The sequence below is a fragment of the Sphingobacterium sp. UME9 genome (genome assembly GCF_014170215.1).
Classification (GTDB): domain Bacteria; phylum Bacteroidota; class Bacteroidia; order Sphingobacteriales; family Sphingobacteriaceae; genus Sphingobacterium; species Sphingobacterium paramultivorum.
The window spans coordinates 1,499,460-1,557,130 of sequence record NZ_LZZP01000013.1 but is presented as its reverse complement, the minus strand read 5'-3'; the positions used below and the strand labels follow the sequence as shown (position 1 = coordinate 1,557,130).

General features: G+C 39.3%; 42 protein-coding genes, 1 tRNA gene, 2 pseudogenes and 1 riboswitch (2 of these 46 cut by a window edge). Of the genes and pseudogenes, 15 read left to right on the top strand and 30 right to left on the bottom strand.

The window, feature by feature from the left end; all coding sequences use genetic code 11:
* The 13 genes and pseudogenes from A9970_RS25680 to A9970_RS25620 form a co-directional block, all read right to left on the bottom strand.
* Nucleotides 1-455, bottom strand: partial view of a PRTRC system ThiF family protein gene (locus A9970_RS25680; RefSeq protein WP_132778939.1) — the 5' portion only. The gene continues 352 nt to the left of window position 1, outside the view; only the first 455 of its 807 coding nucleotides appear in the window; the start codon lies at nt 453-455; its stop codon lies beyond the left edge, outside the window.
* Nucleotides 455-1,177, bottom strand: coding sequence for a PRTRC system protein B (locus A9970_RS25675; protein WP_037438463.1), 723 nt, complete (start codon nt 1,175-1,177; stop codon nt 455-457). The genes A9970_RS25680 and A9970_RS25675 overlap by 1 nt, the downstream gene beginning before the upstream one ends.
* The gene (locus tag A9970_RS25670; RefSeq protein WP_037438462.1) at nt 1,174-2,340 is read right to left on the bottom strand and encodes a hypothetical protein; all 1,167 of its coding nucleotides are present in this window, start codon (nt 2,338-2,340) and stop codon (nt 1,174-1,176) included. Before A9970_RS25670 ends, A9970_RS25675 begins: the two co-directional genes overlap by 4 nt.
* A 15-nt stretch (nt 2,341-2,355) precedes the next feature.
* Complete coding sequence (locus A9970_RS25665; protein ID WP_037438461.1) at nt 2,356-2,574, bottom strand: PRTRC system protein C; 219 nt, start codon at nt 2,572-2,574, stop codon at nt 2,356-2,358.
* Nucleotides 2,575-2,601: 27 nt separating this feature from the next.
* Nucleotides 2,602-3,204, bottom strand: coding sequence for a PRTRC system protein E (locus A9970_RS25660; protein ID WP_037438460.1), 603 nt, complete (start codon nt 3,202-3,204; stop codon nt 2,602-2,604).
* A gap of 12 nt (nt 3,205-3,216) precedes the next feature.
* Nucleotides 3,217-3,399, bottom strand: a complete 183-nt coding sequence (locus A9970_RS25655) for a hypothetical protein (RefSeq protein WP_037438459.1) — start codon at nt 3,397-3,399, stop codon at nt 3,217-3,219.
* 18 nt (nt 3,400-3,417) lie between these two features.
* A pseudogene (locus tag A9970_RS28970) lies at nt 3,418-3,756 on the bottom strand (molybdenum ABC transporter ATP-binding protein).
* Between the two features lie 11 nt (nt 3,757-3,767).
* Entirely contained in the window at nt 3,768-4,250 is a 483-nt protein-coding gene (locus A9970_RS25645; protein ID WP_037438458.1) for a hypothetical protein, read from the bottom strand.
* 52 nt (nt 4,251-4,302) lie between these two features.
* Complete coding sequence (locus tag A9970_RS28800) at nt 4,303-4,581, bottom strand: hypothetical protein (RefSeq protein WP_259655476.1); 279 nt, start codon at nt 4,579-4,581, stop codon at nt 4,303-4,305.
* Nucleotides 4,568-6,376 carry a reverse transcriptase/maturase family protein gene (locus tag A9970_RS25635; protein WP_124535635.1) on the bottom strand — a complete coding sequence of 603 codons (1,809 nt, stop codon included), beginning with the start codon at nt 6,374-6,376 and terminating at the stop codon, nt 4,568-4,570. Before A9970_RS25635 ends, A9970_RS28800 begins: the two co-directional genes overlap by 14 nt.
* 565 nt (nt 6,377-6,941) lie before the next feature.
* Nucleotides 6,942-7,865, bottom strand: a pseudogene (locus A9970_RS25630) (DUF932 domain-containing protein); the annotation flags it as partial.
* A 43-nt stretch (nt 7,866-7,908) separates the two neighbouring features.
* Nucleotides 7,909-8,286 carry a single-stranded DNA-binding protein gene (locus tag A9970_RS25625; protein WP_037438456.1) on the bottom strand — a complete coding sequence of 126 codons (378 nt, stop codon included), beginning with the start codon at nt 8,284-8,286 and terminating at the stop codon, nt 7,909-7,911.
* Nucleotides 8,287-8,933: 647 nt separating this feature from the next.
* The gene (locus A9970_RS25620; protein WP_037438455.1) at nt 8,934-10,184 is read right to left on the bottom strand and encodes a site-specific integrase; all 1,251 of its coding nucleotides are present in this window, start codon (nt 10,182-10,184) and stop codon (nt 8,934-8,936) included.
* Between the two features lie 418 nt (nt 10,185-10,602).
* Between A9970_RS25620 and A9970_RS25615 the strand changes: the two genes are divergently transcribed.
* From A9970_RS25615 to A9970_RS25605, 3 genes are read left to right on the top strand one after another with little or no spacing between them, the layout of a single operon-like run.
* The gene (locus A9970_RS25615) at nt 10,603-11,298 is read left to right on the top strand and encodes a ring-cleaving dioxygenase (RefSeq protein WP_409079955.1); all 696 of its coding nucleotides are present in this window, start codon (nt 10,603-10,605) and stop codon (nt 11,296-11,298) included.
* 38 nt (nt 11,299-11,336) lie between these two features.
* The gene (locus tag A9970_RS25610) at nt 11,337-11,636 is read left to right on the top strand and encodes a GNAT family N-acetyltransferase (RefSeq protein WP_153846757.1); all 300 of its coding nucleotides are present in this window, start codon (nt 11,337-11,339) and stop codon (nt 11,634-11,636) included.
* Nucleotides 11,637-11,659: 23 nt separating this feature from the next.
* Nucleotides 11,660-12,277, top strand: a complete 618-nt coding sequence (locus tag A9970_RS25605; protein ID WP_182984180.1) for an alpha/beta hydrolase — start codon at nt 11,660-11,662, stop codon at nt 12,275-12,277.
* An 81-nt stretch (nt 12,278-12,358) separates the two neighbouring features.
* Here A9970_RS25605 and A9970_RS25600 read toward each other — a convergent pair whose 3' ends face one another.
* Nucleotides 12,359-13,642: a Gfo/Idh/MocA family protein gene (locus A9970_RS25600; protein ID WP_182984179.1), complete on the bottom strand. Its 1,284-nt coding sequence runs from the start codon at nt 13,640-13,642 to the stop codon at nt 12,359-12,361.
* A 573-nt stretch (nt 13,643-14,215) separates the two neighbouring features.
* On the opposite strand from A9970_RS25600, the gene A9970_RS25595 reads away from it, so the two are divergent.
* Nucleotides 14,216-14,407: a cold-shock protein gene (locus A9970_RS25595; RefSeq protein WP_046672944.1), complete on the top strand. Its 192-nt coding sequence runs from the start codon at nt 14,216-14,218 to the stop codon at nt 14,405-14,407.
* A 187-nt stretch (nt 14,408-14,594) separates the two neighbouring features.
* Nucleotides 14,595-15,719 carry a DEAD/DEAH box helicase gene (locus A9970_RS25590; RefSeq protein WP_153846754.1) on the top strand — a complete coding sequence of 375 codons (1,125 nt, stop codon included), beginning with the start codon at nt 14,595-14,597 and terminating at the stop codon, nt 15,717-15,719.
* A gap of 63 nt (nt 15,720-15,782) precedes the next feature.
* Here A9970_RS25590 and A9970_RS25585 read toward each other — a convergent pair whose 3' ends face one another.
* The 3 genes from A9970_RS25585 to A9970_RS25575 all read right to left on the bottom strand — a co-directional run bounded on the left by A9970_RS25585 (nt 15,783) and on the right by A9970_RS25575 (nt 19,679).
* Entirely contained in the window at nt 15,783-18,050 is a 2,268-nt protein-coding gene (locus tag A9970_RS25585) for a cation:proton antiporter (RefSeq protein WP_153846753.1), read from the bottom strand.
* A 176-nt stretch (nt 18,051-18,226) separates the two neighbouring features.
* Nucleotides 18,227-18,949, bottom strand: coding sequence for a LytTR family DNA-binding domain-containing protein (locus tag A9970_RS25580; protein ID WP_202883747.1), 723 nt, complete (start codon nt 18,947-18,949; stop codon nt 18,227-18,229).
* Entirely contained in the window at nt 18,939-19,679 is a 741-nt protein-coding gene (locus A9970_RS25575; protein WP_220801695.1) for a histidine kinase, read from the bottom strand. Before A9970_RS25575 ends, A9970_RS25580 begins: the two co-directional genes overlap by 11 nt.
* Before the next feature lie 302 nt (nt 19,680-19,981).
* Here A9970_RS25575 and A9970_RS25570 point away from each other — a divergent pair, with 302 nt between their 5' ends.
* Nucleotides 19,982-20,200, top strand: coding sequence for a hypothetical protein (locus A9970_RS25570; protein ID WP_046672939.1), 219 nt, complete (start codon nt 19,982-19,984; stop codon nt 20,198-20,200).
* Nucleotides 20,201-20,323: 123 nt separating this feature from the next.
* Here the strand turns inward: A9970_RS25570 and A9970_RS25565 are convergent, their stop codons facing one another.
* On the bottom strand, nt 20,324-21,502 hold the full coding sequence (locus tag A9970_RS25565; protein ID WP_182984178.1) for a thiolase family protein: 1,179 nt from the start codon (nt 21,500-21,502) through the stop codon (nt 20,324-20,326).
* Nucleotides 21,503-21,823: 321 nt separating this feature from the next.
* Between A9970_RS25565 and A9970_RS25560 the strand changes: the two genes are divergently transcribed.
* Nucleotides 21,824-22,999, top strand: a complete 1,176-nt coding sequence (locus A9970_RS25560) for an acyl-CoA dehydrogenase family protein (protein ID WP_182984177.1) — start codon at nt 21,824-21,826, stop codon at nt 22,997-22,999.
* Between the two features lie 30 nt (nt 23,000-23,029).
* A complete protein-coding gene (locus A9970_RS25555) occupies nt 23,030-25,141 on the top strand; it encodes a 3-hydroxyacyl-CoA dehydrogenase NAD-binding domain-containing protein (RefSeq protein ID WP_182984176.1) in 2,112 nt (703 codons plus the stop codon).
* 189 nt (nt 25,142-25,330) lie between these two features.
* Here the strand turns inward: A9970_RS25555 and A9970_RS25550 are convergent, their stop codons facing one another.
* From A9970_RS25550 to A9970_RS25505, 10 genes are all read right to left on the bottom strand, one after another.
* The gene (locus tag A9970_RS25550; protein ID WP_182984175.1) at nt 25,331-26,782 is read right to left on the bottom strand and encodes a bifunctional 2-methylcitrate dehydratase/aconitate hydratase; all 1,452 of its coding nucleotides are present in this window, start codon (nt 26,780-26,782) and stop codon (nt 25,331-25,333) included.
* A 124-nt stretch (nt 26,783-26,906) separates the two neighbouring features.
* Nucleotides 26,907-28,058, bottom strand: coding sequence for a 2-methylcitrate synthase (gene prpC, locus A9970_RS25545; protein ID WP_182984174.1), 1,152 nt, complete (start codon nt 28,056-28,058; stop codon nt 26,907-26,909).
* 10 nt (nt 28,059-28,068) lie between these two features.
* A complete protein-coding gene (gene prpB / locus A9970_RS25540; protein WP_182984173.1) occupies nt 28,069-28,944 on the bottom strand; it encodes a methylisocitrate lyase in 876 nt (291 codons plus the stop codon).
* Nucleotides 28,945-29,375: 431 nt separating this feature from the next.
* Complete coding sequence (locus tag A9970_RS25535) at nt 29,376-30,887, bottom strand: SusD/RagB family nutrient-binding outer membrane lipoprotein (protein WP_159730808.1); 1,512 nt, start codon at nt 30,885-30,887, stop codon at nt 29,376-29,378.
* A gap of 46 nt (nt 30,888-30,933) precedes the next feature.
* Nucleotides 30,934-34,167 carry a SusC/RagA family TonB-linked outer membrane protein gene (locus tag A9970_RS25530; protein ID WP_159730810.1) on the bottom strand — a complete coding sequence of 1,078 codons (3,234 nt, stop codon included), beginning with the start codon at nt 34,165-34,167 and terminating at the stop codon, nt 30,934-30,936.
* Between the two features lie 272 nt (nt 34,168-34,439).
* On the bottom strand, nt 34,440-35,063 hold the full coding sequence (gene prfH, locus A9970_RS25525) for a peptide chain release factor H (protein ID WP_182984172.1): 624 nt from the start codon (nt 35,061-35,063) through the stop codon (nt 34,440-34,442).
* 4 nt (nt 35,064-35,067) lie between these two features.
* Nucleotides 35,068-36,459 (bottom strand): RtcB family protein, encoded by a 1,392-nt coding sequence (locus A9970_RS25520; protein WP_182984171.1) that lies wholly within the window; start codon nt 36,457-36,459, stop codon nt 35,068-35,070.
* A 523-nt stretch (nt 36,460-36,982) separates the two neighbouring features.
* Complete coding sequence (locus A9970_RS25515) at nt 36,983-38,296, bottom strand: PDZ domain-containing protein (protein ID WP_182984170.1); 1,314 nt, start codon at nt 38,294-38,296, stop codon at nt 36,983-36,985.
* A gap of 629 nt (nt 38,297-38,925) precedes the next feature.
* A tRNA-Leu gene (locus A9970_RS25510) sits at nt 38,926-39,005 on the bottom strand.
* 114 nt (nt 39,006-39,119) lie between these two features.
* Nucleotides 39,120-39,857 (bottom strand): SIMPL domain-containing protein, encoded by a 738-nt coding sequence (locus tag A9970_RS25505; RefSeq protein ID WP_120332779.1) that lies wholly within the window; start codon nt 39,855-39,857, stop codon nt 39,120-39,122.
* A gap of 94 nt (nt 39,858-39,951) precedes the next feature.
* Between A9970_RS25505 and A9970_RS25500 the strand changes: the two genes are divergently transcribed.
* Together A9970_RS25500 and A9970_RS25495 are read left to right on the top strand one after the other, a co-directional pair.
* Nucleotides 39,952-42,771 (top strand): prolyl oligopeptidase family serine peptidase, encoded by a 2,820-nt coding sequence (locus A9970_RS25500; RefSeq protein ID WP_182984169.1) that lies wholly within the window; start codon nt 39,952-39,954, stop codon nt 42,769-42,771.
* A 175-nt stretch (nt 42,772-42,946) separates the two neighbouring features.
* A complete protein-coding gene (locus A9970_RS25495; protein ID WP_088162032.1) occupies nt 42,947-45,136 on the top strand; it encodes a glutamine synthetase III in 2,190 nt (729 codons plus the stop codon).
* Nucleotides 45,137-45,242: 106 nt separating this feature from the next.
* Here the strand turns inward: A9970_RS25495 and A9970_RS25490 are convergent, their stop codons facing one another.
* Entirely contained in the window at nt 45,243-47,693 is a 2,451-nt protein-coding gene (locus A9970_RS25490; RefSeq protein WP_182984168.1) for a TonB-dependent receptor, read from the bottom strand.
* Nucleotides 47,694-48,036: 343 nt separating this feature from the next.
* Here A9970_RS25490 and A9970_RS25485 point away from each other — a divergent pair, with 343 nt between their 5' ends.
* The 4 genes from A9970_RS25485 to A9970_RS25470 all read left to right on the top strand — a co-directional run bounded on the left by A9970_RS25485 (nt 48,037) and on the right by A9970_RS25470 (nt 54,221).
* Nucleotides 48,037-50,064, top strand: a complete 2,028-nt coding sequence (locus A9970_RS25485) for an FUSC family membrane protein (protein WP_182984167.1) — start codon at nt 48,037-48,039, stop codon at nt 50,062-50,064.
* A 182-nt stretch (nt 50,065-50,246) separates the two neighbouring features.
* A riboswitch (SAM riboswitch) is annotated at nt 50,247-50,359 on the top strand.
* A gap of 255 nt (nt 50,360-50,614) precedes the next feature.
* Complete coding sequence (locus A9970_RS25480) at nt 50,615-51,925, top strand: O-acetylhomoserine aminocarboxypropyltransferase/cysteine synthase family protein (RefSeq protein WP_182984166.1); 1,311 nt, start codon at nt 50,615-50,617, stop codon at nt 51,923-51,925.
* A gap of 33 nt (nt 51,926-51,958) precedes the next feature.
* A complete protein-coding gene (gene metX / locus A9970_RS25475; RefSeq protein WP_182984165.1) occupies nt 51,959-53,002 on the top strand; it encodes a homoserine O-acetyltransferase in 1,044 nt (347 codons plus the stop codon).
* A gap of 37 nt (nt 53,003-53,039) precedes the next feature.
* On the top strand, nt 53,040-54,221 hold the full coding sequence (locus A9970_RS25470) for a homoserine dehydrogenase (RefSeq protein WP_153846738.1): 1,182 nt from the start codon (nt 53,040-53,042) through the stop codon (nt 54,219-54,221).
* 65 nt (nt 54,222-54,286) lie between these two features.
* Here A9970_RS25470 and A9970_RS25465 read toward each other — a convergent pair whose 3' ends face one another.
* Nucleotides 54,287-56,617, bottom strand: coding sequence for a GH92 family glycosyl hydrolase (locus A9970_RS25465; RefSeq protein WP_182984164.1), 2,331 nt, complete (start codon nt 56,615-56,617; stop codon nt 54,287-54,289).
* A gap of 354 nt (nt 56,618-56,971) precedes the next feature.
* Between A9970_RS25465 and A9970_RS25460 the strand changes: the two genes are divergently transcribed.
* Nucleotides 56,972-57,671, top strand: the 5' portion of a protein-coding gene (locus A9970_RS25460) for a hypothetical protein (protein ID WP_182984163.1). 632 nt of this gene lie beyond the right edge of the window; only the first 700 of its 1,332 coding nucleotides appear in the window; its start codon is at nt 56,972-56,974; the stop codon falls past the right edge of the window.

Here is a 57,671-nt window from a genome sequence, read left to right as displayed (position 1 = left end):
TCTTGATAGTGTCTGCGGTAGCTTATTTCTTTTAAAATTTCAGCAACGCCAAACCTTGCCTGTACGCCATCCACACAAGTAATGGTAATAACTGCCCTTGCTTCTTCGGGCAATCTGCCAAAATTATCTTTTTCAAATTTTACCGTTTCGGCTTTCCAATTTGTACCTGCCCAACGGTTGCATCGGTTGATTAAAGCAACGGATTTGTATAATCCTGTTTCACTTTCTGCAAAACGCTGTCTGCCCAAATTGGCACTTGTGATAACATCATCATCCCAAAGGCGGACTTGTAACCCTGCGTGTTCCAATGCTATCAAACTTTCGTTTATTTCCATTAAGGCGGTCAATACTTTTGAACCTGTGCCACCTGCTCCGATAAGGTTTACCGAAATCGGATTGGTTGGATTGAGCAGGTAATTATCTGTAAAATGTACTGCTGTTTTTGCTGTATTCATCACAATAGATTTTTAAGGGTTTTATTGTTCTTTTTCAATACCTCTTTACGAAAGGGTTTATCTGTGTTGATAAGGTCTTTCCAAAGGGTTACAATGTTTTTTCTTGTCACGTTTTCGCATAATGAATGACTGAAATAGGAATTGAAAAAATAATGTTCCCACGCCTGTATAAATTCCTCAACCGAAGCCGAATTTTTGACGTCAATACCCACAGTACCCATACATACATTGCCTTTTTCGTAGATATTGAAGAAAGGTGCATAATGCAAAGGCGTTTTCTCGGTGGGTCTTCTGTCGTTTGCCAAAGCAAATACAGAAAGGCTGTTTTTGCTTGCCAACCAAAGCATTGGCGGTACTTGTGCTTTTCCGTTGGGTATGCCCAAACTGTCCACAAAATAAAGTTGTCTTTGCTTTGCTTTCGTGTACCATAATACCGTGGCTTTTTCAGCACTCGGATTGATATGCAGAATATTAGTGGGCAATATCCCTTTTGGTTTTAAAAAAGCTTGGTTCTTTTCATCATCGGTCTGTAAGGACTTAGCCAATACATTGGCTTCTTTTACAGTTAATGGATGCGCATTGATAGGTATTCCATTGTTGTCCATATCAAAATGCTCCACGAACATATCGGTATCTTTTCCATTGGCTTCGTAGAAAACTAAAGCAGATTTTGGATGGTACAATGTGCCGAAGTCTTTGGTTATGTCGTTTAAGGTGTTCATTTTTCTATCGTTTTGTATTCATATAATAATCCACTCAAATCATTCAATAAACCAAATAAACGGTTCTCAAAATCAAGGTTTGCTGTTGGTATTTCACTTCCGTCAAATCGCTTGGAAATAGTAGGTTCTGCCATTGCTCCGTACTCGTTAAATTCATTGTTGATGGTATCTGAAAGACTTTCGTACAACCAGCCTTTAGTATCTGCAATAAATGAAATGTATTTTTCCATTCCGATTATTTCATTCTCGTCATCATCATTATAAGGGTCTTCTTCGGATATTGGTGCGTTTCGGAAAATGCTTGCATTCGGATATTCAGTAAAAAGGTCAAACGCATTACAAGCCACTTGCCAGCATCCGTTATCGAACGCATCAGCAATTTTAAATCGGTTCAAACGCTGTTCAAATACCTTTAGATTGATACGGTTAAATAGCTTTTTTTCTATTTTATCGCCAATGTATTCGGCATTTCTCAATTCACGTTTGTTGGTTTCGGTTTCTGCCGTTTCCTCGTCTTGTTCCACCCAATCTGTCATCATTTCGTACAACCAATATAGATAACTTTCTTCCTGCCTGTAATACGGAATTTGAGCGATATGATACAGATAACTACATACCGATAGTAAAAGCTGTGCGGTCTTTTTACGCTTTGGGTCTTTGAGCATTTTAAAGAGTGGCACAACGGGAATGTAATACAAGGTTGTTCCTGTGTTGTATCGTTCCTCGCCTATAAAATAGGTTTTCCTGCTATCCTTTACCAATCTGAAACCATCCCAATTGCTGTTGGTACGCTTTACTTTGTTTTCCATATCCCACATAGCCAATGTTATATTGTAGGGAAACTTAAAACTGTTGGTCTGCATTGGTTCAATCCTGTAATGCTTGGCAAGTTTGGAAAGGGACTTGTAAAAATCCCTCTCCGTTTTCTGACAAGCCTGTACGGATGATGCCGTTTTTAGTTTGGGCAGAAACGTACACTTTAGAATACCATTGGTAGCATTGCTATTGGTACGGATTTCTGCTTGTCTTTCTGCACTTGGTTTGCGTCCTTTGGTCTTTGCATCAAATTGGCGAACTCGCCCAACTGTCGGTGCAATTGCCGTTGTCGTTTCTGTTCGGGTATGCTGATAGTTCCCGATATGATGTTGCGTTGCATAATTCATCGCTTTAATATTTGGTTAACCTTTCGTACCCATTACACTCTCAAACTTGTACTCGACTGCATCGTCTTTTATTTGTGGTGCAGATACTTTTGCCGTTGTCAAAATCGGGTACATATTGGCGTAAAAATTCATTACGGCTTCCACGCTCCAACGTGGTTCGGGGTCGGTCAGTCTGATGTCCTGTCCTTTATCTTTGAGTATAAACACTCGCTCTAATTGGGTTGCTAATAACATAACTTTCTAATTTTGGGGTTAACACTTTTATTCTTCTTCGTCCGCTTCATCAATAGGATAATCGTCCGCAACTGCTTCCGCTTGTAGAAGTTTGGGTTTTGTTTCGTCAATTGCTCCGAAAAGGCTCGGCGTGGCAAACTTGTCTGATAATGAGGTTTTGCGTTTGCGTATCTCGTCTGCTTTTTCGGGAAACTCCGTTATATCGGGAACTTTTATCCACGCTTCACGGAATTTGCCCTCTTTCTCCAACTCGTCCGCCTTTGCCATTGCATCTTTAAACTTCTTGTCTTTGACTTCTTTTTCTTTTTTCTCTTTTTCGGTTTTTGCTTTCTCGATTGCCGATTGTGCTTTGGCTTCATCAAGTTGCTTTTGAAATTTCTCCATATCCACCATTAAGCTCGATACCTTTTGTATAGGTGTGGTTATCTGCTCAAAAAATCCCTCGTCAAACTCCTGGGGTGTGGCGTTAAAGGTCAATGGTGGAATTAGGTTTTTTGCACTATCTCCGCATTGTTCGTTATTGAGCAATACTGTTACAATTAGGTTGCTTTCTATTCCTTTTGAAATGTTCAGTTGTAATACTCCTGTAAAGTCTAACTGCTGTATCTGATTGAAAAAATTGGTGTTCATCGTTCTAAAATTTTAATTGTTAATACTTTTTTCTTTTTTAAGTTTCTCGTGCATATCTGCCCAATATTCCTGTCTTTCCTTGTCTGTTTCTGTTGGTGGGTCGTGCTGATATTCTTTATACCAACCTGTTTGTTGAATAGCTTTTATGAGGTCGGTAACTTCAATCCAATTCCCTTTTTTATCTATGATTTTCATCGTACTTGGCTTTAAGTGTTATTTGCTGATTTCCGCTATTTGGTCAATCCTACCATAAATGATACTTCTAAGACTTGTTTTGTCGGGAGCGTTGTATTCTGCCCAACTGCCGTACTGCTTTACGATATAGGATTTTAAAACATCCTAGAAACCAAAACGATAACCCATAAGCGGGACGGCTCTTTTGAAATAGGCGTTTCGGTTTACTGCTTCGGCAAGCCAATTTTTTTCGGCTCGGTTCAACTTGTCGCCTTTGTTCAGTTTTTCCCTTAATAGGTAAACCTTTGCATTTTGCAGGGTTGCCAATTCGGGTACATCTTGGCGTACAAACTTTGTAGCTATTGTTCTTGTTTCCATTGCCTTTGGTTTTAAGTTTCTTGAATTTTAATTTTCCGCTCCAACAAGTTTTCTAATATCTCGTAATCGCTTTCGTAATCATTACCCTCAAAATGGTAGGTTTCGTTTTCTTCATCAAATTCGTATTGCTCAAAATCCACGTCTTCCAAATAAACATCTGTGAGTAGCTTGTCATAAAATGTTGCCCTGCCATATACAAGATTGCCCATTTCTTCATAGTCGTGTGTGAAATTCACTTCGTAATGCTCCGCTATCTTTTGAATGATTTCCATATTTGGTGACCACTTTGTTTCATATTGAAATTGTCCTTCATCGCCTTCATTCCAATAGATATTGAAGAAATAACCACCATTATCTTTAGAAATAAATTCGGGTAATTGTCCTTCTTCGATTTTTTCTTCCTTTTCCTTCATTGATTGAAAAAGTTCCTGTATTGCTGTGATTGTTTCGGGTTTCCCCTCGAATACAACTGTATTACTGCACCAATTTGCCATAACTTTTGTTTTTAGTAGGCTACCACCGATTAAAGCGGTAGCCTGTTGTTATTTAATTAAGGTTTAGGGTTTCTGCACCATCTAAAGCAAAACCATTACACAATTCAAATGCTTTCTGTGATTTGAGTTGAGCAGTGCCACCCAATACAATGCTCTGCAACTTGGCTTCATCATTCTTGTAATTTCTTACGTTCTGATAGTAACGTGGGATAAGCACCTGACGCCTTATCATATTTCTATGACAGGTTTTCCTGAACTCTCCCCCGAACCGTACGTACATGTCTCCATGTATACGGCTCTCCACTAATATCCGCAGTCTATCCACCATCATGAATTTTTCTGTGGCAACCATGGCAAACCGCCATAGTTTTTCTTCTCCTTGCTATCATTACCAATTTCCACGGTTCCTTACCCGTGACATCTTTTAGCTTTCTGACGTGATGCATTTCAAGTTGCTCTGTGCTTCCGCACAATTCACATTTTTCTGCTTTTAATCTGTCAATAAGGCTTGTTACCGACCTTGTGTAATAAGTATCAGGAAGCATATCCATTGAAATATTCGCAATGGCTTCTCTGTTTTTCCTGAAACCATTATTATAGAAGACTACCTTTTTCATCTGCCCTTTTTTATTCTTGTAGAATACGGTGAAGTCCTTATTGTGCATGTACTTATCAAGTATCTTAGGGATAGTTGACTTGTATTTTGCTGCAAAGGTTTTGTACATACTGTATTCCATGATGTAGGCAAATGAATCAATCCTTTTACAGTTATCAGCTATTGAGTAGTAATTGTAAAACCCTCTGATTTCAGCGTTATGCCTGTTCAGTATTTCAAGGTCATCATTGTTGATGAGCTGTGGTCTTCGGACTGGTCTCCAATGCTCTTTGCCTTTATGAGTTACTATTTTCAGTGTTCTGTAGTGCAATAGTTTATTTCGCACTGTTTCTTCGGACACTTTTAACACAACTCTTTTGTTATAGGCTCTTTTAAGGAAACCATTTTTATCTCTCCTGCGTAGATTTGAACGCTGTACATAGATTTGAAAACCGAGAAAAGATGCGGGCTTTCCAGTATGGGTAATCAGTGTTTTTTCTTCGGAAAGAGTGAGCTTAAGTTTTTCATCAAGGAACAATTTGATATCCTCTTTGATATTTTTGCACTCTTCCTTGCTTCCAATTATCCCAATCAGGAAGTCGTCTGCATATCTTACGTATTTCAGTCTTCTGTATCCTGCGTCCATCTCGTCACATCGAGGGATTTGTAACCTGTCCATTTCTACCTTTCTGATTTGCTCCTTTAGGATTTTCTTTTGATATTCTTCTTTTTCCTGTTTCAGTTTTCCAAGCAAGTAAGATTTACGATGTTCATTACTTTTGGCTTCTTTTGTTATCCTACGTTTGACCCCTTTGTCGAATTTGGAGATATATTCCTTGACGTATTTATCAAGTTTATCCAAATAGATGTTCGCCAATATGGGACTGATTATACCTCCCTGTGGAGTTCCGCTGTAGGTTTTATGGTACATTCTGTCCTCCATATAGCCTGCATTCAGAAACTTCCGTATCAGTCGGATGAACCTGTCGTCTTTGATTCGTTCTTTGAGTATGTCAATAAGTACATTATGGCTGATATTATCGAAAAAGCCTTTAATATCTCCTTCAATAAACCATGCAGTACCACTGAATGTCTTTTTAATTTCAATTAATGCAGTATGGCAACTACGTTTGGGTCTGAAACCGTGAGAGCTGTTCTCAAACTGCTTCTCGAATATGGCTTCAAGTATCATACGTAGTGTTTCCTGTACCAATTTGTCATCAAAAGATGGAATGCCCAAAGGACGTTTCTGTCCATTTTTCTTGGCGATATACACCCTCTTTGAAGGGTTTGGCTGATAACTCTCATCTTTGAGTTTGTCTATTAACCCCTCAATTCTCGATAGGCTCATACTGTCAATGGTCTTGCCATCTGAACCTTCGGTCATGTTGCCTTCCTTCGCATAAATGCGTTGGTAAGCCTCGTAGAACAACTCCTTATTGAATAGGAGCCTGTAAAGCCTTTCGTACTTATAACCAGTATTCTTACTGTGCACTGATAGACTGTTTAATACTAATTCCGGATTTCTCATAATGTCTCTCACATTTTCCATTGTTTGTACTAAAAGATATTAGCTGTCTCCCTTCGCCATGTACAAGGCTTTCCCTTGCTCGGACTACTACGGAGACTCCGTTGCCATATCGGATATTCAAGGGTCTGCACCCCATAGCCACGCCAGTGGCATTCCGAATTAGGCAATCCCCGTTTAGATGTGTGATAACATAGCTTAAACAGATTGTCGGATATGACTTGTCCTTTTCTACTTACTGTAGTTGTGCCGTACCTTGTTCTTGCTCTCCTTCCTGACAGGACAGAAAAAGAGTGGTACAGTATGACGATTTCAGTTGTCTTACGCCATAGCTACGCCGATTGCCACTCAGACTATCATTCAATCAGATTCGATTTTATCCTCATATCTGTTTCTTTCATCTCCCCATTCAGTCGCAACCTGACAACTGGTTGACTTATGGTTTTACCGACATGCTATACTCCCCGTTTGGTTTCCCATTCGGATAAGTCGGTTGATCATAGGTTTCAAAGAACACTAACCTAATACCTTGCTAATGGTATATTTATCACACACCCAGTACGGGCGCACCTGTAACCGCATTATAAGCTCCGAACAATGTTCCTTTTGTCGTATCCATTTGTTGGGTGTCGCTTATCATTGCGTATGCAAAAGCATCTTCAACGGTGTTTTTGAACACGGTTGAAATTTCATCTTCCGCACCTTTTTTGATTAAATCAAAGGTTTCCTTATTCGGGCAAAGTGCCAATTGAATTAGCTTTTTAACCTCTCGGTCTGTTACCTTTACTTTTGCCCATTCATTGAAAATTCCCTCTAATTGGTTGCTCAATGTGTTGGCAAGTCCCATAATCTTGTGAGCGTTCTCGATACGTCCTTTTGCTCCCGAAGTGTGTTTGATACGGACAACATTGGTCATATTGCGTAATGAAGCGTTTAAGGTATTTTGGCAAACGATACGGATTGGTGTAAATGCGGCTGTGATACTTCCGCTACCATCATGCGAAGTGGTTAGGAAAATGTATTTTTCCGTAACATCATCGCCATTGCCTACACGGATATAGTCAGGCAGTTTGGCTGTGATAAAAATACGTTCTCCGTTGCCTAATGCTCCTGCGGTTTCGTACAGAATGCCCTCGCCACCACCTACAATAGCATCAAAGAAATTAAAGGCTTCACGGTTTTGTACGATATGGTAATCCTTGCCGACTACTCCCAATACCTTATTGTTATCGGTGCGAATGTTGGCGAAATAGTTAGGAACTTCTAATTCTCTACTGCCTATCTCTATACCGTTAGCCGTTTCGATAATGCCCGAACCTTTGGTAAAAAGTGGGGATTTTACGACTTCGTAATCTAACCCTGCGTGTTTGATAGCTTCCTCGCTTGTCGGGTATTGCTTCACGATTTGCCCCAAGTTGTGCCATGCTTTTTGTTGTACGCTAAAAAATGAATAACGTCCTGTTCTCTCGTTAAAATTGATATTATGTGCCATAATGTTAGAAATTTTGATGTTAAAAATGATTGAATGTTCTTGATTAAAATGGGAGGTCGTCTTCTGCCTTGCTATTGTTTGTGCTTGTGGTAGCTTGTGCCGTTTCCGATTTTTTGCCACCTCCGTGCAATTTGATTTGAGAGGTATGGAAATTCAGTCCTGCTCTTGGTTCTCCATCATTACCTGTCCACGCTCTTGTGCTTACTCGTCCCGATAGTTCTACCAAAGTACCTTTTGTGAGTAGCTTGGCTACATTCGGGGTTATCCAATAGGAGCAATCGAAATAGGTTGTTTGCTCTATGCGTTCGCCCTGTTTGTTACGGTAGCTGTCGTTGGTCGCTACTGAAAAGTTTACTACTTGTTTGTCCTGTGACGTTATGCGTACTTCCGCATCCCTTGTCAATCTTCCTGTGATGTTCATATTCTTTAATTTTTAGTTATTGATTTTGATTTTTTTTTGATTTATTCGGCAATGAGAGGAGGTGCTGTTTCGTTTCATTACCATTTCCAATGTTTTTAATCTTCATATCTGACATTTTTTTTTATTCGTTTAAAGAGCCGGAGTATGCTATGTTTCGTTTCACGAGCATAAAAGGTTCGTGTTTAGCATCACCAAGGTTTTGGAAAAAAATACTACCCAACGGGTGGAGATTATTTTCCAAACTTGCTTGACCTTTGTGATGCGTTAAGAACACGGAAATACCTTTGCTCTTGAAATGGGACAAAAAAGCATACGGGTCTTTGGATAAAATGAATGTGGAAGCCAAGAAGATGGCATTGAGAAATGGTTTTCAGTGAATTGAAATAACACTTCCAATTCGCTGAATTTTTAAAACACTTTTTTAAAGCGGTGGGTTATCAAAGCCACACTAGCAGAGGATTAGAAAATGTATTTGTGTGGGAGGCGTAGATGGCAACATTTTTTAATCTTCTGTTCCAGAAGTAGCCGAAAAGCTCTTTTACAGAAAGGGAATAGCAGAGCGAAGTAAATGTGCTTTGGCTATAAAATATGGGCATAAAAAAAGCAGAACCGTTAAGTTCTGCTAGTAATTATCAAATTGTGATTAACTATATAACCTGTAAAAACGCTTCTTCAATCTCCTTAAATTTAGGAGCTACTAAATCCATATCCTTACTAATCTTTTGGCTGGTAATTTTAGCATAAATCTGTGTAGTTGAAATGTTTTTATGTCCCATCATTTTGCTAAGGCTTTCAAGAGGTACGCCTTCGGTCAAAAACATCGTTCCAAATGTGTGTCTTGCGGTGTGAAAAGTTACTTTTTGTTCTGTAATAATTTCAGCTTTTTCAATTAATTTGCCAATGTGAGTATTGCAGGTTACATTAGTTGGAACTGGAAAGATAAACTCATTACGAGTGCTACCGAGGTATTTTTCTATAATACGTTTTGGGATTTCCATTAATCGAACATTAGAAGCAATATCTGATTTTTTTCTTCTGCTGATGATCCATTGATGGCCATCGAAGAAAGACTGAATATTGTTCCTTGTTAGTTTTTTAATATCCGCATAAGCAAGTCCGGTAAAACAACTGAAAATAAAAAGATCTTTCACAAGCTCATACCGTGGGTGGGGCGGTGCACACATCATCAGTTTTTCTACATCTTCTTTAAGAATATAACCCCTGTCGGTTTCTTCCATATTAATTTCATAATCTTGAAACGGATTATCACGTATCAAACCTTTTTTTATAGCCAATTCTACCAGACTTAGTACGGGCATCGTGTAAACCCAAACCGTATTATGTGTAGATTGTAAATCGTACCGAAGATAAAAATCGAATTCCCTAATAAAATCTCCAGTCAATTCCCGAAAGGCCATATCATCACGATGATAGCGTTCTTTGATAAAAGTGGTAAGATGATTATAAACCGTGATGTACTTGTTGTAGGTGCTTTGTGAACGTTCTTCCTTGTCAACTAATTTTTTAAAATCCTCATTTTTATCGTTAAAGACTTTTAGAATTGCATCATCCATTACACCAACACCCAAGAATGAGAGCTTTACTTTTTGGGAAGTAGCAAAGCCCTCGTGTTTCAGCATATCTTCATAAATTTTGTCGATACGCCCACGTATGTTATCCAACTTTTTATTAATATTTAAAGCTGTTGCGCTTTTGCCCTCAACTCTTCCATATTTTAGATCCCAATTGCTAGGGTCAATTTCTAACTTTGTCCCAAAAGTTTTAGGTGTTCCGTCAATGGTAATACGTGCCATAATTGGAGCATTACCATTTTTTTTCAGTTCGTTCTTTTTCAAGTAGAAAAGCAGTTTGAACGTTGATTTTTTTGTCTGCGTCATAACTCAAATGTTTAATGTTTAAAATTAATTTACATTGAGTTACAAGGAAATATAAAAATAAGTGCAAAACACTGAAATATAACCGTTTAAGCTATTAAGGAACCTCTATTAATCGGTAACGAATTAGTAACTTAACTTTGTCATTTCAAGCCCAAAACCTATCTGACACCGAGTTCCAAATAAAGACTACTTCTTTATAAAACATTGTATAGCAACGGATTTAATCGTTTTGCTTAACTTTGCTTTTTACTAATCTTTTTATCATAAAGTACTGGGCGTACGCCTTGTCAAAAAAACAGTTAATTTCGACGACCCTGGGACCTACCACTTCTATTTCGGTAATGAACAGGGCGAACCGGGAACGATCCTTACGTTTTTCCCTTGGGAAGGTATCGGAAAGGGTACACCGGGAGCGGGAATGGCAACTCATATTGGCTATGCGGTACCTCAAGGGAGTTTGGATTTTTGGAAAAATCGTTTAGGGGAACATCAGATTAGTTTACAGGAAAATGAAATTTTTGGAGAGAAGCTAATTTCATTTAATGATCCCGATGGATTGCAGCTTCAATTTATTGAAACGAAAGATGATAGAAAGGCATGGACAACGACTGACATCAATGCCGAACACGCACTAAAAGGCTTCCATAATATCACGCTTTCTTTAAAAGAAGCAGATCCGACACTAAAAGTATTGACCGATATTTTGGGTTATTCGCTCGAGCAGCAGGATGATAATCGTTATAGGTTAACAACTGATAGCATTGATACCGCTAATAGCGTTGACATAATAGCGGATAAAAATCTGCCATACGGCAAAAATGCAGCTGGCACAAACCATCATGTCGCATTTCGGGTAAAGGACGACAATGTTTTGATGGAGTATCGTGAAAAGGTGCTTTCAGCAGGATTAGATATCACACCAAAAATAGATAGAGATTACTTTTTCTCACTCTATTTTCGTGAACCTGGTGGTGTCTTATTTGAACTCGCTACGGACAATCCCGGATTTACAGTAGACGAACCGCTATCCAGCTTAGGATCTGCACTGAAATTACCAAAGCAATATGAAAGCTACCGTTCGCAGATTGAACAGACATTGCCAAAAATCGATTAATTAAAATATATAAACATCATTCTACAAACGAGGAAGTTATGGAAAGAACTGAAATTGTATTAGACAAAAATCAACGTGGAGAGCTTCAATTATTCTCCGATGAACGCAAAGCAGGTTTAATGAGTATCGCTATCATTGACGGTAATCTCGTTGTTTACCATACAGAGGTGGACGAAGCCTATGAGGGAAGAGGATTTGCAAAAATACTGCTCGAGAAATTGGTAGCTCATGCGCGCGAAAACAACATGAAAATTGTTCCATTATGTCCTTATGTAAATGCGCAGTTTCATCGTCATCCAGAACTATATCAAGACGTTTGGTTTAAAAAAACGGTATAAATTACCAAACATGAAAGGATAAAATGAGTCATTCAATAAATATTAAAACAGCTGGTCAAAATTTAGAACAGGCAAAAAAAGCCATTGTCATGATCCATGGTCGTGGGGGGAGTGCAGAAGACATCCTTGGCATGTCATCCTATCTTCATGTCGATAATTTTGCACTACTTGCACCGCAGGCAGAAAATCACACTTGGTACCCCTATTCTTTTATTGCTCCCGTACAAGAGAACGAACCTTGGTTGAGTTCCGCAATTGATCTAATCGATCATACAGTTAAACTAGCTTTAGACAATGGGATCCTCTCCGAAAATATCTATTTTTTTGGTTTTTCTCAGGGTGCCTGTTTAACACTAGAATACCTTGCACGGCATGGACAGCGCTTTGGTGGCGCTATAGCAATTATTGGCGGGGTAATAGGTAAAGAAATTAACAGTGATAATTACACTGGTGACTTCGCACAAACGCCTATTTTTATTGGCACTAGTAATCCTGATTTCCATGTTCCTCTTGAACGGGTTGAAGCTACGGTATCCATCTTAGCACAAATGAATGCCAATGTAAAGCTCATGGTATATCAAAACGCGGGGCACTCCATTAATCGTGAGGAGATCGATCTTGCAAATGAATTTGTTCTTTAAGAAATAAAAGAGTGACCCATTGGTAAGAAATCATCCATTGGTTGTTGATTAATCATTTTAATCAACAACCAATTTAACGCATTATACTTTTGGGTATTTATAACCGTTATGATAAACCGAAGCTAAGTATTTATTTGCTTTCTGATCGGTAAAATGCTGTTTATCTTTATCCCAGTAGAGTTTTTGTCCTGTCCTGAATGCAATATTTCCGAGCTGAGAAAAGATGGCAATATGTGCCCCTACTTCAATTGGTGCATGAAGTACCTGTGGATTACGTTGGCGAATGGCGGCTACAAAATTTTCCATATGTTTGTCCAGTCCATTATCTAAAGAAGGTTGGATAGTGACCGCTTCCATCCTTCCTTTTTCTGGAATAACCTCCCAGCCCGATCTATTCAAGACCAGCGTACCATTGTTACCAATAAATGCGACACCGTGATTGCGGTTATAAGGCCCGAGATCAATTCCTTTGGCATGTTCCCATTGGATATTGAAGCCATCAAACTCATACACAGCAGTCATCGTGTCAGGCGTTTGGCCTGCATCGTCTGGGAACGCAAACTTACCTCCAGAGGCCATAATAGATTTTGGATCGGAAACCTTCATCCCAAGTAAAGCATAATCCAACATATGCACGCCCCAATCTGTCATCAAACCTCCTGCATAGTCCCAAAACCATCGAAAATTAAAATGGAATCGATTCGAATTAAATGGTCTTTTTTGTGCCGGACCTAGCCATTCCGTATAATGTACACCTGCGGGAACCGGTTCATCGGGCACTATGGGAATAGCACTTTTCCACCCTTGATAAGACCAAGCTTTTACCAATCTTATTTTGCCCAATTTACCAGAATGAACAAAATCAATGGCGTCCTTGAAATGTTGCTGACTTCTTTGCCATTGCCCGACTTGTACAATAGCCTTATTCTTTTTTGCTGCCTGAACCATTAATTCACATTCAAGAATGGAGTTACCAATAGGCTTTTCGACATATACATGCTTTCCAGCATTTACGGCATCTACCATTTGCAGGCAATGCCAATGATCCGGTGTTGCAATAATGACCGCATCCACAATCGAGCTATTGAGCATCTTCTTATAATCTACAAACGTTTCGACCTGTATATTTCTTTTTTGAAGTTCTTCTGCCCTCTTTTTAAGAATATTTTCATCCACATCACAAAGAGCAGTACACACCAAGCCATCATTCTTTAACAATGCATTCAAATCAGACCAGCCCATACCGTTTACCCCAATTAATCCAACCCGGATGGATTGATCTAAAAAATATGAACCTTTAGCATTAAAAAAAAATGATGATGCAGCTAAAACAGTAGACGTTTTGATAAAATCTTTTCTATTCATTGGATATTGGTTTAAGTTTTGTTTTTACTGGATATCATCTAAATTCTCAATACGAGCAGAATACATATGCTTAGATGAATGCCATGAATAAGAAGTGCTTTCTTTATTATTAAAAACAAATTGCTTCGATGAAAATACAAAAATGAATCTAGGTGCTCGCAAAAAGCATTGTAAAATATATATAGACAAACCTAGCGTAACCCTATGAAAAAAACGAAAAAATGGTCGAGTTAGAATCACTCGACCATACATCTACCTATGAAAAACATGCCCTTGGGAGGGGCGGTTGAAGTTAATACTAATTTCACTAAGAACAAATATTTAGAACAAATATTTATCTAAACAATTAATAAGAACATTAACAACAACATCATGAGTTGACCATGTTACATTGATTGGCGAGATTGTGTTTTATTATACATTTATGTTCGATAAATTCCTTCCTCTAACGCTGTTCCAATCAACATCTTGTTCAAAAAAAGGCCCAGTTACACAACACATTTTATATTTCATTAAAAAAAATAAAAGATTAATCATTTATTATGACTACCTTGCCGCACTTAATTAAAAATAATGAATACAGGTAAAATTAAATTTTTCAATGAAACTAAAGGTTTTGGTTTTATTACACCAGAGGATGGTAGTGCAGATGTTTTCGTACACGTTTCTGCGCTTAAAAATCAAGTATCTGAAGGCGACGTTGTTACTTATGATGTAGAAAGAACTCCAAAGGGGATCAGCGCTACAAATGTAAAATTGGCGTAATCCAAAAAATACACTTTCTTGTTAATGGGGTAATTCTTAATGACTTATCCCATTTCTTTTTCCTATTCTTCCTTTACAATTTTTCAGCAATCTTTTACTTTTCCGTTGAAGACTTTTAGTTTTCAAATAAAAAGCATAAAAAGGATTCTCAAAGGTTTTATTTAAGACAAATTCGAACATACTATTTATGGAATTTAAACAACTCAGTTTAATCGCTCCGCTTTTAAAAGCAATAACCGAAACAGGCTACACACACCCCACTGCAATTCAACAAAAAGCTATTCCAATTGTATTGCAAGGCAACGATCTTATTGGTTGTGCACAAACGGGAACCGGCAAAACAGCCGCTTTTGCACTTCCGCTTTTACAACGTCTTGAAGAAACTAAGACATTAGGTAAGCTCGTTCCGATTAGGGCTTTGATCCTTACGCCAACTCGTGAACTAGCCATTCAAATTGGAGACAATATAAACTTATACCGGAAATATCTAAAACTAAACTATTGCACTATTTTCGGTGGAGTAAGCCAAGAAAAGCAAGTTAAAGAAATCAAAAAGGGTGTTGATATTCTTGTTGCTACCCCAGGCCGGTTACTGGATTTGATGAATCAAAAAATAGTTTCTCTGGATAAAATCGAGATCTTGATATTGGACGAGGCGGACAATATGCTGGACATGGGCTTTATTCATGATATCAAAAAGATCCTGACCAAAGTTCCTTCAAAGAGACAGACATTGTTTTTCTCGGCGACAATGCCTCCTAATATCCGTAAATTCGCACATGGGATACTACATAAACCTGTCGAGGTTGACGTCACACCGGTAAGCTCAACGGCTGAGAAAGTAAATCAATCTGTATTTTTTGTAGAAAAGAAGGAGAAGATCAGATTATTGACAAGCATATTAAAAAAGCTGAAGCATGAGCGCACTATTGTCTTCTCCCGCACAAAACATGGTGCCGATAAGATCGTTAAGCTGCTTGCGAAAAATGGCTTGAGAGCAGCAGCCATTCACGGAAATAAATCTCAAAATGCAAGACAAAAAGCTTTAGGTGAATTTAAGGACAGTCATCTTAAAATTTTGATCGCTACCGATATTGCTGCAAGAGGAATTGATATCGAACAACTACCGCTTGTGATTAACTATGATCTTCCCAATGTACCGGAAACCTATGTTCATCGAATTGGAAGAACAGGAAGAGCTGGTCAGGAAGGAAAAGCCATTTCTTTTTGCGATGTAGAAGAAAGACCGTATTTAGCTGATATTGAAAAATTGATCGGACTAAAAATCAAGATAGAAAAGATCAATAAATAGATCTTTATAATACCTTAAGTAAAAGCCCCTAGATTATTGAATTTAGGGGCTTTTACTTTTTATTTATGGTTTGCGATCTGCCATCAACAGGGTCGATGGCGTGAAAGGAAGCCAATTTACTTTTTTATTGACAACTTTGTTCCAGCTGGGCAGGCTGATCAACATTAAGTCCTGGTCCTGCCAGGTCTCACTATTTAATTCTCTTTCAGTTATTGTGAGATGGTTGGGAACAAGCTGTTCCAATTGTCTCAATTTCTCCTTGAAGCTTTCATTGGTCTTCAGCACTTGGTTGAGATCCCAAACTATGATCTGAGCATCTGAATGCTGAATCAGACGTTTTATCATTTCACATAGAAATTCATCATTTTTTAAAACGACAGGAACAATCACTCGCTTCGCCTTCACAAACTCTTTATCAATCAAAATGCCTACCATCGCATTAACTTTGGCATTGATCTGTTGATTTCTATCAAATGTCATAAAAGGAGATTCGGCATTTGTAACCGTATGGAATAACTTTTCAGGATTCACAATACGCGTAGTAAAATCTAAAAAACGTCCCAGTAAGCTTCCTTCATAAATTGATTCACTGACACCCAACAATAATAAGTCCTGATTTCGCTCATTGGAGGTTTGTACAATCTCGCTGTCGATATCACTGGAGATTTTAAAGATTGTCTGAATAGGTTGCTCGAGCTGCTGCGCTACCTGCTTGATTTCACGGAAACTATCCAGCTCCTGGGTTTCCACTTCATAATGATGTAACTCGTTGGCAGGTTCAATATGTAAAGCCGTAATTTCAGCGTTCTTTTTTGATTTTAAGGTTAACGCATCAGCCAGATACAACAGTGAAATCCCGGTATTACTTTTCGCAAAAGACAATAGAATCTTAAATTTTGATTTATCCAGGAGATCTTCCTGTAATAAACTCTTCTTTGGTCGATAAAGGAAATTGATCAGATCCAAAGATGGCCCTGTCATAAAAGTGGTGACCAATGCCATAACAACCATCATCGAAAATAATTCAGCACTTAAAACGCCAAGATCGTATCCAATATTGAGGACGATAAGTTCCATCAAACCCCGCGTATTCATTAACGCGCCTATACTCAAACTATCTTTCCAGCTTTGACCGACAAAACGCGCCGCCAACGTACTACCGGCAAATTTCCCAATAACCGCGACCAAAATAATACCAATGGTAATCATCCATAACTGAGGATCATTAAGTAGACCGATCTGCGTACGCAGTCCAGTATAGACAAAAAATAAAGGCAACAACAACAAAGTAGAGACATCTTCGATTTTTTCGATGAATGCTGTTCGGAATCGACTTCCTTCGGGCATGATTGCTCCCGCCATAAATGCACCAAAAAGTGCATGGATACCGATTACTTCGGTTGCATAAGCAGACAATAACAACACAATAAAGAAAATAGCAACAACAGGTTTACTCAAAGCTTCCTTACTCCCTTTCACCTCTCCAACGCGCATCAAAAATGGGCGCACGATCTTAATCATAATGAGCACATAAGCAACAGCCAGCCCGATTGTATACAATGCACTAGCAAAATCACCGGCTTTGACAATTGCAATTACGACTGCTAGAATACACCAAGCTGTAATATCGTCTGCAGCAGCGCAGGTAATTGCCATTGCACCTAGCTTACTTTTCTGCAATCCTCTTTCCTGTATAATTCTAGCAAGAACAGGAAACGCTGTTATGCTCATGGAAATACCAATAAACAAGCTATAGGATAGAAACTCTACATTTGTAGGTGGATGGAATAGGTATAAAAAATAAGCCAATGAAATTCCCAACGTAAATGGGATCACAATGCTTGCATGAGAAATGACAACAGCATCATGCGCTTTATTTCGCAGCACATTCAGATCCAGCTCCATTCCAATGATAAACATAAATAAGATTAGCCCAATTTGACTCAAAAACTGCAAATTACTGAGCGATTCTACAGGAAAAAGTGTATGCGAAAATTCCGGAAAATAGAGCCCCAGCAATGATGGTCCCAATATGATACCTGCGAGCATCTCTCCGATTACGACGGGCTGCTTAATCTTTATGCAAATCCATCCCATGATACGTGCAGCGATAATGATTGTCACGATTTGCGCCAGTAATATCGCTAACGGATGCTGCAGACTATGGAATAAAGTTGATGTAAAATCCTTCCAGGCGCCTTGACTTGTTTTCTCTCCACGCAGTAGTTCTGGAGCCTCCAGCTGTGCCCCCAAATGAATCATCCAATACATCACACCAAGTAATGTACCAACTAAAACTACATAGAAAATTGTATTTCTATATTTCCTCATCTTCAATAGCAATTAAAATAAATATAATGACAATAGCATACTAAGTCCCAACCAATATTCTCTAAACAAGGAGGGATAAAATACAGTCTCAACAAAAATATAATTCTGTAAGAGTTTTAGTGCTTTTCAGCTGCTAGGTGGAAGGAAATATGTAATGAAACAAAAAAAAATTGTAATCAACTGAATTTCTCGAAAAACATTTTCTTGTACGATTCGCCCAAATTAAAAAGAAGGGGTAGATCTTGGTCGTCCGACAAATTGCTTGTAATTTCATCAGCGGAGAAAAATTTGACGATCTTGGTTGCTATGATCTCTTTTTTATTGATACGTATAAAATCCTGTTCAGGCAAGATCTCCATCAGCTTATCAAAGCTTATATTTTTCAATAAAATAAACGAACCATCCGCCAAATAAACTGTTTTATCCCGGCTGTCTACTTCAGCTATTTGAACATAGTTAATCTGTTCGAAATACAATACTGTTTTTCCTTTATTCGTATTAAATTGCGCAAAAGAGACAGTTTCAGATCGCTTGCTAATTAGTTGCTCAACCTTCATAATGGCTTGTTGAAGACGTTGCAGGGACAATGGTTTACGCATATAATCTACTGCATTGATGTCAAAAGCATCGCTCGCATATTGTTTATATGCAGTAGAAAATACAATCGGAAAGTCTTTTAGCTCTTTGGCTAGGTCAAATCCGTTAAATTCCGGCATTTCAATATCCAGAATGCAAAAATCAAAACTTAGCTTGCGGTATTCCTTCAATAATGAAGCTGGATCATTAAAAGCTTTAACCACCTCTAAACCAGAAATCTGTTCACAGAGCATTTTCAAAAATCTCAAGCTTGGTATTTCATCATCCAAAAGAATACATTTCAAATTTCTTTCAATCGGCATACAATCTAATTTGAAGGTTGGCAGTATAGACATCATTTTCTACAAATCGCCGCAGTTGATGTCTACCTGGATAATACAACATGAGACGCTCTTCCAAAGTTTTGCTGCCTATTCCACTTTTAGACTTTTGTAATGGTGAACGTTTTGATATTCGATTGCTTACAACTAATTCGAATAAACCATTCTTAAAGGTCAGCATAATAGCAATAAAAGAATCCGGACCGTGGAAATCTGCATGTTTAAATGCGTTTTCAATTAAATCCACAGACATCAAAGGAACCAATGAAGGTGTATTCAACAAGGAACTATTTAGTTCATCAATATCAAACTTAACGCGTATATCAAATAAGGGGCTCAATTTTACCTTGTTAATCTCAATGAGATTTCGGGCAAATTCAATTTCGGCCTTCGGTGAAACGAGTTCATCTTCACTTTCGTACAAAACGTAGTCCAATACCATGGCTAATTTGTCCATCGTATAATAGGTTTGATAAGCATGGGAAAGTATTCCGTTCAACGAATTTTTAAGCAAATGCGGATTTAATTGAGCCCGATGGAAATGTTCTATCTTTTGATTATCCATACGATTAAAAAGCTCTTTTTGTTGTCTATTTTCTACCTCAAGTTTCCGGTATTTTTGTCTTAAAAAGAGGTACAAACCCAATATTACAGCAACAATAGTCAGCAATAACAGAATGATTATATTCGAGATCTCAGTCGTCATGTTCATCCAAACTTAGTTAAAATTTCATTATGAACGAAAAACCAGCTTGAGAAAACCCAGATGACCAAACCCTCTATTCATTTACGATAAAATGAAATTTGAGCGCTTTTAGATCAAATACACCACTGTGAAATTCTCATGTATTTATTACAAAATTTAATAGTTTCATTACAATTTAGTCACTTTGAAACATTAATTTCAGATTATTATCCTTATATTGAGACTATTGTAATTAGCCGATCAAATGATTGTCTACGCTATTTTGGTTAAACCCGCCTGATTTTTAATCAGGCCTAATATGAAACACTATGGAAAAGCTCATTTTCGAAACTAATGCACAACACCCCAGTCTTGTAGACAAAATCAAACAAGCTGTTGAAAAACTGAATGGCATCCACGAATGGAAGATCGACTTGGATTCTATTTATAATCTGTTAACCATAGAAGGCATTCGACTCAACCCAACGGAAATCGAATCAGAGCTAGCGCTCCATGGAGTCGAGGCAAGCCGTCTGTATGAAGAGTAGGGGTACGACCTTGTATAGCAAATAAAATAAGTTTCCTGGAAGCTATGTGGTTAAAAACAACCGAATTCAATAAGCGTGAGCTTCTTCCAGATAAAATTAAAGCAATCTTATCTGGAAGAAGCATCAAATCTTTTTAATAATCATTGCCGAGGCACCACCGCCACCATTACATATCGCTGCCAGCCCTAATGATCCTCCCTCCTGTCTTAAGATGCTGCTTAGTGTTACAACAATTCTAGCTCCCGAACATCCTAATGGATGCCCCAAAGATACCGCTCCTCCATAAACATTCACTTTGTTCATAGATAAGCCTAAAATCTGTGCATTTGCCAAAGCGACAACAGAAAAGGCTTCATTAAATTCAAAATAATCAATATCCGCAATTGTCAGACCCGCTTTTTTTAATACTTTATTTGTGGCAATACTTGGCGTTGTCGTAAACCATTCTGGAGCTTGCTCAGCATCAGCATAAGCAATAATCTCTGCTAAGGGGACAAGTCCAAGTTCTTCCAATTTCTCGCCAGACATGAGCAGCACCGCAGCAGCACCATCACTTATTGTCGATGCATTTGCGGCAGTTACAGTCCCCTCTTTTTTAAAGGCAGGCTTAAGCTCGGGTATCTTATCAAAATTGACCTGCGAAAACTCTTCATCCCGCGAAACGACGACGTCTCCTTTACGACTTTGTATCGTTATAGGTTGAACCTCGTTTAAAAACTTATTTTTTTGCCAAGCCTCTAGGCTTCTTTTATAGGAACTTATCGCATAAGTATCCTGTTCTTCACGACCAATATGATAGTTCTCGGCACATAACTCTGCAAAGATTCCCATTGCATCATTCGAATAAGCGTCGCTCAAACCATCACGTTGTAAACCATCAACCAGACTCTGGGCTCCAAATTTGGCTCCCCAACGCATACTATTCGTATAATATGGCACCCTACTCATGCTCTCCATCCCACCAGCAATCACTACATCAGCATCTCCCAATAAAATACTTTGCGCAGCAACAGCTATTGCTTTCATTCCACTAGCACATACTTTATTAAGGGTAGTTGCAGCGGTATGATCCGACAAACCTGCTAACCGCGCTACCTGCCGGGCAGGCGCTTGTCCCAAATCAGCTTGCAAAACAGCACCAATAATAATCTCATCCACTATATCGCGGGAAATACCCGCCTCATCAACTACAGCCCCAACAACCTGGGCCGCGAGACTTGGCGCCGAAATAGATGACAAGGCACCACCAAAACTTCCAATTGGTGTGCGTTTCGCTGCAACGATAAATACACTCTTTGACATGATATAAAAAGTTTATAATTGTTCTGCTAAAATTTTGAAGGCCTATCGCTAGCATATCCCCAACAACCCTTCCTAATCTTAAAGATAAAAAATATAACAGATAACCCACAACAAGTCGGTTTTATTTTTTTTATCAAAACAGAATAAATAGAAAAAAAATAACACAAAAACTTCCCTACTTAACCAATTGAACGAAAAATAAAGAATAAAAATTTGCAAAAAGCCAAGGCTTTTCGTTAAATTCGTTTAGATAACATCCTACTAGACGGCCATTCAAAAGGCCGCCTTACAATAAGATAACCAAAAGCAAGATAAACGATTATGCAGACAATCAAGTTTACAGCTGAACATCAGATTTTTCGCGATACACTTCGCGCATTTATTCGAAAAGAAATTACACCTTACGTCGATGATTGGGAAAAACGGGGCGAGATCGACCGAAATGTGTGGAAGAAAATGGGTGATATGGGATTGACGGGACTCAATTCTCCAGAAGTGTATGGTGGACTAGAACTTGATTTTTATTATTCCTTGATACTCTGCGAAGAATTATCGTATTGTTTTTCTGGAGGATTTACCATTTCCGCGCTTGTCATTCAGTTTATGTCGGCTCCATACCTACTGAAATATGGATCAGAAAATCTGAAAGTACGCTACCTTAAACCGGTTATTGCTGGTGATATGGTCAGTGCTGTTGCTATTACTGAACCCGGGGCTGGTTCTGACGTAAAACAGATCAAAACAACAGCTGTTAGGGATGGCGATTTTTATATTGTCAATGGATCTAAAACATTTATTACCAACGGTTATTACGGTGATTTCTTCATTACAGCAGTCAAAACTGCTTCTGACCAGGGAACAAAGGGTATAAGCTTATTACTTATTGACAGAAATGCAACTGGAGTCTCGTCAAGCAAAATCAATAAATTAGGCTGGCACGCCTCTGACACTGCCGAGCTAGGGTTTAATAACGTACGAGTCCCTATTTCTCATCTCATCGGCATAGAGGGAGAAGGATTTCGCTATTTAATGGATGGACTTCAATTGGAAAGGCTTACCGCAGCTATTCATAGTCTCGCTACCGCAGAATCCGCATTTCAGTATACGCTTGATTATATTGCACAACGTGAAGCCTTTGGAAAAAAAATCCAGGAATTTCAAACAATACGGCACCGAATCGCACAAATGGCAGCAGATATTGCTACCACGAAAGCCTTTGTCTACCATTGCTGTGATCTCCAAGACCAAAACGAATATGCAGTCCAAGAATGTTCCATTGCGAAGCTACAAGCAAGTGAGCTCGCCGTCAATGTCGTGAACCAATGTCTCCAATTATTTGGTGGTTATGGGTTTACAGAAGATTATAAAATCGCACGTTTATATCGCGATGTCCGTGTCGGCACCATTATCGGGGGAACATCAGAAATCATGCTTGAAATTATCGCGAAAATGACAATAGATCATGTGACTTATCAATCAGGAAAGTCCAAACAATAGAAAGCTTTTTAAAAATCATGACCAAGTACAATGGATGAAAATAAATCTTATATGACCCACACGCTCTTTCGTGTAGAACAGGATAATCATCACATCATTACAATCCATCCTATATCGACAGCGGCTCCCGAGCAGTTGGATATTATAGACTATCTCACGCAATTTGTTGATTTGGTTACGTTCATTCTCGAACGGGAAGATACCATAGGTGTCATATACAGCTGCCCGATTCAGGACAAAAAAATCGAATATACGCAATTATTTGAGCAGTTTTCTTCAAGCCGCTCAAGACCTTCGGACCTATATAAGCTTACATCAAAAGTATTGCATTGGGAAACGTTTAAAAAACCCATTGTATCTCTTATTTCAGACAATTGTACAGCTATTGCCCTAGCGACTATGCTATGGTCTAATTGTCGTATCGCCTCCGAAAAACTTCAGTTTGGCTTTCCGGAGAGTAAGTATGGTTTGTTTACAGCTTTTGGTACAACGATCTATTTACCAGCATTGATAGGAACTGAAAAGGCCCTAAATCTGCTGACCCAAAGCAAACTTCTGAGCAGTGAAGAAGCACATAAACTTGGGTTAATCAATGAATTGACGCAGAAGCCCAGCGACAGCCAATCATTAGCAATAAACTGGATACTTAATCTACCCAACACCAATGCTGGCCATCACACGGAACAAATTGACGAACTGAAGCCTGAAGTAATTCTTACTATCCAAAAAAAAGCACGCGGTTTGTACCCCGGCACAAACGCAGTTATTGAATTATTAAGAAAAAACCCATCATCTACAGCTGTTGAAGCTAGTGAGAGAGAAGCAAATTTATACCTGGAAGTGTTAAATCGCCCCGAACCACTCAGCATGGTCCGTACACTTCATTATGGTGTCCAATTGGCAAAATCATCCAATAGAATAAAACATCTTGGGGACTATAGCCTAAAAAAAATAGGCATACTGGGCGCTGGAATGATGGGCTCAGGGATTGCTTATGAGGCCGCCCGAGCAGGAATCGAAGTTACTTTAAAAGACGTTACACTTACCCAAGCCGAACGGGGCAAAGCCTATTCTAGCCAGGTTTGTGAAAAATCACTGGCTTTAGGGGCTATGAACCCATCACAAAGGGAGCAATTGCTTGCACGCATAAAACCAACTGACCAAGTCGATGACCTTAATGGATCTGACTGCATTATTGAAGCTGTATTTGAAGATTTCCACCTAAAGGCTGAGGTGACAAAAGAAAGCCTACCCTATTTAAACGAAAATGGCTTTTTCGCTACAAATACCACTTCATTGCCTATTACTGAGCTTGCTAAAGCAACCAATGATCCTAAAAAATTTATAGGGATGCATTTCTTTTCGCCTGTTGACCGCATGCCCCTTGTCGAAATCATCTGCGGTAAACAAACCGAGCAAAAAACTTTGGAGAAAGCACTTATCACAGCTTTACGCCTCAATAAAATTCCAATAGTCGTGCAGGATTGTCCGGGTTTTTTCACCTCACGTATTTTCTTCAATTATTTACTCGAAGGTATTACAATGGTACTGGAAGGCATCTCACCGACACTGGTCGAAGAGGAAGCGATGGCTGCAGGATTTGCCGTGGGCCCATTGGCAGTATTGGATGAGATATCATTGGAATTGATGCTACACGTTTATGATCAATTACCCGGTCTGCATCCCAGCCAAAAACGTGCATATACCTACCTCAAAGAAATGATCAATCAGGAACGAAAAGGAAAAAAATCGGGCGCTGGATTTTACGATTATGACCATGAAACCAAAAAGAAAACCATTTGGAAAAACCCTGTAATTGCATCTACAAAAGAAAATGTAACACCTTCAATTATCCGGAAACGTTTGTTGCATGTCATGGCATTGGATAGCTATCGATGTCTCGCAGAAGGCGTACTCAACCAACCCATCGATGGCGACATTGGTTCTATTTTAGGTGTAGGGTATGCATCCTATACAGGTGGTGTATTTGGACATATCGACCGCACAACGCTTCCTATTTTCATTGCTGAATGCGAAGACTTTCAACCCAAAGGTGAGCAATGGAATATACCAGAATCTTTAAGAGAGCTGGCAAAAAAGAATTTCAGATTTTATAGTGGTTTTGACTCAAATTGGCGATAGATTAGCTATCTATGTTCTTTCTTCTAAAGAAGCGTACATAAGCTGTTTAAGTGCACTAAAGTATCAGGTAATCATAAAAACAAAAGGTTGCAACCTTAAAAAGAATATTCGGTGTAGTTAACGCTATAATAGAAACGAAAGCAGGGGTGACAAAACAAATAGTTCGATCACCCCGTGCTCTCTATATCATTAGCGCACAAACAAATCCATCAGCTGCGAGACATCCTGTTCGAGAAAAGTATCGTAGTCCAAAGTAGCTGTAAGTATTTCCTTTTGCTGTTTTTCAGAAAATACCCGAGCAAGATTTGTTTTGTATTTTTCGATTAATTTAGGGATTCCCTCTGCCCTCCTTCTTGGATGACCTATCGGGTATTCAACAACCAATTCAGGCAATATTGTACCGTCAATCAGTTCAATTGTTAAAGCATTTGATATCGCACGTTTCTGTGGGTCGTGATAATCAGCGGTGAATTGAGCATCTTCCACGCAGGAGATCTTATCGCGAAGCGCATCAATTCTTGGATCCGAAGCGATATGGTTTTCATAGTCATCAGCCGTCAAACAGCCGAAGATCAACGGAACAGTCACCATGTATTGGATACAATGATCACGGTCGGCAGGGTTATGTAAAGGTCCCTTTTTATCAATAATCCGGATAGCCGCTTCATGTGTACGAATGGTTACACGGGCGATATCTGAGCTGCTTTTTCCAAATTCTTTCAGTTGTTGATGAAGTTGCATAGCAGCTTCTGCTGCTGTCTGTGCATGGAATTCAGCTGGAAAAGAAATCTTAAAAAGAATATTTTCCATCACATATGATCCATATCCCCGCTGAAACTTAAATGGATTTCCGTTAAAAGACACATCATAAAATCCCCATATTGGTGCTGTCAAAACAGAAGGATAGCCCATTTCTCCAGTTTTTGCGATCAGGGCCAATCGGACAGCACGTGAAGTTGCATCTCCGGCTGCCCAAGATTTTCGGCTACCTGTATTTGGCGCATGCCGATAAGTGCGTAGGGCTTGTCCATCCACAAAAGCCAAAGAAACCGCGTTGAGCAGCTCTTCTCTTGTGAGGCCAATGAGCCTCCCTACGACCGCTGTTGAAGCTACCTTCACCAAAATAACATGGTCTAGCCCCACTTTATTAAACGAGTTTTCAAGTGCTAAGACACCTTGTATCTCATGGGCCATAATCATTGCCTCAAGCACCGTCCTAGCTTTCAGCGGTTTTTGCCCGTTTGCAATATTTGTTCGGCTCAACCAATCTGCCACAGCTAAGATTCCCCCTAGATTATCGGATGGATGCCCCCATTCTGCTGCCAGCCAGGTATCATTAAAATCCAACCATCGAACAATCGTGCCGATATTGAATGCTGCCTGAACGGGATCCAATTGAAAATTTGTACCAGGTACCCGAGCACCGTTCGGCACGATGGTCCCTGCCACAACTGGCCCCAACAATTTGGTGCAGGCAGGATAGGTCAATGCTTCCAAGCCGCAGCCAATGGTATCGAGAAAACAGTAAAAAGCCGTATTCCAAGCGACTTTTTCCTCAATTTTATAATTTAGGACATAGTCCACAATGTCCACTAAAACCTGATCCGGTTGTGGTCTTTCATTTGATATTGCTGAACTCATTCGTGTATTTTCGTATAAGACTCTCGTTCTATTTATTAATATAATTCGTTTTTTTCTGAGCTAAGCTCTTCCTCAAAGCCCAACGTTTAAAAAGTACTTTTTAATGCCTTTTCCCGATCCAAATTTACCGTTCGGAAAGAGGTACAAAAGGTCTGTCCTCAGGACCAATATAATTTGCACTTGGTCGGATAATTTTTCCATCCTGACGCTGCTCGAAAACATGCGCTGACCAGCCTGTAATACGTGAGAGGACAAATAACGGCGTAAACATCTCCGTTGGAATGCCCATAATATGATAGGACACCGCAGAATACCAGTCCAGGTTCGGAAACATTTTCTTTTCTTCCCACATGACTTTTTCCAACCGTTCAGCGATCAGGTAGAGCGTCATGTCGCCCGCTTCTTCCGACAGCTCTTTGGCCACTTGTTTTATCACTTGATTTCTTGGATCCGAGATTGTGTATACAGGATGGCCAAAACCAATAATGACTTCTTTGTTTGCCAATCGCTTCCGGATATCCGCTTCCGCCTCATCAGCATTTGCATAACTACTCTGAATTTCGAAAGCGACCTCATTGGCTCCGCCATGCTTAGGTCCACGTAGCGCACCTATTGCCCCTGCTATACATGAATACATATCTGATCCTGTACCGGCGATTACCCGAGCGGTGAATGTAGATGCATTAAACTCATGTTCGGCATATAAATTGAGTGAAATCTGCATCGCTCTTACCCAAGAAGACGATGGCGATTTTCCGTGTAGCAGATGCAAAAAATGCCCGCCCAACGTTGCATCTGATGTCTCTACCTGCACCTCACGTCCATGCTGACTAAAATGATACCAGTACAACAGTGCTGAGGCCATCGAAGCCATCAGGCGAGTTGCAATGTCACGGGCACCAGCAATGGGATGACTGTCTTTCTCGGGCGAAACACTGCCGAAAAAAGAAACATAAGTCCGTAAAACATCCATGGCATGTGCCGTCGATGGCAATTGCTTGAGGACCTGTTGAACAGTAATAGGTAGACCACGTTGACTGATCAACTGACTTTGATAAGTGACGAGCTGTGCCTGTGTTGGTAGACTTCCATAAATAAGTAAATAAGCGACCTCTTCAAAACTTGCCTGATGCGCCAGATCTAAAATATCATAACCTCTATAATGCAGATCATTACCACTTTTTCCGACAGTGCTCAAAGCCGTATTCCCTGCTGCTACACCAGAGAGTGCTACACTTTTTTTGGGCTTAAAACCTGTGCTGTTTGTCTCTTCCATCTGAATATAATTATTTGTTAAACAATTGATCCAATCGATTTTCATAGGCATAATAATCGATACTTCTGTATAACTCTTCTCTCGTCTGCATGTCGTCGATCACATTAACCTGCCCACCGTCTTCCCGAATGTGACGATAAACAGTTGTAGCCGCTTTATTAGCGGCGCGGAAAGCAGATAGTGGATAAAGGACAATAGAAACATCGGCTTGACGTAGTTCATTCAGGCTAAACAACGGTGTTTGTCCAAATTCGGTGATATTCGCCAAAATGGGAAGACCTGTTGCCGCACTAAATTGAATGTATTGCTCCAAATGATGTACTGCTTCAGCAAAAATAAAGTCCGCTCCAGCTTCTTTATAAGCCACCGCTCTTTCCAAAGCAAGTTCAAGGCCTTCAGAAGCAAGTGCATCTGTACGTGCACCAATGGCAAAATGCTCATCCGTTCGTGCGTCCACCGCCGCTTTCAGGCGATCAACCATTTCAGCCCGAGAGACGAGCTCTTTCCCAGGCCGGTGCCCACAACGTTTAGCCCCCACCTGATCCTCCATGTGAACTGCGGCCGCGCCCACTTTAATTAAAGACTTTATTGTACGTACCACATTGAATGCCGAAGGCCCGAAGCCAGTATCAATATCCACTAGCAAAGGAAGTTTACACACATTTGTAATGCGATCCACATCAATCAAAACATCCTGAAGTGTTGTTATCCCAAGATCTGGAATTCCCAGTGAACCGGCTGCGACACCTCCTCCTGAAAGATAAATAGCTTTAAAACCAGCCTGTTCAGCCAAAAGGGCATGATTAGCATTAATCGCTCCAACAATTTGTAATGGTTTTTCATTCTTGATCGCTTCCTTAAAAAGGAAGCCGGGGGATTTTATCATAATATCGAATTTGAAATTCCAAACCCTATAGCCTTCTCTAGATGCAGGCTACAGCGATTACTTAAGTTTACTTAGTCTGAAGAACTCCTTTTTAGAGCCTTCCTCTTAAAGATACTAATTACCAACGCAATAAAGCAAATTATTTTCTACATTAGAGGTAAATCACAGAAGAAAATACGGTATTACCCCGATTAATTATTGTAAATTATTTCAGCGGCTAAAGCCTTCCCTCAGTCTGCTAAATACCTTTGACAACTGTACACTCCTTTTTAAAGGGATGTATTACCAATTAAAAAGCCTCAACTTTTTGAAATTGAGGCTTTATCCGAAATGTCAACAAGACATCTTAGTCCACTGTGGGAGTAAATTGTTATCCAAACGAGCAAAAAAAAGCGGGATCTTTCGATACCCGCTCAATAAAACATTTTAAACTAGTTTTTTCCATTGTCTTTTGCCCACCACAATCGTTTTCCCCAATTATAATTTACAGTTCCAGCTGCTGCTGCTGTCACGTTTTCTGTATTATATAAATACTCATTATTCGGGTAAGGCAAACGCCAAGGCTGATCTGTATGTGCGATTGCAGAATTTTGAATTTTTGAAGGATAGTTGGTGCTAGGAATTCCAGTCCTTCTGTACAAACTCCAGGCTTCAAAATTTTCTTTAAACAGAGCGACCCACATATCCCAATAGATGCGATTTTTCGTTCCATCAAATTTACCAGCTCCGGCAAGATAAGTCGTAACATCGGATGCTGCAACGTCATTATCTTCCATTGATAATGTCACAGCTTTTTCATAGGCATCTTTAGCGGAAATTCCAACATTATATCCCGATAAAGCAGCTTCTGCTAATGTATAATAACTTTCACATGCACGATAAAAAGGTACTGCTCCAGCAGGATTGTTGATGTAATGCAAACCAATCCATGAAATTGATGTCGATGGAGAAGGGTTGGTAAGCGAACCGTTGACAAATCCTACATACTTACCGGCATTATTTTTCTGTGCAATCGAAGCAATTCTAGGATCTTTTGTTTCATTTAAATGATCGATAAAAATATCAAACATACCCCAGTTGTTGATCCGATTACCATTGATACCTGATTTGTACCATGGTTCCATATAAGGCAGCGTTCCCGGATAAACCATTTGACAATTTTCCGCATTGGTTTCGATGATTGGATATTTTGTCTTATTACCTGCAATTTCTTCAATCGTAGATTTAGCTAAAGCAGGAGCAACGGATGATATCCGCATCGCCATCCGCAAACGCAAAGAATTACAGAATTTCTGCCATTTCAGCATTTGCTGCTTTAGATTATCTGGCCCAGAATTTTTAGGCCCATACACGATATCGTATTCCAATGTTTCATCGGCACCAATCCCAGCGGCTAGTTCATCCGCAATTGATTTGAGATCGGCTAACACCGCTGGAAAAATATCTTCTTGCTTATCGTATTTGGCTTTTAATACGGAACCATCATCTGGCCGTCCTTTAAATGCCTCTGAATACGGAATATCTCCCCAGCCATCCAATAAATAGGACCACATATAGTTATTCCAAATTCTTGCTATAGCCCTTGTATTTTTATACCCCTCTGCAGTGGCATCAGTCCTTTTTAGCAGATCCTTCATTTGGGTGATATTATAGTAACAAGCGGCCCAGCGATTGCCATAAGTATTATTTGTTGGGATCAATCCACTTAAATTATCAGGATATTGAATTTTAACAATATACCCAGCAAATGTACCATACCCATCAACATCGCCACCAAATTGGTCACCTGCGTTCCGCATCACATTAACCAGCATGTTTTGTGGCGGAACATCATTTAAAGCATCCGGATCGGTATTAATTTTCTCAAAATTCTTGGTACACCCTGTAACCAGAAGAACTGCTAAAAAAGGCGTATATTTTAGTTTTTTAATGAAAGTATTCATAATCATAATTTTTTTGGGGTTCTAAATCTTAAACTTTATGTGTTAATTAAAATGTAAAACCAAGTTTAAGACCTATACTTCTTGAGTTTGGAACACTGGCTTGCTCAAATCCTACACCTCTAGAATCACTAGATACACCTCCGCCTTCCGGATCCAACCGCATCGTATTCGATTTATGTACCCAAAGCAATGCTAAATTGGTACCTGTGACAGAAATATTAGCACGCTTAATCCCTTTTATTTTACTATACAGATGTTTGGGTAAATTATACGAAATATAGGCTTCTCTTAATTTCAGAAAAGAACCATCAAAAACATACATTTCGGCAATGCCTCCATTTTCATACCAGTCCTGCGCAGTAGTCTCTATGGTATTTGCGACCCAGCCTCCTTTTCCGTCTGACATTGCAAATCGTTCGTTTTTCATCACGTCACGACCGGCAAGAATAGCCCTTTCACGAATGCCATCCGCAGCAGTAATTTCAGCTATACCCGTCGCATAACCATGGGACATTGTTTGTGACCAAATATCTCCTCCCTTACGGAAATCGAGCATAAAGCCAAATCTAAAATCTTTAAAGGTGAAGTCATTACGCATCGAAGCCAAGAAGTCTGGCACAGCATTACCAATCACTTGACCATCAATAGGTGTAGAAACCAGACCGTTGGACCCCACTTTAATAGCACCTTTCATAGGCCCATCTTCTACACGATCATAACCAGGTCCTACCAAGCTGCCCCATGGGCGTCCTACAGACGCCATATTGGAAATACCCCAAGTCCAACCCTGTCTATAGTCTTTCAAACCCAATTCGGGATAAAGTTCAACAACCTTGTTTCTATCTTTTGAAAAGTTGACAGTCGTTGTCCAGTTCAACCCATCTTCGCGCTTCAGGATATCGCCGCGTAACTGAACTTCAATACCTTTACTTCGAATTTCTCCCGCATTTAGGAAGATACTGCTAAACCCAACCACATTGGAGGTCGTTACTGGGAGCAATTGTTTTTTATTTACCTTTTGATAATAGGTAACATCTAAATGGAGCCGGTCTTTGAATAAACCAAGTTCAGTACCAATTTCATAAGATGTAATGGCTTCAGGTTCCAAGCCTTCAATGGCATAAACCATGCTTTTGTACATTTGCGCCAGGTTATTATAGGCGTCTGTTTGCGCATAATAATAGTTTCCATTTTGATAAGGTCGTGTAGCGTTACCTACTTTAACCAAATTAAATCGCATTTTCCAAAAATTCAAATAATCACTTTTCAGACCTTCAAATGAAGCTGTTGGAATCCAGCTTAAACTTGCCGAAGGATAAAAAAAGGATTTTTTTAACGTTGAAGACCAATCGTTCCGCGCTGTTAAATCTAAATACAATTGATCTTTCCAGCCCAAATTAGCCTGTCCATATACCGAATTGGAACGGCCTTTAGAATGGTCCATAAAGGTGTAAGCATCTCCGATTTTATTCGAAATGGTATAGACCCCCAACACATTTAATCCTTTTGCTCCTAGTGTATTTGTTTCATATTGATAGTCCCGATAATTTGCCCCTAAAATACCGGTTAAACTCAGATCGCCAAACTGTTTATTAAAATTTGCAATAAAATCTGCATTAAAATCGGAATTACTATTTTTTATTTCATCGAACTTTCCATTCTTATTATCAAAGTTAAAATATGTCGTTTCAAACATATGTGTATTATAGTAATCCAAGCCTACACGTCCCTCAAATTTCAAAAAATCAAAGGGTTGATAATACAATGAGGTCTTACCAAAAACACGGTTCATTTTCATAGCATTAAGAGACTCATGCATCGTATAAAAAGGATTCATATGGTAAGCGGAATTCCAATTGTAATAAGTATATTTCCCTTGTGCATCTTTTTGATCCCAGTTCTTTTTCAAGTCCTGCATATCCACCTGACGGCCAAACCAGATCAGGCCATTCATTGGATTGGCAGCATCATATCCCTGAGTGACCAAGTTGTTACTTTCTGTGCGCGTAAAATTACTCATAATGTCATAAGACACTTTATCACTAACCTTATATTCATTATTTAATTGCGCTGTATATTTTTTCTGATCCGTATTAGGCACCGTTCCGGTTTGATTTCGGTAAGAGATTGAAGCACGTGTAGACGATCGATCTGATTTGGAAAGCAATGAAATGTTATGATTTTGGGAAAAACCAGTTTGGAAGAACTCTCTAACATTATTTTTATGCGAATTCCATGCTGTTGCCTGGCGTACACCATTCACAACCGGGCTATTAAACTGTGGTATCAACAAGCCAATGTCCATGCGAGGACCCCAAGATTCATCGATATTATCATTAACACCAATGTTTCCTGTACCATCAACATAACTGAATGAATTTTGGGTTACATAATCCTGATAGGATAGATTTCCACCAAATTTCTTAAAACTGTATTCATCCCCCCGTGATCCCTGACCATATAAATTTTGGTACTTCGGTAAATTGGCCGCCCTGTCGATGGAAAAATTACCATCGTACGAAATCTGCACTCCGTTTTCGGCGCGTTTTCCAGATTTTGTCGTAATCATAATAACGCCTGTACCAGCACGCATACCGTATAGTGCCGCTGCCCCACCTTTCAGTACGTTGATGCTTTCTATATCATCTGGATTAATGTCATTTAAACCCGACCCGTAATCCACCCCGCTATACGTATTATCACCACTACGTTGAGAATCATTTGTAATAGGAATACCATCCACTACGATAAGCGGTTGCTGATTTGCCTGTAAGGACGTATTTCCACGGATAGAAATACGGGCAGAAGAACCTATAGCTCCACCAAATTGGTTCACCTGTACCCCCGCAACCTTTCCCGCCAATGCGCCTGTTAGGCTATATTGTCCTGCATCTGTCAGTTCTTTTGCTTTAACCTCCTGCATAGCATAACCCAACGATTTTTTCTCCCTTGTGATACCTAATGCGGTAACCACCACTTCATCTAAATTCTCCGCTGAAGATTCTAATGTAACGTTTAAATTCGTTTGATTACTAAGTTGAATCTGCTTAGATTTGTAACCAACTGCAGTGACATTTAAAACTCCTCCACCTGTATATGTTAATGAAAATCCACCATCAATTCCTGTCTGCGTGCCGGCACCGCCTCGAATGGTCACCGATACCCCCGGTATTGGTTTGCCATCTTGATCCAACACTTTGCCTTTAAGTGCTGTTTGGGCATAAAGCGCAGAACATACTAGTATATTGGATGCTAGTATTGCAATACTTCTTTTGTTCATAAGCTAGTCTCTGTTAGTTAGTTTAAAATGCTTTTATAAAATCTAATTTATGCAAATGTTGAAACAGAGCACGCTATGATATTGACCAATATTACCCATATTTTAACATCAAATGTTAAAATATTACAAGTCTCACACAGCTAAAGCCATATCACCAAGCCTGAACAAACAAACCACAACCCCTTATTAAACAAGAGAATACCACTAAAAAAAACAAACCCTTGCCAATATATTAGCAAGGGTTTTCGCTTCAGTAAAAACAATACAAATTATTAATTCTCAATAAATTTCTGACCATAAAAGACCCGTTTCGCCTGTCCCCGCGCCACCTCGATTTGGTTTTTCCATTTTTGTTCTTTGGCCGTATTTAACTCAACGCTTTCCAAATCCCGCAGACGTGCAGCCAAGCGCAGCATTGCGATCTCTTTATTCTGCAATTGTGATCTCGTATCCATCACCTGAACACTTATCCCTGTCGGAGCATGCGTCGCTCTAACGCCAGAACTTACTTTATTGACATGCTGTCCACCTGCACCGCTACTTCGCATCGTTTGGAAATATACATCCTTCACATCCAACACCTTTTCCTTTTCACCCGGATGATACGTTTTAACTTCGACAAACCAATTCTTCCGTTTGTGTAAAGGACGAAAAGGGCTTTTACACACCCAACAGACTGTACCAATCCAATGATCAATCAATTGATCCATATCTTTTCCTCTCAATCTGACAATTAACGAACAAGGAAGTCCATCAACTTCTTCTGTTTCTATTTCCGTGACTTCAACTCCAACTTTACTACCTTCAAAAGAGATTCTGTCGACTACTAATCTAACGGCCATATTACATTCCTTAGGACCTCGTCCCGAAGAAATTTGTAAATACCTTTCTTTCATAACCTTATTTGTCCATACGTACAATCTTCGGAGTAAATATTCCGAGAACAGTTACCAACTCCTGCTGTAATTTCATCACCCGATGAATATCTTTATACGCACGTGGTGATTCATCCAACGCGCCGCCAATCAATTCCACACCATGTGCTTCCAGATCTTTCAGCATAGCGCTTTTTGTCAAATTATTTTTGCAGGCGGATCTCGACATGACACGTCCCGCTCCATGGGATGCAGACTGTAAACTTAAGGGGTTTCCCGTTCCCTCAACAATGAACCCTGGTGCTGTCATCGAGCCGGGAATCACCCCCAGCACGCCCTTGCCTGCAGGCGTTGCTCCCTTCCGATGAACAATGCATTCCTCCCCATTCACGAATTCCTTCCATGCGAAATTATGATGATTTTCGATCGTTACCACGGGATTACCGCCAAGTGCTTTAGCCAAACGTCGGTGGATGTCTGCATGACAGGCTTGGGCATACTCTCCAGCCAAATTCATTGCCATCCAGTATTCTTGTCCTTCTTGGCTTGCTAAATCCAACCAGGCCAAATGTTGGACATGACGCGGTAATGGACATTGTTGCGCTGCAAGGCTTGTGTAATGCTTAGCGATATTCGCCCCCAAACCTCGAGAGCCACTATGGGATAAAATCCCCAAGTACTGTCCTGGATTTATCCCCCATTCCTCCCGCACAGTTTGAAGCTCAACAATGCCCAATTCGACAAAGTGATTTCCACTACCAGAAGTCCCAAATTGTCTGTAAGCTTTACCCAACAGGGGTTTTAATAGTGGGATTTCCTGAAATTCAGTTCTACTGAAAACAACATGGTCATGCTTATCACGATGTGTGTCATTTAAACCAAATTTGGTGTTTTCCTTCAATATATTTTTCAGTTGGAATTCCCTTCCTTTGAAATAACTGCCCGGTAAGTCGAATATCGACAGGCTCATCCGACAACCAATATCTACGCCTACACCATAGGGTATAACGGCATTTTCTGTGGCCAGTACCCCACCGATGGGAAGGCCATAACCTGTATGTGCATCCGGCATCAGTGCACCTTGTCTTGAAATAGGCAATCTCAGTGCATCATACAACTGTCTTTTTGCCTGCTCATCAATTTCATTTTCACCAAATATGCTAAATGGAGCACACTGTGAATGAAGCTCCTGCATGCGCGCTTCAACAGGTTTAACAAGTCCTTCAGAGACCTTTCCCCATATTTTATGCTCCATAAATCGCTCCGGAGCTTCTATCAACTCAGCAAGTTCAAGAAGAATGGTTTCTTTATTTTCCCTCTTTCGATACCTTGTGATCAGCCCTAAAGCTGTATTAACTATATTATTTTGTGGAAAACCTATTTTTACTAGATCTTTTCCAGATAATTTACTTCCCATTTTTATAAAAAATATAAATAATTAGCCATCAATTTCCTCTTGGAAATCGGCAGCCTTTTTGAAAAAATTTCGGGAATATTCTTTTGGGGATTACGATTCTATTAAGCATTTTTTCTTAATGCACAGTCAATTACTCCTATAGAGTCGAACGCACCTGTTTTTCAAAAACGCTGCAGCCCTGAAGAGCTTTGACTATCTAAATAGAAACGAAAATCCGGAAAATTAAAAAGCCCGAATGAACTTCGGCTTTTTCATCTGTATAAATTGGTTTTTCAAAAGAAGTAAAGCGACCTGATTACTCACTCCAGCGGATTGAACAAACACGATGCGCTCCTATTTCGAAGAGTATCTTAAATAGGACGAAAAGCACGAAGATTGCTTTCGGCAAATCCATTTGCCTTAAAAGCTTGCTGTGTTATTATTCTAGCGACCAACATATCTTCTCGTGTTTAAATTATTAAAATAGTATTATCAAGCGCGAATATAAGTAAGTTCAGTTTAAAATAGAAAAATTCGCGAAAATTTAATCCGAGTTAAATGGAAGCGGATCCTTTAACACAAATTTAAAATCGAGTGCCTTCTCGCCCCTGGTCACTCGAAAATGCATTTCCTTTCCCTCCTCTGATTTAAAAAGATTGTGAATTGACTCCAGGGAAAATGACGATGCAGATCGACCATTGATCCGTACAACCTTATCTCCGGGTATTAGTCCTGCGATTGCCGCAGGCGAACCATCACGAACAGTCGCAACTTTGTACATATTTCGAAGTACAAAGCGATACTGTACGCTGTTACCCATTCTTACCTCTGTACCGCCATCTTTTTGCAGAACGACAGGTATCTCTTCTTTTTCGTATTTAATGCCATCATGTATAATCTCCAAGCCACTCATATTCAGATAATAAAAGCGATCAAAATCTTTATTCTTATGAAGATATATCGACTTGTTGGGATAATCGAATACGACCTTAAATCGGCGTAACAACTCGTTTCCAATGGAACCTATTCTTTCGCTCACAAATGTTGCATGTTGTAACGAACTCAATTCGGGATAGGCTACCAAGGGGTAGTTCATTGTAAATGGCCCAAGTTCGAGCGATCGGATTCGATTTCTTTTTCCATAAATCTCACCGTTAAACCCCTGCCCTATGTAGTCATCAATAAATGGAGGCTTAATATCAAAATTGTTTAGCTTTGAAGGAATTAGCATTAAGGCATCGCTATTTCCCATGTCAATCAATACACGACCATCAATAGAAACGTCACCTTGTTTAAAAGCAACCGAAGTATAGGGACGACTATTTAAAATATCCAGCGGCAAACGCTGCATCTTGTCAAGTCCCTTGGGCCGGTTCGCCTTGGCATATAAGGTAATACGATGTTTTTGAAAATCCATTTCTATCATTTGGTTTTCAAAAAAGCGACTTCCCATAATTCCATTAACTTCCACTCCTATCCGGGTAGAGATATCAATATGCGCATTTTGAAGAATATAGATCGGTTGGTCTAAATCTTCATATACCCCAGCAATATTCACCTGATTATGTATGGATAAATAGCCATCCAACCCCTCTTCCCTACCCAATCCCTGAAATTTATTAACAAAAACAGCACTATCAATTGACTTTAATGTTTCGCCAAATATCATGGTTTCTTTAACCCCCGTATCCAACAGGAAGTTCATCATATATCCATTCACCTGCACAGGTACAATGACGAGGTTATGTACGAAAAGAAAAGGAATTTTAACATTCTTTTTCCCGTTTAAGACAAACCCCACTTGCCCCCTAGTAATGAAAAAACACAGCAGTGCCAGCGATAAAAAAACTGTTTTCATCCAAGTTTATATTTGGTATTTCCAATTTAAACAAGAAAATTCAGATTAAAGAACGTTTATAAAAAAAAGCCCATCTTATTACCAATTCTACGGTAGTCAATTTATCTTTCTTATGTACAAGTCTGGGTCAAGATTACACCTTCGTTACCGTTTCTGTGCTATTTTATTGCTATTTTATTGCTGTTTTATTGCTGTTTTATCGTTAAAATACCAAAGAATAAACAAAGAAATACCAAAGAAACACCAAAGAAACGGCAAACGAATACCGAGGAAGGTCTAATGAAAGTAGCTACAATAAGCGAAGAAACACCAAAGAACAAGCAATAGCTGCAGCAACTTAGAATCAAATCGTGACCAAGTTAGATCTTAAGACAGTGCTTATTCAGTGCTTGTTCAGTGATCGTTCAGTGATTGTTCAGTGATCATTCAGTACAAATTGAATAAGCACTGACTGATCACTGTCTAAAGATTGATTGAAAATTGTTATTAGATATAAGTTGATATTAGGATGTATCTGTTTTAGTACCTACCTTGATTAGCTATAATCCGGAACTTGAGGCAATCTTCAGGTCAGATGCAGCATAGGCGCACAAAAAAAGCCTCTTTACAGTAAGTAAAGAGGCTTTTAGTACCCGGAGCCGGAGTCGAACCGGCACGGTTTCCCACTGGTGTTTGAGACCAGCGCGTCTACCAATTCCGCCATCCGGGCATATCCGTTTGGGATGATGCAAAAGTAGGTTTTTTATTGAAAAGGAGAAAACTTTTTGAACAAATTTTCAATGAAAACCAATATAGAACTGAAATTCAGTCGAATAATTTTTCATTAGTTACTCAAAAAACTTGCTTTAACCGTGATATTAGCTGTTTTTTTTCTCGAGGTTGTATTAAATGCACCGCCAGAAGAGTACTCTTCGTTGTCGTTTTGTCCTGTTATCTGAAAAATTCCGAGATCGGCCTTTACCAGATTACCTAATCCGGCATTCGATTCCTTTGCAATATTGTCTGCACGTTGATGTGCATTTTTTGAAGCCTGTGAAATAAGTTCCAATTTCAGATCCTCTAGCTTGGAGTAATAATAATTGGGGGTGCTGGAGCTAAGTTCTATCCCTTTGGAAATTAATGTCGATATTTCTCGTGAGGCATTGTCCACTTTATTTAAGTCTTTTGATTCGACACTTACGGCCTGCGATAATGTATAACCGGAAAAAGTATTATAACCATTCCCCTTTCCATCTGTATGATATTCGAAATCTTTGGCAATATTAACGGCCTCGAAACGGATCTCGTCGGCTTTAACCCCCTGTTGCACTAAAAAATCCCGCACCAAATCACGATCTGTGGCCAGTTGTGCTGAAGCAGCACTCAATTCATAATTCTTTCGGCTAAAAGTAGCACTCCATTTGACTAGATCGGATTCGAAATCTTTTTTGGCATTACCATTAACAGTGATTGTCTGTGTCGATTTAAACTTATAGCGATAAGCTGTACCCAATATCCAGGTGCCAAGCAAGAGCACAGCGCCCATTATAATCGAAATAATAACAGCGGATGATGATTTCATAACCAGTTTTTTATGTTTACGTAACAATGAATATACCAAAAAATCGATGTTTATTTATTTTTTATGAATAAATTGCGACAAAAAGGTTTAAAATATGAATAAGAAAAGTATCTGTATTCCATTTTGTTTTCTGGCAGCGTTCGCTGCCCATGCACAAAAGAAACCATTGGATCATACGGTATATGATAGTTGGCAAAGCGTATCATCGCCCTATATCAGTAAATCGGGAAAATTTGTCCTGTTTCAGGTCGTTCCACAAGAAGGCGATAATCAGCTTTTTCTCAAAACCAAAGAAAACAAAGAACTCATTCAAATTCCCCGTGGATATAATGGAAAACTGACAGATACCGAAAACCATCTGCTAAGTTTGGTCAAAGCGCCATTTGCCGTAACCCGCGAAGCCAAAATCAAAAAGAAGAAAGCCGAAGAACTCCCAAAAGATTCATTGGCGATCTACAATTTAACGACTTCATCCCTTGTCAAATTTGCGCAGGTAAAATCTTACAAAATTGCCGATCAAAACAACAATTTCGTCTCTTTTCTTTTTGACAAGGAAATAAATGAAAAATCTGAAACAAAAACGGCTAATGATGCCACATCGGCAAAGAAAAGCAGCGATAAAAAGAAAAAAACAGTTGCAACGCTTGCTTTATATGATTTAAATTCCGGTGATTCGGTACAATTTTCATCCGTAGACCAATACGAATGGAATAAAAACGGATCAAAAATTGTTTTCTCAAAAAAAACAGATTCGAAAGATAGCCTGTCAAAAGAATCTGGAGTCTATCTCTATGAAATAGCAACTAAAAAGCTCAAAAAGATATCAAATGGAAAAGGCAATTATAAAAATTTCAAATTTGATGAATCAGGCAACCAGCTCGCTTACCTAGGGGATCTCTCCAATGAAAAGGCATTGCTGAAAAATTATAATTTATATTACTATTCAAATGGTATAGATACAGCCCAATATCTCGCAACAAAAACCAGCAATGGTATACCTAAAAACTGGGCCGTTAGCGGGGATGGGGATATCCGTTTCAGCAAAAATGGAGAGAAGTTATTTTTCGGCATAGCACCAATACCTCGTGTCAAAGACACCACTTTGGTTGATTTCGAGCATGCTAAAGTAGACGTTTGGAACTGGCAAGACGATTATTTACAACCCATGCAGTTGGTAAATTTAAAGAAAGACCTTGCAAGAAACTTCTTAGCGGTCACTTACCCTAAATTCAATCGTAACATTATCCCCCTTACGGACCAAACATTCAACTCCACGGCACTTACACCGGATGGAAATGAAGAGTATGTCTTAGCGCGTACTGATTTTGGCAAGCGCATCGCAAGTCAATGGGAAGGTAGTACAAGAGATGACATCTATCTGGTTTCGACAAAAACAGGAAATAAAGAGTTAATCCTTTCAGACTTTTCAGGAAATGCAATCTTAAGTCCTGACGCAAAATACATCGTATATTTCGACCAAGATAAAGGAACCTGGAATTCCTATCAGGTTAGTTCAAAGAAAAAGACAGTTCTAAATGACGGTATACCTGCGTCCTTTGCCGACGAGGAAAATGATATGCCTACCCCAGCACAAGGATACGGCATGGCAGCATGGAGCCCAGACTTTAAAGGGATTTACGTCAATTCGAGATATGATATCTGGTATTTTAACTTGGACGGATCCAACAAATCCATCTTGACAAACGGCTATGGAGCTGCTTCGCAGACAACTTTCCGCTACTTGCCTTTAAAAAGAGAAGAAGATCGCGAACAAGCCACAACACTAGACTATAAAAAGGGTGGTTTTCTAACGTCTTTTGACAATAAAACCAAAGAATCTGGTTTCTACCAGTTCAAGGGACAGCATAGCGATCCTAAAAGTCTTTTGGTAGAGGCAAAAACGTTCAAGAATATCAGCTCTTCGGCAGATCAACAAACGATACTGTACAGTAAAGAGGATTATATGAATTCACCTAATATCTACACCAATACCATCAAGTTCAAAGACGAATTACAGCTATCCAATATTAACCCCCAACAGGCTAATTACAATTGGGGAACAGCAGAGCTTGTTCATTGGACAACGCCTGAAGGAAATCAGGCTGAGGGAATTCTTTATAAACCAGAAAATTTTGATCCTGCAAAAAAATATCCCATTATAGCTTACTTCTATGAAAAGCTTTCAGATGGATTATATACGTATCAACCTCCTGCTCCTACGCCATCACGTTTGAACATCCCCTATTTTGTAAGTAACGAATACCTTGTATTTGCACCAAATATAAGCTACAAAACAGGTCACCCGGGTCAATCAGCTGAAGAATACATCAATTCGGGGATGAGAAACCTCGCTCAGAATGCATGGGTTGATAGTACGAAAATGGGAATACAGGGGCAAAGTTGGGGCGGCTATCAAGTTGCTCACCTCATTACGCGGACCAATATGTATGCTGCGGCTTGGACTGGTGCTCCTGTTGTCAACATGACATCTGCCTATGGCGGAATACGCTGGCAAACCGGTATGTCGCGCCAATTCCAATACGAACATACACAAAGCCGCATTGGAAAAACCCTATGGGAAGCTCCTGAACTATACATCGAAAACTCACCTTTATTCCATTTGGATAAAGTTAAAACTCCCGTTGTTATTATGGCCAATGACAATGATGGGGCCGTGCCATGGTATCAAGGCATTGAAATGTTTACTGCATTGCGCCGATTAAACAAACCCGTATGGATGCTGAATTATAATGGTGACGAACATAACCTCATACTCCGACAAAACCGCAAGGATATACAAATTCGGGAACAGCAATTCTTCGATCATTTCCTAAAAGGTGCCCCCGCTCCTGCTTGGATGAAGAAAGGAGTACCTGCCACCGAAAAAGGAATAGACTGGGGATTCGAATTGTAATACAAAACAATAAAAAAGGTGTGATTTATATAAATCACACCTTTTTTATTAGCCAAAAACCATAATTTTCAAATTATTTCACAAAAAACATCAAAAAAAATTTCAGTTTTCAATAAAAACACAATATTTTTGAAAAACAAAATCAACAAAACTGTAATTTAACTACAAAATACAAATGTCGAACCTAAGATTCAAAGCAGTAGAAGCAGCAGGCTCACGCCAAATTGCTTCATTTGAAAAAGTTGAAACTAAAAAAGCAACTGACATCTACGGAAAGAATGTTTTTTCCGTAAACAAAATGAAAGACTACCTTCCTAAAAATTCATACAAGGAGTTAGTTGCATCCATTGAAGAGGGACAGATTATTTCAAGAGATTTGGCTGAACACATTTCACAGGCCATGAAAACTTGGGCACTTAACCACGGCGTTTCTCACTACACACACTGGTTTCAACCGCTGACAGGTTCGACTGCTGAAAAACATGATGCTTTTTTTGAGCCAGACGAAAACGGTGAAGCAATTGAAAAATTTACAGCTGACGCATTAGTTCAACAAGAGCCCGATGCATCTTCTTTCCCAAATGGTGGTATCCGTAATACTTTCGAAGCTAGAGGTTATACAGCTTGGGATCCATCTTCTCCTGCCTTCATTTACGAAACAGGCGCTGGTAAAACATTATGTATTCCAACAGTTTTTGTTTCCTATACGGGTGAATCATTAGACTATAAAGCTCCTTTATTGAAAGCGATCAACGCAGTAGATAAAGCTGCAACAGATGTTGCTCAATATTTTGATAAATCGGTCACTAAAGTAAACGCTTCTCTTGGTATTGAACAAGAGTATTTCTTGGTTGACCTTTCCTTATATAATGCTCGTCCAGATCTTCAGTTAACTGGCCGTACTTTATTTGGTCACATGTCGGCAAAAGGCCAACAATTGGAAGACCACTATTTTGGTGCGATTCCAGAGCGCGTATTAGCTTACATGGTGGATTTGGAAAATGAAGCTTTAAAATTAGGTATTCCTTTAAAGACTCGTCACAACGAAGTTGCACCTTCTCAATTTGAATGTGCTCCAATGTACGAAGAAATCAACTTGGCTATCGATCACAACCAATTGTTGATGAATGTCATGGAACAAGTTGCTTTAAGACACAACTTCAAAGTATTGTTGCATGAAAAACCATACTCCGGTGTCAACGGATCTGGTAAACACAACAACTGGTCTTTAATCACAAATACCGGTGTAAATTTATTATCTCCTGGAAAAACGCCTAAAAACAATTTGATGTTCTTGACTTTCTTTGTCAATACCATTAAAGCTGTTTATGAATATGCTGATTTGATGCGTGCTTCTATCGCTAGTGCGAGCAACGATCACCGCCTAGGTGCAAATGAGGCTCCGCCAGCAATTATTTCAATTTTCTTAGGTTCTCAATTGGATGAGCTTTTGGAAGAAGTTGAATCTGCTCGTGTTGCTAAAAAAGTAAAAGCAGAGGCAAACTTATGGCATGGTATTCCTAAAGTTCCTGAATTAAAATTGGACAATACAGACCGGAACCGTACTTCACCATTTGCTTTTACTGGTAACAAATTTGAATTCCGCGCTGTTGGTTCTTCTGCAAACTCTGCTTTACCGATGACCGTATTGAATGCAATCGTTGCAGCACAATTGATCGAGTTCAAAACGGAAGTAGATAAACAAATCAAAAAAGGCATTAAAAAAGATCTTGCAATCTTAAATGTTGTCCGCAAATACATCAAAGATTCAAAAGCAATCCGTTTCGAAGGCAATGGATATAGCGAAGAGTGGGAAAAAGAAGCTGAGGCACGTGGTCTTTCTAACATCAAATCTACGCCTAAAGCATTAGATGTTTATGTAAAAGAAGAATCTTTAGCCCTGTTTGAATCACTAGGTATTTATACCAAACGTGAATCAGAAGCTCGCCACGAAATCTTGCTTGAAAACTTCTATAAAAAATTACAAATTGAGGCACGTGTCATCGAAGAGATGGTTAACAACCAAATTGCTCCTGCATGTTTCATTTATCAAAACGAATTGATTGAAAATGTCAAAGGATTAAAAGATCTTGGTCTAGCGCAGGCAGCATTCAGCTCTCAATTGAACTTTGTAGAACGTATTTCAACACACGTAAATACCATCTTGGAGCAAGCTGAAGCAATGCGTCAGGAACGTAAAAAAGCAAACCAAATTGATGACGTACGTGAAAGATCAATCGCTTACGATGAATCGGTTAAACCATATTTCGATGTGATCCGTTATCATGTCAACAAATTGGAGAAAATTGTTGATGACAAAAAATGGCCTCTTCCAAAATTGAGAGAGATCTTATTTTTAAGTTAAGATAACTTCCCTGAAACAAAAAGAGCCTGCGATATCGCAGGCTCTTTTTGTTTCAGGGAAACGTTCGCTATCTCTCGCTCCTTATCTCCCCTCACAACAGTAGCTCCTATTTTTTTAACCGATTATCTTCATCATTATTACCAGCCTTCTTATTGACTGACTTAATATTCATATTACCAAAACGATAAGAAACTGACAATCGGATAACCCGACTATCATATCCATTTCGTATACGATAGTATCCATTTTCCTGATAACTCGACAATCTGCGCTGACCTCTTGTATTCAACACATCATTTACAGCCAACTTTACATTCAATTTTTTGTCAAGAAATGTTTTTCCAGCACCTAGATCGATACCATAGTAAGACTGAAAACTAAATACCCCATATACTGCTGGCGAAAAATAATTGGCTGTCAGCTCCAGATTTGTTGTTTTCCCAATTCGAATATCATGATTGGAACTTACCTGGAAAGATAACTTTTCCAATTGGCGTTGCGCTCCGGAATGCTCATCAAAACTAAACTTATTATAAAAAGCGCTGGCATTGTTAGAAATACTCCACCATTTAAAAAGCTTAACTGGTATATTGACATTCATGTTGTAATAATCAAAATAAGCCAAGTTTCGGTCTGTCTGTGCAATAGCTTTGGTCTCCGAATTGCTTTCTATGACCTGAGTGATGGCATCGCTGGTCCTCTTGTAGCCCAAACTCAATAAATAGCGATCTTTAAAAGTATAATTTACTTCATACGAATTAGTATATTGTGGATTTAAATAAGGGTTGCCATACTGATACGTGTATTGATCCAAATAATACACAAAGGGATTCAATGACCCATAATCAGGGCGGTCAATACGTCTGCTATAACTCGCACCAAGCTTGTGATTATCATTAATCTGTTGCTGTACAAATATTGATGGGAAAAAATCGGTATAGGTCCGTTTTGTTTGTTGCCCTAGCGTCACCGAATTTCCCAGGGAGCTCGTATTTTCAACACGCAGTCCAGTTTGTACCGAAAACTTTCCGAATGATTTATTTAGGCTGAAATAAGCTGCAGCTATATTTTCATTATACAAAAACTGATTACTTTGACCATTATTTTGCACAAACTCGCCTTGCTGATCCTGATCTTCGTATAACAAATTATTATCTGTTTTTACACGGCTATATTTTAAGCCCGCCTCAAGTTTCGTCGTTTTATTAAAAGGATGCACAAAATCGGTTTTAAAAACCAAAATTTTTGTCTTAGAAAGCATATCATTCCGGAAAATATTCGGTGATTTAAATTCTTCCCAATTTGCGTCCAAAAAACGGTTTCCAACAGTGCTATTGTCATTATTTTTCGAATATGAATAATCCCCATTAACGGTCAATTCAGTCCCTAAGGTATCAAATGTCTTTTTATAGTTAAGATTATAAGTGAGGTAATGGTATTTAAAATCTGACAAATTGCTTCCTAATACAATCGAATCAAGCTTTCCTTTTTGAGAGGCGATCAGATTGCTTCCCTCGCGTGTTGAATGGCCATTACTTACGTTACCGTTAACCACAAATCCAATGACCTCCTCTTTCCCCAGGTTAAAATCTGCCGCAAATTTGAAATTATGGCCTCGATAACGGAATTTCGAATAAGAATCCGAATTAAAAAAAGTCGTCCCAGTTTTGGTATCTACAGCCCTATCGATATCTAAATCATTAAATCCTAAGGCATTTGCGTAGTTATAGGAAGAAAATAAGTTCACCCAATTGTTACGATGGTTTATTAGAAAGCCGCCATCCGCCTTTGTATATTTACCTTGCCCTAAATTGAGGTTTAAACTAACATTACTTCCAAATTGCGTATTCTTCTTTGTCTTAATATTAATAATTCCTGCATTCCCTGCGGCATCGTATTTTGCGGGTGGATTGGTGAGTACTTCGATCGATGCTATTGCATTGGAAGCTGTATTTTCCAATAATCGCGATACTTCATCTGCAGAAAGATAAGTAGGCTTACCATCAATCATGATAATCACATTACTTTTTCCACGTAGATTGATCTTTTTATTGTCTAAAGTTACCCCTGGAACCTTTTGCAGGAGTTCCAATGCGTTATTCCCTGTTGCCAAAATACTGTTTTCAACATTGAGGACAACTTTATCAAGATGACTTTCAATCAATGGTTTCTTACCGATCACCTGTGCCTCACTCAGCACTTTACTTTCTACCTGTAAACGAATGGTATCCAGCACCTTGAGATCTCCCACACTCAGGACCATTTCAGCAGAACGATAAACAGCATACCCTACTGTGGACACCTGTAAGCTATACTTGCCCTCGGGGATCGCAGACAACACAATTTCTCCATTTTCGTTGGATAAAGTTCCTTTTAACAAGATATCATTGGGCTTACGAAACAGTGAAATATTTGCAGCTACAATAGGCTGATTGTCTTGTCCAACAACGACTGTACGTAATTCCCCTCCGTCAGACTGTGCTGAAACGGGTCCGGCAATAGAAAACAGGAATAAAATAAGAGAAAATAAGAGCAATTTAATTTTTTGTGGTTTCATAATGTAATTTCTTTAGGCTATCGATTAGATAGTCAACTTCATAATAATGACAACAAACCTCGTGTATTCATTACACGTTGACCAGTAGAAATAGATAGATCGTCCGATTCACTCGGTAGACAACCAAATAACATCGGTAAACCATATCCTTCACTGATCGATGCTAAAGCCGGTAAAATCATCCCAGCTAATCTTGAATCTCCAAAAAGCACAGCGCAAGAAAAGCACATCGAATCAAAATAAAAATTCAAAAAATAAACTAAAATCAAAACAAATAAATTGTATACAAAAAATATTAAGCATAATATTTGTATTTTTGCACAGAAAATTAGTAAACTGATTAATGAGCACTGTATCATTGAAGAAAAGATTCTACCGTATTTATATCCTTATGATACGATTTATGCATGGCGAGCATTCTGGAGACGCATTACGTAATGTTTCCATCAGCATCTTGCCAAGTTTGGCGATCTATTTATTGGGAGCGCAAGCGAGCACGGCTATTGGAATCGGTGTCGGATCGTTGTTAACAACACTCACAGATCCTCCTGGAAACAGAAAAGATAAACTTTCTTCTGCTCTCGTATGTATTCCCACCTTCTTTGTTGCATCCTTGTTTACAGCGATTGTATTTCCGTATCATTGGCCCTTGGTTATACTGCTAGCGGCGGCCGGTTTTATATGTACGTTATACGGTCTTTTTGGAGCTCGTTATGCTGCAATTGGAAACATGACATTGATTCTCATGAGTTTTGTTATAGGAATGGCCCCGCAACACCCCTTTGCGGTTAGTTTACAGATTACAACAGGTTCCATTATATACTACTTTTTTAGCCTTTTACAAGCCTATATACAACCTTATCGCTCGCTAAAACATGCGATGGCCAATGGTTTTCATGGATTGTCCCAATTTCTATTGATACGATCACAGTCTTACGATCCCGATATTCCTTTGAATATAACGTACAGCCGCGTAGGCAAAATTCATGGCCAGATCAGCGAACAACAGGAACAAATCAGGTCCCTTCTTTTTCGAGAAAAAAAAATCATAAGCCAACAGTGGCATAAAAGCAATTATTGGCTCAGTCAAGTTTATGGATTAATTGACCTCCATGAGTTAATCATTGCGCTTGATCACGACTATGATGCGATTCGCAAAAATCTTGCAGACACAGGCAGCCTCCCTTTAATTCGTCACACAATCAAATTATTAGCTTTAGAAATTGATAGCTTTTCACAACCTAACAAGAGGTTTCGGTATGCGCATCAATTATATCATAATAACTTTAAAATAAATGCCCTCTTACAGGATTTAAAAGAAATTCAAGAGCAGCAGGCCAGTCAAGCAAAAAGTATATTAGGTTCGATCATAAGCAACATCGAAGCAATTATTGAAGTACTCAGCCGAATTCAGGTAGCTTTTTATCAAAATCAGGAAATTCAGGATAAGATTGACAGCAGTGAGTACCAGCAATTTATCAATCGACCTTTGCGCAATCTTGCTGATCTAAAAAGTAAACTCCATCTGAATAACCCGCTTTTCCGATTTGCAGTTCGAATGGCTCTTCTTTTTGGAACAGGCGCATTGATCGGTATTTTATTTTTGGATTTTAAATATACCTATTGGATCTTACTGACGATCGCCATTGTTGCCAGACCAGCATTTTCAATGACAAAAAAGCGTAATATAGAGCGTATTGTAGGCACATTCTCGGGTATAATAGTTGGTATATTCTGCTTAATTTCTATTCATTTTCTCCCAGCTCTCCTTACCATAGCTGCATTAGGTCTTTTCGGATTCTTTTTGTTCAACCGATCTAATTATATGGTCAGTGTCATCTTTATTACCTTGGGAATTGTGATTGCGCTCAATTTGTTTGAAGGCAATATCAATCTCATTTTAGGCAGCCGAATACTTTTCACACTCATTGGAGCATTCTTGGCTATAGCAGGTTATTTCTTGATACCTGTACGCCAAAGCACAGGCATGGTTCAGCTGGCAAAAGAGGTATCCCTTTACAACGAGCATTATTTCCAAACCATCAATAACCGTCTGTCGGACGAGAAACAAAGTTCTTTTGATATACGACTGGCTCGCAAAAAAGCGCAGACTGCCATGGCGCTATTTTCAGACGCTATAAATCAAATGAAAAAAGAACCCGAACACAAATGGATGGATTGGTCACATATCCACCATTTTCAAGCACTCTCTTATCAGGTCAACTCCCATTTGGTGGGTCTTTCACTATCGTTAAGCAAAAAGACGAATCGCCACCTAGCGTATGATATCCATAGTAGAATTGATGCACTTAAACCTCTTTTAACAGATTTAAATCAAATTGCGGAACGGATCAACTTAAAGAAATCATAATACCCGATTGACAGTTATTTATCCGGTTTCATCCGACGATATGCGATCCCGATCGGTATGTTATTTAAAATTCCTTTAACTAAAAAATAGCTTTTCTTTTGCTTTAATAAAAAAAGAGTTTATATTTGTGTCGTCTTCGAAAGAAGATTTCTAATCAACACCTCCCTTAATCAGTAGGTCTTGATTTATAAAGAAGTGGCGAGAGACTGGCTCAATGACCCACTGGCAACCTTCAATTTGTTTGAAAAGGTGCCAATTCCTGTCCAAAACAATATCGTTTTGGAGCATATAAATGACATAAGACAATGATTATTAAACTACTGAAGTCCATTAAAAATTCAGGTTCAACACAAGTGAACCACACGATAAGCGAAAGTGTAAGTCATCGTACAACTGTATTGATGCGAATGCGTATGCATATGCACTTCCATGCTTGTTAAAAATCATTTCCTTTTTCTTGGATAAAGATTTAACAGACCCTTCAACGAGGTGTGTATGCTTCTCTTTTTACTTAGCAATTTCTTTTTGAACCCTTAAAATCTGATATATTATGTCTTCAAACAAAAATTTAAAATTCGAAACTCTTCAGGTTCACGCTGGCCAAGTCGCTGATCCTACTACGGGATCTAGAGCAGTTCCTATATATCAAACAACATCTTTTGTATTTGAAAATGCCGAACACGGCGCGAACTTATTTGCTTTAAAGCAGTTCGGCAATATCTATACACGGATTATGAATCCTACTACGGATGTTTTCGAACAACGTATTGCGGCACTGGAAGGTGGAGTCGCTGCTGTTGCTGTTGCATCTGGCCAGGCAGCACAGTTTATTGCATTAAATAATATCTTGGAAAGTGGTGACAATTTTGTTGCCGGATCCAACTTATACGGCGGTACATTCAACCAGTTTAAAGTTTCTTTTAAACGCCTGGGCGTCGAAGCTCGTTTTGCAACGGACGCCGAGGCAGATAAAATTGAAGCCCTCATTGATGATAAAACAAAGGCCATCTATGTTGAAACAATTGGAAACCCAAGTTTCAATATTCCAGACTTTGAGAAAATTGCTGCCGTAGCAAAAAAATATGACTTACCGTTAATCGTCGATAATACTTTTGGAGCTGGGGGTTATTTATTTAAACCTTTGGAGTACGGTGCGAATGTGGTTGTTGAATCGGCTACTAAATGGATCGGTGGACATGGCACAAGCATTGGCGGTGTCATCGTCGACGGCGGAAACTACAATTGGGGCAACGGAAAATACCCTCAATTTTCCGAACCATCTGAAGGCTATCATGGCTTAGTTTTTTCCGAAGTTTTCGGTGAAGGCGGACCGTTTGGAAATATTCAATTTGCCATTCGGGCACGTGTGGAAGGGCTTCGGGATTTCGGGCCAGCACTCTCCCCTTTCAATTCATTCTTATTATTACAAGGGCTTGAAACGCTGTCTTTACGGGTGCAACGCCATGTAGATAACACTTTAGAGGTAGCTAAATGGCTTGAGGCGCATCCACAGGTAGAAAAAGTAAACTATCCGGGCTTAAAAAGCTCTCCGAGCTTCGCTAACGCACAAAAATACCTTAAAAATGGCTATGGTGCGGTGCTTTCTTTCCAGCTCAAGGGTGACGCAGCACAGAAGGCCAATAGCTTTATCGACAGCTTAGAATTAATCAGTCACTTGGCCAATGTTGGCGATACGAAGTCATTGATTATCCATCCAGCAGCGACTACTCACCAACAATTGAGTGATGAAGATCAAGCCAATGCTGGAGTGTTCAAAGGTTTATTACGTCTTTCTGTAGGAATAGAACATATTGATGACATCAAAGCTGATTTACAACAAGCTTTTGATAAAATTAAATAATCAGATTTTTTCGGCTTAAAACGTAAACGTAAAATGAGTAAGCATATTTATCTGCACCCGGAGCCTTTTGTATTTGAAAATGGAAGAGAGCTTACTGATTTACAAATCAGTTATGAAACATTTGGCAAACCCAACGCAGATCGCAGTAATGTGATCTGGGTTTGCCATGCACTTACGGCTAATGCAGATGTACTGGATTGGTGGTCCGGTCTTTTTGGAACAGGTGAATTGTTTGATTCAAACGATTATTATATTATCTGCGCCAATGTCATAGGATCAGCATATAATAGCAGTAATCCGCTATCTGTAAACCCAGCTACTGGACAGCCTTACTACCTATCTTTTCCTGAATTTACAGTAAGGGATTTGGTCAATGCACATCAATTTCTTGCAGACCACCTGGATATCAAACAAATAGAAATCCTTATTGGCGGCTCATTGGGCGGTCAACAAGCATTGGAATGGGCCGTATCGCACAGTATAGCCATCAACCATCTAATCGTCGTTGGAACAAATGCCGTCCATTCACCATGGGGTATTGCATTCAATGAAAGTCAACGTCTTGCCATAACAACTGATCGAACCTTTTACGCTAATCATCCCGATGGTGGAGCTAAGGGTTTAAAAGTTGCACGCGCTATGGCACTGTTGTCTTACCGCAACTATACAACGTATGCCAACACACAAAAGGAGGATGATAACGAAAAACTCGATCATTATAAAGCATCCTCCTATCAAAACTATCAGGGTGAAAAATTGGTGAAACGCTATAATGCGTACAGCTATTACTTCCTAACCAAAGCAATGGACAGCCATAATTTAGGTCGTGGAAGACGATCTATCGAATCCGCTTTAGCGAGCATTGACTGTCCAACTTTAGTACTGAGCGTCAATACAGATTTGTTGTTTCCTCCACAAGAGCAACAATTCATCGCTCAACATGTTCCGAATGCCTACTATCAGGAGATTGAATCTACCTATGGCCACGATGGATTTTTGATCGAAACAAAAAAACTCACAAAAATCATCAGCAACTTTCTGCGGGAACAAAAAGAATACATAAACGAATTAGTATAAGAGAATAAATAATATATAAGAGAATTTAAGAAAAGATATGAGTAATAAATTAACAATAGGGATGTTTGGGTTTGGTGTAGTAGGCCAAGGTCTTTACGATATCATCAAAACCAAAAATCTTAATTTGGAAATCAAAAAATTTGTCATTAAAAACGGAGATAAAAAGCGCTCGCTACCAGCAGATTTATTTTCTACCGATGCCGAAACAATTTTAGGTGACCCAGAAATTAATACTGTTGTCGAACTAATAGATGATGCCGAAGCAGCCTATCAACTAACTGTTCGTGCCTTGAAATCGGGAAAAAATGTGGTATCTGCCAATAAAAAAATGATTGCCAGCCACCTGGAAGAGCTGGTTGATATCCAACATGAATATGGCACCAGTTTATTGTATGAAGGTGCCGTTTGCGGAAGTATTCCCATTATACGGAATTTAGAAGAGTACTATGACAATGAATTACTTCATTCTGTCAGCGGTATTTTTAATGGCTCTTCCAACTATATTTTATCTAAAGTTTTCAATGAAAACCAGCAATATACAGACGCTTTAAAGAAAGCGCAAGAACTTGGTTTTGCAGAGACAGATCCCACCCTTGATGTAGGCGGATTTGACCCAAAATTTAAAGTATGTATTGTTGCTTCCCATGCGTACGGAATCTATGTCAAACCAGACGATGTCTTTAATATTGGTATTGACAAATTGGGACAGCAAGATATTCGTTTTGCTAAAGAAAAGAACCTCAAGATCAAATTGATACCAACAGCAAAAGAGATCGATGGCAACAAAGTTGTACTTTATGTATTACCACGCCTAGTAGGCAAAGAGAGCATGCTCTATAATGTAGAAAATGAGAACAATGGTGTATTGGTAAAAGCTGCCTTTGCAGACGAGCAATTTTTCTATGGTAAAGGAGCAGGTGGACACCCGACGGGCTCTGCTGTGCTATCGGATATCGCTGCCCTTCGCTATGGATACCGTTATGAATATAAAAAACATTTAGAATCCAGCACATTAAATTATAGCCAAGATTATTTAATTAAGGTTTATTTGAGATACACAGATGATACACTGATTGAAAAGTTAAATTTCAGTGAAATCACAGAACGATATTACGCACCAGATTTCAAATATGTCATAGGACATATTAATCTTCAACAAATCGCAGCTCACAAAGCTGATTTGGATCAAGAGGGCAATTTTATTGCTGAAATCGCGTAGGCAATCAACAAACCAACCTACCTTGAAAATAGCCCCGAATGGGGCTATTTTTTTATTGCTTAAATTTAGTTGTCTTTCAACTTGAGGTCTAAAATCCCACCTTCTACCAGGCGTTCAAAAGGAAGCTGCCAACCTTTCCACAGGCGGTTATTCAACCGAACCTGATCAACAATATAACTATTGGGCTGCTCTTTCTTCACCTGAATGATAAATTTATTTTTTCTTAATTTCTCCGGTAATTGTATCGTTACCCGATCGAAAAGTGGCGCGCCAATCTGAAGTGCGGGCTTCTCGGTGGTGAGACTTCGGACGTCGAATAGACCGATACTCGACAAGACATACCATGCTCCAAGCTGTCCTTGGTCTTCGTCTTGTCCGTAGCCATAGCCATGTATTGCATCATTACCATAAAACTCATTGCAAATTGCCCGTACCCATTTCTGACTTAAATCAGGTCTACCAGAAAAATAGAACAGCCAAGAGATATGCAGGTTTGGTTGATTACCATGATTATAAAGACTTTCAATCCCTGCGAAAGCGTCAATTTGTGTACCGCCTCCAAACACATTCTTCTGCGACACCGTAAAAATACTATCCAACCGTTGATTAAACAGGTCCTTTCCAACCAGTTTAACCAATTCTTGTGGGACATGCGGAACATAGAAGGTATACTGCCAAGCATTTCCCTCCTGAAATCCACGCCATGGTTCATAAGGGTTAAAGTTTGAAATAAATCGTCCAGTACTATCCTTTGGTCGCATAAACTTCGTCGTGGCATCGTACAGATTGCGCCATCCATCGGATAATCCCTGAAATTTAATGTAGTCTTTTTGGTGCCCCAATGATTTTGCAAATTGTGCGGCTGCACCGGCAGAAAAAGCATATTCCAAGGTATGCGAAGCACCAAAAGGAGATCCATTGGTCATTAATTCGGGACTACCATTATCATCTTTTATATAGGGTGAATAGCCCTTGCGAACGAAAACTCCTACATCTAACTTTCCTGCTCCAGGCAGGCGGTCCTTCGCTTCCAATTCATTTTTACGCACCGCAGCATAGGCAAGATTCACATCATAGTCACGAATACCCACATTATACGCCGCTGCAATTGCCAAACCTGTAAAATTAGTCCCTACACCCGAAACGTATTTACTGTTGGCAATACCGTCTCCTAACCAACCGGCATCGCGATAGACCAACAATTGACTCTGAATCCAGTCGTTGTAATAGTCCGGATAAGCAATGGACCACAACTGTGTCAAATTCCAAAATGCACCCCAGATCGCATCGGTATTATAATGATGATGAATAGGTTGCCCCTGTTTATTTAGAGCAATCTGCCCTACCGAGCCATCATTTTTGGGATATGCACCATTGACGTCGCTTGCAAGCCCACGACCAAGTAAAGCATGATACAATCCAGTATAAAATTTAATGCGGTCGTCCACTTTGCCCCCTTCCACCAAAATTCTTCCCAGTTCACTATTCCAGGTTTGCAAGGCATTTCTCTTTGCAATATCAAACGACATATCCTTCGCTTCTTTAAGCAAATTCAGTTGTGCATTTTCCACAGATGTATAAGACAAACCGGTCTTGACTTCGATAGATTCCCCTACTTGGGTATCAAATTTCAGGAACAAGCCCGCCCCCTTTCCTTTTATACGGCTATGTTGATCGAAAGTCGTGGAATCTCTAAATGTTCCAAAAGATTTAGGCTCTTTGTTTATCTCCGCGAAGAAAAACATCTTAACATGAGCACCCTGCTGATATTTTTGTACGTATACAGGATTGGTAACCACATATCCCCAGACGTGCTGTTTGTCATAATTCACTTCAGCATCAACGACTGGGCCACTTTCCCCCATAACATGACCAATATCGAAAATAAGGTTGGCTTCTTCAGTTTTTGGAAAAGTATACCGATGAAAACCGACGCGCTTGGTTGCAGTGAGCTCCGCAAGTATATTATAATCTTTTAACTTGACGCGGTAATAGCCAGAAGTAGCAAACTCATCTTTCTTATCGAAAGCAGAACGATAGCCGCTTTGTGGACGATCAAGTTGACCAGGAGTTGTCTTCAATTTTCCAACGGACGGTGCAAATACCACTCCGCCTACCTGGAATTCGTGAAAATTAGCGAACCCTTCTATTGACCCATGCCTATCATCGTACCCCACAGCTTCCCAGCCCGACTTGTTCCCATAGCTTCCATTTGTGCTCGGAGCGAGCTTAGCCATTCCAAAAGGTACTGCTGCTGGTGTATAAAAGAAATACCGGCTATGGACGGATCCAATATTAGGTTTTACAAAAACGGTCAAATCTGTTTTCTGCTGTGCGAAAACAGCTGCCGTACTAACAAATAAACTACAAAAATAATAAATGATATGCTTTACCATTGTTCTCAATTAGGTTCTACAGCAAACTTACAAAAAAAATTAGTATGTATAAACATGAGCACTATTTTCTTACGCGATTTAACTACGGGAAAGGCCTCACCATAATGCGCAAATTTGTAAAATTTTAAATACTAACCAAATAAAACGTTATTAAAGCTTAAATACTGACATTTTTCCATAACTTTGATTGTACATACATACTAAAGTATAACCAGTAAATAAATTCAAAAAAAATACGCATCAGACGGCTGATCTTCGATCAAAACCCTGAAGTAGATGCAAATTAACCCTGAAATAGATACAAATTATTGACAGCTACACCTGTCAAGCCTAATTAATTACAATAAAACCACAATGAAAAAAAACACCCCATTTTTTAGTCTAATATTTCTGTTACTCGGAACCCAACTATCAGCACAACAAACAAAACCCGACGGTATAACTCAACTTAAGTTGGCAAAAAGCATTCTAGCGGATCAAAACTTAAAATATGTGGACAACCTTGCCCGAGAGATCATCAAAGAAGGTTTCAATGCGGGAAGTGGCTACTCACAGATTTGGGCCAGGGACCTCAATACATTTATTGAAACCGCCTTGGAAGAGCGGTCCCAAGCGGACATTAGAGGGGCCATTTTAGTATTCTTTCAGATGCAACAGCCCAATGGTGAAATGGTAGACGGCTATGTCCTTAAGAAGGATTTTACCTGGCATGATGATACACCTTATTATTCAGAAAATGCGCCAGGCCATGTTGGATTTAAAAATACAGTAGAAACAGACCAGGAAACGTCACTCATCCAACTGCTTGGTAAATATATCCGGAAAACAAAGGATTACAGTATCCTGGAGGAGTCTATCGGTGGAATTTCTGTAAAAGATCGTATCCAACTCATGTTGGATTATTTGAAAAGAGAACGGTTCAACCACAAGTATCAATTGCTTTGGGGTGCGATGACAGCAGATTGGGGAGATGTACAACCCAACGATAGCTTTGGTTGTGACTGGAATGAGCTCTCCAATGAGGCGATCGATATTTATGACAACGCGATGTTTA

What these genes read in the sequence shown, in the direction of transcription:
- A9970_RS25675 (WP_037438463.1), bottom strand. Translation starts at nt 1,177, where the DNA reads ATGAACACCTTAAACGACATAACCAAAGACTTCGGCACATTGTACCAT.
- A9970_RS25670 (WP_037438462.1), bottom strand. Translation starts at nt 2,340, where the DNA reads ATGAATTATGCAACGCAACATCATATCGGGAACTATCAGCATACCCGA.
- A9970_RS25665 (WP_037438461.1), bottom strand. Translation starts at nt 2,574, where the DNA reads ATGTTATTAGCAACCCAATTAGAGCGAGTGTTTATACTCAAAGATAAA.
- A9970_RS25660 (WP_037438460.1), bottom strand. Translation starts at nt 3,204, where the DNA reads ATGAACACCAATTTTTTCAATCAGATACAGCAGTTAGACTTTACAGGA.
- A9970_RS25655 (WP_037438459.1), bottom strand. Translation starts at nt 3,399, where the DNA reads ATGAAAATCATAGATAAAAAAGGGAATTGGATTGAAGTTACCGACCTC.
- A9970_RS25645 (WP_037438458.1), bottom strand. Translation starts at nt 4,250, where the DNA reads ATGGCAAATTGGTGCAGTAATACAGTTGTATTCGAGGGGAAACCCGAA.
- A9970_RS28800 (WP_259655476.1), bottom strand. Translation starts at nt 4,581, where the DNA reads ATGATGGTGGATAGACTGCGGATATTAGTGGAGAGCCGTATACATGGA.
- A9970_RS25635 (WP_124535635.1), bottom strand. Translation starts at nt 6,376, where the DNA reads ATGAGAAATCCGGAATTAGTATTAAACAGTCTATCAGTGCACAGTAAG.
- A9970_RS25625 (WP_037438456.1), bottom strand. Translation starts at nt 8,286, where the DNA reads ATGAACATCACAGGAAGATTGACAAGGGATGCGGAAGTACGCATAACG.
- A9970_RS25620 (WP_037438455.1), bottom strand. Translation starts at nt 10,184, where the DNA reads ATGACGCAGACAAAAAAATCAACGTTCAAACTGCTTTTCTACTTGAAA.
- A9970_RS25615 (WP_409079955.1), top strand. Translation starts at nt 10,603, where the DNA reads ATGGCAACTCATATTGGCTATGCGGTACCTCAAGGGAGTTTGGATTTT.
- A9970_RS25610 (WP_153846757.1), top strand. Translation starts at nt 11,337, where the DNA reads ATGGAAAGAACTGAAATTGTATTAGACAAAAATCAACGTGGAGAGCTT.
- A9970_RS25605 (WP_182984180.1), top strand. Translation starts at nt 11,660, where the DNA reads ATGAGTCATTCAATAAATATTAAAACAGCTGGTCAAAATTTAGAACAG.
- A9970_RS25600 (WP_182984179.1), bottom strand. Translation starts at nt 13,642, where the DNA reads ATGAATAGAAAAGATTTTATCAAAACGTCTACTGTTTTAGCTGCATCA.
- A9970_RS25595 (WP_046672944.1), top strand. Translation starts at nt 14,216, where the DNA reads ATGAATACAGGTAAAATTAAATTTTTCAATGAAACTAAAGGTTTTGGT.
- A9970_RS25590 (WP_153846754.1), top strand. Translation starts at nt 14,595, where the DNA reads ATGGAATTTAAACAACTCAGTTTAATCGCTCCGCTTTTAAAAGCAATA.
- A9970_RS25585 (WP_153846753.1), bottom strand. Translation starts at nt 18,050, where the DNA reads ATGAGGAAATATAGAAATACAATTTTCTATGTAGTTTTAGTTGGTACA.
- A9970_RS25580 (WP_202883747.1), bottom strand. Translation starts at nt 18,949, where the DNA reads ATGCCGATTGAAAGAAATTTGAAATGTATTCTTTTGGATGATGAAATA.
- A9970_RS25575 (WP_220801695.1), bottom strand. Translation starts at nt 19,679, where the DNA reads ATGAACATGACGACTGAGATCTCGAATATAATCATTCTGTTATTGCTG.
- A9970_RS25570 (WP_046672939.1), top strand. Translation starts at nt 19,982, where the DNA reads ATGGAAAAGCTCATTTTCGAAACTAATGCACAACACCCCAGTCTTGTA.
- A9970_RS25565 (WP_182984178.1), bottom strand. Translation starts at nt 21,502, where the DNA reads ATGTCAAAGAGTGTATTTATCGTTGCAGCGAAACGCACACCAATTGGA.
- A9970_RS25560 (WP_182984177.1), top strand. Translation starts at nt 21,824, where the DNA reads ATGCAGACAATCAAGTTTACAGCTGAACATCAGATTTTTCGCGATACA.
- A9970_RS25555 (WP_182984176.1), top strand. Translation starts at nt 23,030, where the DNA reads ATGGATGAAAATAAATCTTATATGACCCACACGCTCTTTCGTGTAGAA.
- A9970_RS25550 (WP_182984175.1), bottom strand. Translation starts at nt 26,782, where the DNA reads ATGAGTTCAGCAATATCAAATGAAAGACCACAACCGGATCAGGTTTTA.
- prpC (WP_182984174.1), bottom strand. Translation starts at nt 28,058, where the DNA reads ATGGAAGAGACAAACAGCACAGGTTTTAAGCCCAAAAAAAGTGTAGCA.
- prpB (WP_182984173.1), bottom strand. Translation starts at nt 28,944, where the DNA reads ATGATAAAATCCCCCGGCTTCCTTTTTAAGGAAGCGATCAAGAATGAA.
- A9970_RS25535 (WP_159730808.1), bottom strand. Translation starts at nt 30,887, where the DNA reads ATGAATACTTTCATTAAAAAACTAAAATATACGCCTTTTTTAGCAGTT.
- A9970_RS25530 (WP_159730810.1), bottom strand. Translation starts at nt 34,167, where the DNA reads ATGAACAAAAGAAGTATTGCAATACTAGCATCCAATATACTAGTATGT.
- prfH (WP_182984172.1), bottom strand. Translation starts at nt 35,063, where the DNA reads ATGAAAGAAAGGTATTTACAAATTTCTTCGGGACGAGGTCCTAAGGAA.
- A9970_RS25520 (WP_182984171.1), bottom strand. Translation starts at nt 36,459, where the DNA reads ATGGGAAGTAAATTATCTGGAAAAGATCTAGTAAAAATAGGTTTTCCA.
- A9970_RS25515 (WP_182984170.1), bottom strand. Translation starts at nt 38,296, where the DNA reads ATGAAAACAGTTTTTTTATCGCTGGCACTGCTGTGTTTTTTCATTACT.
- A9970_RS25505 (WP_120332779.1), bottom strand. Translation starts at nt 39,857, where the DNA reads ATGAAATCATCATCCGCTGTTATTATTTCGATTATAATGGGCGCTGTG.
- A9970_RS25500 (WP_182984169.1), top strand. Translation starts at nt 39,952, where the DNA reads ATGAATAAGAAAAGTATCTGTATTCCATTTTGTTTTCTGGCAGCGTTC.
- A9970_RS25495 (WP_088162032.1), top strand. Translation starts at nt 42,947, where the DNA reads ATGTCGAACCTAAGATTCAAAGCAGTAGAAGCAGCAGGCTCACGCCAA.
- A9970_RS25490 (WP_182984168.1), bottom strand. Translation starts at nt 47,693, where the DNA reads ATGAAACCACAAAAAATTAAATTGCTCTTATTTTCTCTTATTTTATTC.
- A9970_RS25485 (WP_182984167.1), top strand. Translation starts at nt 48,037, where the DNA reads ATGAGCACTGTATCATTGAAGAAAAGATTCTACCGTATTTATATCCTT.
- A9970_RS25480 (WP_182984166.1), top strand. Translation starts at nt 50,615, where the DNA reads ATGTCTTCAAACAAAAATTTAAAATTCGAAACTCTTCAGGTTCACGCT.
- metX (WP_182984165.1), top strand. Translation starts at nt 51,959, where the DNA reads ATGAGTAAGCATATTTATCTGCACCCGGAGCCTTTTGTATTTGAAAAT.
- A9970_RS25470 (WP_153846738.1), top strand. Translation starts at nt 53,040, where the DNA reads ATGAGTAATAAATTAACAATAGGGATGTTTGGGTTTGGTGTAGTAGGC.
- A9970_RS25465 (WP_182984164.1), bottom strand. Translation starts at nt 56,617, where the DNA reads ATGGTAAAGCATATCATTTATTATTTTTGTAGTTTATTTGTTAGTACG.